Source organism: Confluentibacter flavum (genome assembly GCF_002843175.1).
GTDB lineage: Bacteria > Bacteroidota > Bacteroidia > Flavobacteriales > Flavobacteriaceae > Confluentibacter > Confluentibacter flavum.
Map to the genome: position 1 here is coordinate 1 of NZ_PJEO01000027.1, position 57,671 is coordinate 57,671.

Annotated in this window: 37 protein-coding genes, 1 tRNA gene and 2 pseudogenes (1 of these 40 running past the window's edge); 35 read left to right on the forward strand and 5 right to left on the reverse strand. The window is 33.1% G+C overall.

Translation table 11 applies throughout. The features are described 5' to 3' along the window. Positions 1–39 precede the first annotated feature (39 nt). The 20 genes and pseudogenes from CSW08_RS08245 (at position 40) to uxaC (ending at position 28,385) form a co-directional block, all read left to right on the forward strand. Positions 40–411 carry a transposase gene (locus tag CSW08_RS08245; protein ID WP_106658087.1) on the forward strand — a complete coding sequence of 124 codons (372 nt, stop codon included), beginning with the start codon at positions 40–42 and terminating at the stop codon, positions 409–411. A 25-nt stretch (positions 412–436) separates the two neighbouring features. After that, positions 437–1,249: an IS3 family transposase gene (locus tag CSW08_RS08250; protein WP_157831444.1), complete on the forward strand. Its 813-nt coding sequence runs from the start codon at positions 437–439 to the stop codon at positions 1,247–1,249. A 73-nt stretch (positions 1,250–1,322) separates the two neighbouring features. Continuing rightward, on the forward strand, positions 1,323–2,558 hold the full coding sequence (locus CSW08_RS08255) for a sensor histidine kinase (RefSeq protein ID WP_106659423.1): 1,236 nt from the start codon (positions 1,323–1,325) through the stop codon (positions 2,556–2,558). Continuing rightward, on the forward strand, positions 2,555–2,974 hold the full coding sequence (locus tag CSW08_RS08260) for a response regulator (protein ID WP_106659424.1): 420 nt from the start codon (positions 2,555–2,557) through the stop codon (positions 2,972–2,974). The genes CSW08_RS08255 and CSW08_RS08260 overlap by 4 nt, the downstream gene beginning before the upstream one ends. A 1,524-nt stretch (positions 2,975–4,498) precedes the next feature. Next, the gene (locus CSW08_RS08275) at positions 4,499–5,785 is read left to right on the forward strand and encodes a site-specific integrase (RefSeq protein WP_106659426.1); all 1,287 of its coding nucleotides are present in this window, start codon (positions 4,499–4,501) and stop codon (positions 5,783–5,785) included. A 253-nt stretch (positions 5,786–6,038) separates the two neighbouring features. Then, positions 6,039–6,120 (forward strand) — tRNA-Leu (locus CSW08_RS08280). A 744-nt stretch (positions 6,121–6,864) separates the two neighbouring features. Further along, positions 6,865–9,594 (forward strand): substrate-binding domain-containing protein, encoded by a 2,730-nt coding sequence (locus CSW08_RS08285; protein ID WP_106659427.1) that lies wholly within the window; start codon positions 6,865–6,867, stop codon positions 9,592–9,594. 333 nt (positions 9,595–9,927) lie between these two features. Then, on the forward strand, positions 9,928–11,262 hold the full coding sequence (locus CSW08_RS08290; RefSeq protein WP_106659428.1) for a sugar porter family MFS transporter: 1,335 nt from the start codon (positions 9,928–9,930) through the stop codon (positions 11,260–11,262). Between the two features lie 12 nt (positions 11,263–11,274). Beyond that, a complete protein-coding gene (locus tag CSW08_RS08295; protein ID WP_106659429.1) occupies positions 11,275–12,888 on the forward strand; it encodes a glycoside hydrolase family 32 protein in 1,614 nt (537 codons plus the stop codon). 11 nt (positions 12,889–12,899) lie between these two features. Further along, a complete protein-coding gene (locus tag CSW08_RS08300; RefSeq protein WP_106659430.1) occupies positions 12,900–15,971 on the forward strand; it encodes a SusC/RagA family TonB-linked outer membrane protein in 3,072 nt (1,023 codons plus the stop codon). A gap of 16 nt (positions 15,972–15,987) precedes the next feature. Beyond that, entirely contained in the window at positions 15,988–17,679 is a 1,692-nt protein-coding gene (locus CSW08_RS08305; protein ID WP_106659431.1) for a RagB/SusD family nutrient uptake outer membrane protein, read from the forward strand. 2 nt (positions 17,680–17,681) lie between these two features. Continuing rightward, on the forward strand, positions 17,682–19,601 hold the full coding sequence (locus CSW08_RS08310) for a glycoside hydrolase family 32 protein (RefSeq protein ID WP_106659432.1): 1,920 nt from the start codon (positions 17,682–17,684) through the stop codon (positions 19,599–19,601). Between the two features lie 11 nt (positions 19,602–19,612). Beyond that, positions 19,613–21,001 (forward strand): DUF4960 domain-containing protein, encoded by a 1,389-nt coding sequence (locus tag CSW08_RS08315; protein WP_106659433.1) that lies wholly within the window; start codon positions 19,613–19,615, stop codon positions 20,999–21,001. 11 nt (positions 21,002–21,012) lie between these two features. Beyond that, complete coding sequence (locus CSW08_RS08320) at positions 21,013–22,572, forward strand: glycoside hydrolase family 32 protein (protein ID WP_106659434.1); 1,560 nt, start codon at positions 21,013–21,015, stop codon at positions 22,570–22,572. A gap of 161 nt (positions 22,573–22,733) precedes the next feature. Beyond that, positions 22,734–23,618 (forward strand): carbohydrate kinase family protein, encoded by an 885-nt coding sequence (locus CSW08_RS08325; protein WP_106659435.1) that lies wholly within the window; start codon positions 22,734–22,736, stop codon positions 23,616–23,618. A gap of 288 nt (positions 23,619–23,906) precedes the next feature. Continuing rightward, the gene (locus CSW08_RS08330) at positions 23,907–24,269 is read left to right on the forward strand and encodes a glutaredoxin family protein (RefSeq protein WP_106659436.1); all 363 of its coding nucleotides are present in this window, start codon (positions 23,907–23,909) and stop codon (positions 24,267–24,269) included. A 13-nt stretch (positions 24,270–24,282) separates the two neighbouring features. Further along, a pseudogene (locus CSW08_RS08335) lies at positions 24,283–24,477 on the forward strand (MFS transporter); the annotation flags it as partial. A 252-nt stretch (positions 24,478–24,729) separates the two neighbouring features. Beyond that, positions 24,730–25,107: an RNA polymerase sigma factor gene (locus CSW08_RS08340; RefSeq protein ID WP_106659437.1), complete on the forward strand. Its 378-nt coding sequence runs from the start codon at positions 24,730–24,732 to the stop codon at positions 25,105–25,107. Between the two features lie 21 nt (positions 25,108–25,128). Further along, positions 25,129–26,664, forward strand: coding sequence for a glycoside hydrolase family 32 protein (locus CSW08_RS08345; protein WP_162495549.1), 1,536 nt, complete (start codon positions 25,129–25,131; stop codon positions 26,662–26,664). 113 nt (positions 26,665–26,777) lie between these two features. After that, positions 26,778–28,385: a glucuronate isomerase gene (gene uxaC / locus CSW08_RS08350; RefSeq protein ID WP_317044926.1), complete on the forward strand. Its 1,608-nt coding sequence runs from the start codon at positions 26,778–26,780 to the stop codon at positions 28,383–28,385. Positions 28,386–28,685: 300 nt separating this feature from the next. Here the strand turns inward: uxaC and CSW08_RS08355 are convergent. Beyond that, positions 28,686–29,689, reverse strand: a pseudogene (locus tag CSW08_RS08355) (IS30 family transposase). Positions 29,690–29,774: 85 nt separating this feature from the next. On the opposite strand from CSW08_RS08355, the gene CSW08_RS08360 reads away from it, so the two are divergent. The 15 genes from CSW08_RS08360 to CSW08_RS08430 all read left to right on the forward strand — a co-directional run bounded on the left by CSW08_RS08360 (position 29,775) and on the right by CSW08_RS08430 (position 52,069). Beyond that, complete coding sequence (locus CSW08_RS08360; RefSeq protein ID WP_394337027.1) at positions 29,775–30,293, forward strand: IS6 family transposase; 519 nt, start codon at positions 29,775–29,777, stop codon at positions 30,291–30,293. A gap of 833 nt (positions 30,294–31,126) precedes the next feature. Continuing rightward, the gene (locus tag CSW08_RS08365) at positions 31,127–34,375 is read left to right on the forward strand and encodes a SusC/RagA family TonB-linked outer membrane protein (protein WP_106659440.1); all 3,249 of its coding nucleotides are present in this window, start codon (positions 31,127–31,129) and stop codon (positions 34,373–34,375) included. Positions 34,376–34,394: 19 nt separating this feature from the next. Next, on the forward strand, positions 34,395–35,846 hold the full coding sequence (locus CSW08_RS08370; protein WP_106659466.1) for a RagB/SusD family nutrient uptake outer membrane protein: 1,452 nt from the start codon (positions 34,395–34,397) through the stop codon (positions 35,844–35,846). Between the two features lie 252 nt (positions 35,847–36,098). Next, on the forward strand, positions 36,099–38,300 hold the full coding sequence (locus CSW08_RS08375) for an alpha-amylase family protein (protein WP_106659441.1): 2,202 nt from the start codon (positions 36,099–36,101) through the stop codon (positions 38,298–38,300). 80 nt (positions 38,301–38,380) lie between these two features. Further along, on the forward strand, positions 38,381–40,579 hold the full coding sequence (locus tag CSW08_RS08380; protein WP_106659442.1) for an alpha-amylase family protein: 2,199 nt from the start codon (positions 38,381–38,383) through the stop codon (positions 40,577–40,579). A gap of 147 nt (positions 40,580–40,726) precedes the next feature. Next, the gene (locus CSW08_RS08385; RefSeq protein ID WP_106659443.1) at positions 40,727–42,499 is read left to right on the forward strand and encodes an L-lactate permease; all 1,773 of its coding nucleotides are present in this window, start codon (positions 40,727–40,729) and stop codon (positions 42,497–42,499) included. 12 nt (positions 42,500–42,511) lie between these two features. Further along, positions 42,512–43,477 (forward strand): D-2-hydroxyacid dehydrogenase, encoded by a 966-nt coding sequence (locus CSW08_RS08390; RefSeq protein ID WP_106659444.1) that lies wholly within the window; start codon positions 42,512–42,514, stop codon positions 43,475–43,477. A gap of 3 nt (positions 43,478–43,480) precedes the next feature. Continuing rightward, complete coding sequence (locus CSW08_RS08395; protein WP_106659445.1) at positions 43,481–45,667, forward strand: outer membrane protein assembly factor BamB family protein; 2,187 nt, start codon at positions 43,481–43,483, stop codon at positions 45,665–45,667. A 34-nt stretch (positions 45,668–45,701) separates the two neighbouring features. Continuing rightward, the gene (locus tag CSW08_RS08400; protein WP_106659446.1) at positions 45,702–46,691 is read left to right on the forward strand and encodes a sugar phosphate isomerase/epimerase family protein; all 990 of its coding nucleotides are present in this window, start codon (positions 45,702–45,704) and stop codon (positions 46,689–46,691) included. Between the two features lie 35 nt (positions 46,692–46,726). Next, a complete protein-coding gene (locus tag CSW08_RS08405; RefSeq protein WP_106659447.1) occupies positions 46,727–47,464 on the forward strand; it encodes an MBL fold metallo-hydrolase in 738 nt (245 codons plus the stop codon). Between the two features lie 60 nt (positions 47,465–47,524). Continuing rightward, entirely contained in the window at positions 47,525–49,243 is a 1,719-nt protein-coding gene (locus tag CSW08_RS08410) for a hypothetical protein (protein WP_203226860.1), read from the forward strand. Positions 49,244–49,263: 20 nt separating this feature from the next. After that, positions 49,264–50,397 carry a glycerate kinase gene (locus CSW08_RS08415; protein ID WP_106659448.1) on the forward strand — a complete coding sequence of 378 codons (1,134 nt, stop codon included), beginning with the start codon at positions 49,264–49,266 and terminating at the stop codon, positions 50,395–50,397. Between the two features lie 116 nt (positions 50,398–50,513). Then, on the forward strand, positions 50,514–50,936 hold the full coding sequence (locus CSW08_RS08420) for a peptidase associated/transthyretin-like domain-containing protein (RefSeq protein ID WP_106659449.1): 423 nt from the start codon (positions 50,514–50,516) through the stop codon (positions 50,934–50,936). Then, the gene (locus CSW08_RS08425; RefSeq protein WP_106659450.1) at positions 50,918–51,439 is read left to right on the forward strand and encodes a TonB-dependent receptor plug domain-containing protein; all 522 of its coding nucleotides are present in this window, start codon (positions 50,918–50,920) and stop codon (positions 51,437–51,439) included. Before CSW08_RS08420 ends, CSW08_RS08425 begins: the two co-directional genes overlap by 19 nt. A gap of 75 nt (positions 51,440–51,514) precedes the next feature. After that, on the forward strand, positions 51,515–52,069 hold the full coding sequence (locus tag CSW08_RS08430; protein ID WP_106659451.1) for a porin family protein: 555 nt from the start codon (positions 51,515–51,517) through the stop codon (positions 52,067–52,069). Between the two features lie 534 nt (positions 52,070–52,603). On the opposite strand, the gene CSW08_RS08440 is transcribed toward CSW08_RS08430, so the two are convergent. The 4 genes in view from CSW08_RS08440 to CSW08_RS08455 are tightly spaced (at most 34 nt apart) and all read right to left on the reverse strand, a layout consistent with a single transcriptional unit that may run on beyond the window. Then, positions 52,604–54,061: a PQQ-dependent sugar dehydrogenase gene (locus tag CSW08_RS08440; protein ID WP_106659452.1), complete on the reverse strand. Its 1,458-nt coding sequence runs from the start codon at positions 54,059–54,061 to the stop codon at positions 52,604–52,606. Positions 54,062–54,095: 34 nt separating this feature from the next. After that, positions 54,096–55,664 (reverse strand): glycoside hydrolase family 32 protein, encoded by a 1,569-nt coding sequence (locus CSW08_RS08445; protein WP_238987228.1) that lies wholly within the window; start codon positions 55,662–55,664, stop codon positions 54,096–54,098. Next, the gene (locus tag CSW08_RS08450) at positions 55,654–57,363 is read right to left on the reverse strand and encodes a glycoside hydrolase family 32 protein (protein WP_203226861.1); all 1,710 of its coding nucleotides are present in this window, start codon (positions 57,361–57,363) and stop codon (positions 55,654–55,656) included. The genes CSW08_RS08445 and CSW08_RS08450 overlap by 11 nt, the downstream gene beginning before the upstream one ends. Continuing rightward, positions 57,341–57,671, reverse strand: the final stretch of a protein-coding gene (locus tag CSW08_RS08455) for a glycoside hydrolase family 32 protein (RefSeq protein WP_106659453.1). The gene runs 1,205 nt beyond the window's last position; the window shows 331 of its 1,536 coding nt (coding positions 1,206–1,536); its start codon lies off the right edge, out of view; the stop codon is at positions 57,341–57,343. The genes CSW08_RS08450 and CSW08_RS08455 overlap by 23 nt, the downstream gene beginning before the upstream one ends.

Genomic DNA, 57,671 nt, shown 5'->3' on the forward strand with positions numbered 1-57,671 from the left:
TGACCCGTCCTGAAATAAGGCTACATAATTTTAAACATTATGTACAAAAATGACAAAGTAATCAGACGGTATTCGGAACCTTTTAAACTGAAAATTCTGGACGAAATCACAACTGGAAAACTTAACAAAAACCAACTAGGCAAACTTTATGGCATTGCGCCTACCACCATTAACGAATGGATCAGGAAGTACAACCGTAAGAACCTAATGAACACAAGGGTAAAAGTGGAAACAAAAGACGAGATAACACGAATCAAGGAACTGCAAAAAGAGATCGGACAGCTTAAAAAGCTACTCCTAAAAAAGGATTTGGATGCATTGGTACTGGATTCATACTTGGAAGTCGCAGCAGAAGACCTGGGCTACAAATCTGTGGCTGAACTAAAAAAAAAGCTAAGTATAAAGCCTTGATCAAAGCCAAAGAAAAAGGTAAGGGATTTGCTTCTTTAACTACTATAACCAATTTTTTGGACATAAACGCAATGCTTACTATAAGTATAAAAATAGAGCTGATAAGCGTTTAAAACTAGAACAGCAGATTATTGGGATAGTTAAGAAAAGACGCAAGTCCCTTCCAAGGGAAGGCGTGCGTAAACTTGTTAAATCCTTAGATGATGAGTTTACCAAAGCCAACCTTAAAGTCGGCAGGGATACTTTGTTTAACGTCCTTAGAAAACATCAAATGCTAACACTTAGAAAGAAATATAGCTCTAGAACAACTAACTCTTTGCACAGGTTCTATAAGTATAAAAACATCATTAAAGATATTGAGGTTACAAGACCTAACCAAGTGTGGGCCTCTGACATAACCTATATCAGAACGGTAAAAGGATTTTGTTACCTGGCGTTAATAACTGATATGTATTCAAGAAAGATTGTTGGTTATGACCTTAGTGATAGCCTGGAACTAAACGGATGCGTGAGGGCCCTTAACAAAGCTTTATATCATGCTAAAAACACAAAAGGACTCATTCGCCATTCAGACAGGGGCATTCAATATTGTAGCAATGTATACACCCAGATACTCAAAAGAAATAAGATAGATATCAGTATGACAGAAGAAAACCATTGTTATGAAAATGCCCTCGCAGAAAGGGTTAACGGGATTCTTAAAGATGAATTTTATCTCGACCAAACCTTTACTGATACGGCGCATGCTAAAAGGGCTACAAAAAATGCAATTAATCTACACAACGAAATAAGATTACACTTATCTTTAGATTTTAAAAACACCAAATATGGTATATAAATTAACAGCGTAAATCAATTATTAACCCTGTAGCCATATTTCAGGACGAGACATGCAAAAACATCCATAGATTATGAAACAAACACAACTTACCGCAGAATTAATAAGCACTGAGTTACTTGTAACCACTGTGCAGGAACTTTCTCTTGCCCGCAATATCGATGCGGTAATGAAAATTGTTCGCACTGTTGCTCGTAAACTGACTGGGGCTGATGGTGCTACCTTTGTCCTAAGAGACGGTGATTTGTGCTTTTATGCTGACGAGGATGCTATCAGCCCCTTGTGGAAAGGCAGCCGCTTTCCTATGGAGACCTGTATTAGCGGTTGGGCTATGTTAAACAAGCAACCGGCTGTAATTGAAGATATCTACCAAGACGATAGGATTCCAGTTGATGCCTACCGACCTACTTTTGTGAAAAGCCTTGTAACGGTCCCCATTCGTACCATAGATCCTATTGGGGCTATTGGCAACTACTGGGCGAAGCACCGAAAGCCCGCGCCCCAACAGGTTGCCTTACTGCAAGCTCTTGCGGATATCACAGCGGTTTCAATAGAGAACATTGGGGTAAGGGATAAGCTTAAGGAAAAACTTAAAGAGCGCAACAAAATGCTAAACCAACTGAAGGTGCAACAAAAGCAACTTCAGGAGTTTACACAAATAATTGCCCATAACATACGTGCTCCCTTGTCTAACTTGCTCATATTAAACGATCTGATTAGACAGACCGAAGCTATTAACGATAAAATGCTTTATCTTGAAAAACAGCAGCCGGTCATTGACTTTCTGCATGAAACTTTTGAAGAATTGGTTAGTGCAACACAGGTGAAAGCAGACTTTAGCGTTGAAAAAGACCATATAGAACTTGAAAAAGTTACAAACAAAGCCATCAATTTGTTGCATGGTGAAATACTGAAAGCAAATGCCCATATAACCCAAGACTTCTCAAAAGCAACAACGGCCTACTTTCCCTCAAAATACATAGATAGTATTTTATTTAACCTGTTAAGCAATGCCCTCAAGTACCGCTCACTAGACAGGGATTTGCAAATCAACATAAAGAGCTATAAAAAATCAGGGTGGGTATATCTTGAAATTAGTGACAATGGGCTTGGTATTGACATACAAAAGCACGGAGACAAGTTATTCAAATTACATAAAACATTTCATAAGCATCCTGAAGCCAAGGGTTTTGGCCTATTCATCACTAAAACCCAAATAGAGGCCATGGGGGGGTATATAAAAGTAAAAAGCAAACCTGAAAAAGGGGCAAAATTTACCGTTAAACTATCACAAGAAAAAACACTATGAATCAAGTACAAAATATATGCCTCGTAGACGATGATGATCTTTTCCATTTCATTACCAAAAAAGTAATAGAAAGAACTGATCTTGTAAAAAATATAAAGGTTTTCTATAACGGTCGGGAAGCGATACACTTTTTAGAATCAGCCCTGTCCTTGATGGAAGAGCTACCGGATGTCATATTGCTTGATCTCAATATGCCCGTTATGGATGGTTGGGAGTTTCTTGAAGAATTCATTTCCCTAAAACCTAAATTAGGAAAGAAAATCTCCATCTACATCGTTTCTTCATCAAACGACCCTGCGGACATTATGAAGGCAAAATCAATAAGTGAAGTAACGGACTTTGTTATCAAGCCGGTAACGGAAGCCAAGTTTGTTGAAATGATTCAAGGTTTATTAAGCGGCTCTGGTAAAGAATAAATACACAGTGACCAAGACCGTCAGTGTCAGTCTATACCAAAACTCCCTTTTTTGAGTTTTGTATTCGGAGAGGTATCTTAGGGAATTTTCAAATAAGAGAATCTCATAACTATATATACATTGGCAACAAGCTGAAAAATGACATTTCTTACCAGTAGGATAAGTGTGAATAAATAATTTGTAATTAAGTTGGGAAATAATTACTAAACGAATTACCAAAACGGAGAATATTATCACAGAATGAAAACAATTTTTTCAAAAAAAAATAAAGGAGGAACTGATTGAAAGAATTGGGGAAGTCAATGAAAACAATAAAGCTGAATGGGGTAAAATGAATGTTTTTCAGTAGAAACGTATTAATGCCCAAAAGATGCAGTTCGTGGAGCCTTGCTAAATGCAATTGCTCATAAAGATTATTCGGGTGGTGTTCCTATTCAAATAAGCGTTTACAACGACAAAATTATTATTTGGAACTAAGGTCAATTGCCCGAAAATTGGACTGTTAAAAATCTATTGGAAAACACGATTCAAGACCATAGAACCCCGACATTGCAAATGCTTTGTTCCGTAATGGTTATATTGAATCTTGGGGAAAGGGAACAATTAAAATTATTAGAGAATGTAAACAATCAGGAATCCCGAACCTGTTTTCAGTTATGATTCAAGTGACATTTCTGTAGAGTTCAGAAAGGATATTTATAATGAAAAATATTTGCAGTCGCTTAACCAAAACGATAGACAAGTAAAGGCTGGTTGTATGCAAAAGACAAAGGAAAAACTACAAATAGTGAATATCAAAGATTAAACGACTGTTCTCGAAATACCACCAGTAACGATCAAAGACTTGCTAAAACCAAGCCTACAAGAGGGAGCAGGAACATTTTACACTTTGAAATGAGGGGTAAGACAGATATAAATCAATTGCACATTAATTGCACAAATTGCACAATGACAAAGGAAAGCCTATTCTATTCGCAGGCACATTTACAAAGCCCTACGAGGCAAGTCTACGGAGAAAATTTTACTCATACAGTTTTAGTTACAGTAAAAACAAAAGTGGAATATAAAACAGGCAGCATAGATTAGTTAGCAATTTAAATTTTTGAATTTGTTAGAGTGAAATTATAGTCAATATTTAATGATAAAATTTGTATCTTTATGTCAATAAAGACAAATAAATTTTGTTTTTAAATAGCTCTTTTTGACTTTAGTGTACTATTCGGTGAATCTTTTGAATAAAAACACGTAAAATACTGTAAAACAGTTATTTATAACATAAAAGTTAGTTCTGTCATCCCGACAAATAGGGTATCAAAGGATATCAAAAGATATGGTAATCAAATGAAATTCAGTATTTTAATATTTTGTTTGAATTCATTTGTATCCATTTGAGTACAAATTTAAAGGTGTCCTATTAGGTGTCCTATTTTTAAGAAATAATTTTTTAAATTTGTAACATTAGTATTTCATCTTTACAGCGATTTGGCTTTCGTTTAACTGATTTATTCATCAAAAACGAAAGTAATGACATTCCTAAAAACCTTCAATGTCCATTTTTGGCTAAAAAAGACGGTCTTAAAAAAAGACGGAACATTCCCGATTTATGCGAGGATCACCATAGATGGCAAACGTGCCGATCTAAGCACCCAACAAACCACCTTAGAAATTAGCTGGTGCACAAATGCAAGGCGCATCAAGCCCAAATTTTCAGGTTCAAAGGAAATCAACGATGTTCTTCAAAACATCCATTCCAGATTAGTTTTATGCCATAGGCAACTATCTGATAGCGGCGTTGTTGTTTCTGCCCAAGCAGTTAAATTAAGGTATTTGGGCAAGGACAAACCTGTTGCTACAATTGATGACCTCATACACTATCATAGGGAGAATGATTTGATCTATTTATCTCCTGGAACGGCCAAAAACTATCCCTCTACAGAAAAATACCTTCATAGGTTTATTTTAAAAGAGTTTAAGTCATCAGATTATTATCTAAAGAACATCAATTATTCCTTTGTTGTCAACTTTGAAAATTACCTAAAAAATTGTCCACCGTTAAGAAAGTCACAGCCCCTAGGAAATAATGGTATAATGAAACACATGGAACGCTTTCAAAAACTGACGACCTTGGCCTTGAAACATGGCTGGATAAAGGAAAACCCTTTTTCCTTATATCAGTTGAAGTTTGAGGAATTTGATAGTGCATTTTTGGACCAAATAGAAATTGATAGGGTTAAATTGCTCAATTCGAGCAATAGTTCATTAGAAGATACCAAAAACATTTTCATCTTTTCTTGCTACACAGGTTTATGTTACATAGAGGTGAAGAATCTTAATACCAAAAGTATAGTTACAGGAATAGACGGTGAACAATGGATAATGGTCAAGCGCCAAAAAACAAAAACCCCCGTAAAAGTGCCACTTCTGGATGAGGCGAGAAGAATCCTGGATATTTATAAGGATCATCCATCTGAACTTAATGGACATCAGCTTTTACCCGTGCTTAGCAGCCAAAAGGTCAATAAGCATTTAAAGAAAATCGCGGGGTTATGTGGTATTGATAAAAAACTGACGTTCCATGTTGCCCGCCATACTTTCGCCACCACGATTACTCTTCTAAACAATGTGCCGCTGGTAACGGTATCAAATCTTTTGAGCCATAAAAAGATTTCCACCACCCAGAAGTATGCCCGGGTTATTGAGACAAAGATTAGCAGGGATATGTTGAAGCTTAAAAAGACCTTAAAGGTGATTAATCTAAAAAGTGAAAAACGTAAAAAGTCAGATACTACGGGTCATTTAAGAATTGTTTAGCGAATTAATAAAATTCAACTAGATCTCTAACCTAAAAAAAAACAGAACAGCATGTTAATAAGCCTTACTTGATCATACTCTTCGTAATATAAGAACTTACAGTAAAGAGGTGGTAAACAGAACCAATTTATTGGTAGTCTATAGCAATCAACAGTTAGACGTTAATTTAAAAGAAATGAGTACTTTAATAGGAATAAAGAAGATCATAAACTTAGGACTTAGACAAGTAAAAGTCGAAAAAGATTGAAAAAATGCAGGCGTGGTGGAATTCGTAGACACGCCAGACTTAGGATCTGGTGCCGCGAGGTGTGGGAGTTCGAGTCTCCCCGCCCGTACGAAAGCCGAAGTTTTTCTTCGGCTTTTTTTATCAAAAAAAACTTATGTTTTTTTGCATAGGTACAACATAGGTACAACATTTTACTTTTTTATTCATTTAATTAAGAATGATGCATTTTAGTTGTAAATAATTTCAAAAAGAATAAAAGAGTCTTTTTTCGAATAAATTCTAAATCATTTTAACATATCATTAAGCTCATAATCCGAAGGTCACTGGCTCGAGTCCAGTTCCCGCTACAAAACAAGACTCATATACATTTTGTGGTTGAGCTTTTTTATCTTTAATTGGGCTAATAATGGACTAAATATAAAAACAAAAAAAGCCTAACAAATTGATTAACAATTGTTAAGGTTTATATTATGCGGACAAAGAGGAACTATCCAAAATCTAAATTTTCTTTTGGTTATTGGAAGTTTGAGATGCTAGGATTTTGGGTGACACCGAATTAGTTCCTTTTTAAGAAAACTTTAACGATTAAATTTAAATTTGATTGTTTTTATTTTGTTTGATTTCTTGGAGGTTAAAGGTTTGAATCCATTCGAGTTTCAATAATATAAGGGATTTTAAAGCAATATTAACGATTTACAATGTTTCCAAAATATAACGTAACGAGCCGTTATTTGTTTCCAACTTTTCATGCAGTTTTGAATTTTTATTTCTTTTTTATTGAGAAAAAGATATAATAAAAAACCTCTATTTATTCAAATAAATAATATATTAGTTCAATTATCATAATTTGAAAATGCCAAAAATTAATTTTATTCAGATTTCAAAATTTATTATTTTAATTGGTTTTGTACTTTTTGTTAGTTGTAAAAACGACGGCGAATCCAAAAGGTACAAAATTGGTTTTTCACAATGTCTCAGTGATAATATGTGGCGTGATGCTATGAATCATTCCATGCAAATTCAAGCATCATTATTGCAAGATAGTCTTACACTTGAAATATTTGAAGCGAATGGAAACATTCAAAAACAAATTAATCAAATTGAAAAAATGATTCAGGATAATTATGATCTAATCATAATATCTCCTAATGAGCCCGATAGAGTTGTACCAGTTATAGAGAAAGCTTTTGATTCCGGTATTCCAATAATTTTAATTGACAGAAAAATTAATTCTAATAAGTTTACGGCATTCGTTGGAGCTGATAACTTGGCAGTAGGGAAGAATGCTGCAAATTATATTGCTTCAATGGAAGAAAAAATTAAAAATGTAGTTGAAATTAAAGGTGAGGATAATTCAACACCTGTAATTGAAAGAAGTAAAGGGTTTGAACAAACAATACAAAAGGAGCCATCGGTCAATTTAATTAAAAGCATGGTCGGTATCGACAGTGTTAAAATTAAGAGTTTGATTGATTCTATTGATATAAATCAAATTCATTATATGTTTGCATTTAATGATGAATTAGCCTACCAAGCATGGAAAATTGTACATGAAATAAGCTCTTCTAATAAAATTAAATTTATTGGTGTTGATGGACTTAATGGCACAAATGGAGGTGTTCAGCTAGTTCAAGATAACGTATTAGAAGCCTCTATATTATACCCAACAGGAGGAGAAGAAGCAATTAAGTTAGCAATGAAAATTCTTGGGGGGGAAAGTGTAGAGAAATATAATATTCTTAATTCAACAATAATAGATTCACGTAATGCGGATATTATGCGAAACCAGTTCGATAAAATTATTCAGCACCAAGATGACATCTCTCTACAACAGAAAAAAATACAAGAACAAGAAAATACCTATACTACACAAAGTAAGACTTTACGATTAGTTTTAGGTCTTTTAATTTTAAGTATAATTTTTGGAGCTCTTGTTATATATTCTTGGCGTATTATTAGGCAAAAGAAAAGAGAGTTGGAACTAATTAATAAAAAAATTATAATTCAACGAGACCAAATAAAAACCAGTAACGATGCAAAGGTTAATTTTTTTACAGGTATATCGCATGAGTTTAAAACACCTATTACACTTATTTTATCATCCATTGAATCTTTAACAGAAGAAAATAGAAAAAGAGATTTTAAGCTTTTAAATGAATTAGGTTTAATTTTTAACAACTCAAAAAGATTATTAAGACTAATAAATCAATTGTTGGATTTTAGAAAAATTGAAGATCGAAAATTTATATTAAGGGCTTCGGAAACCAATATTTTTAAGTTTACTCAAAGTATATATAGAGATTTTGAACGAGAGTCAATAAAAAGGAATATAGATTTTACTATTACTGCTAACAATGAAGATTTATTTGCATACATAGATAGAAATTTAATGGATAAAGTGTTTTTTAATCTGTTATCTAATGCCTTTAAATTTACGCCTATCAGGGGTGAAATTAGCATCAATATAATAGACGTAACGGGGGCTAATTTTTTTGAAATTCATTTTAAAGATTCAGGAATAGGTATTCCAGAGAGAGAATTGGAAAGTGTTTTTAAGCCGTTTTTTCAAGGTTCTAATAATAATAATAAACCAAGTTCTGGTATAGGGCTGCATATATCTAAGGAATTTATTGATATGCATAAGGGGAAAATTCAGGTAAAATCAAATAATGGTACAGAAATTATTATAACATTATATAAAGACAAAATACATTTGAATAGTGATCAAATTGTATTCGAACCAGAAACTAATTATAATGAAAATTTTAATTTTATTTCTGATTATGAAGACGATTTATTGCCAGTAAATGTTTCTTCTAATAATGAAGAAAAACTGAGCATTTTAATAATTGAAGATAATTCGGATTTGGTGAAATTCTTGAAAAACAAATTATCTCATGTTTATGATATACATGTGTCAGATGGTCATGATGGTATTGAAAAGGCCTTAGAAATAATTCCAGATATTATGATATGTGATGTTAATTTACCAGTAAAAAATGGATTTGAAATATGTGATATATTAAAAAGAGATTTAAGGACATCACATATTCCAACTATTATATTGACAGCTCTGGGTAATAAGGAATCATATATAAAAGGATTGGAATCGGGTGCGGATTTATTCTTAACTAAACCATTTAGTTTAGCCATTTTATTTCAGTCAATAAAAGCTTTATTATATAATCGCGCCAAACTTCGGTATTACTATGTCAATAATCTTGAAACAATTAATAAAAATCACGATTTCGGGGTTATGGAGCAGGATTTTCTTTCTAAAATGAATAAGATAATCTATGAGAATATTGACAATTCCAATTTTTCGGTCGAACAATTAGCTGAAGAGTTAAATGTTTCTCGAGTACAACTATATAGGAAAATTAAAGCTATTTTAGACATTAAAGTCAGTGATTATATTCTAAACATCAGGTTGGAAAAAGGAAAGGAAATGTTAAAAAATAATTTAAAACTCTCTATCTCAGATATTGCTTATTCGGTAGGGTTTTCTTCTTCAACATATTTCTCAACAAGTTTTAAGGCTAAGTATGGAAAAACTCCAAAAGAATATAAAGGGAAATTTTAAAATTTCTTAAAATATATTTTTATCCATTGCCTATTTAACTGAAAATTCAGATTAAAAATTCTCTAAAAGACATTTCAAACTATGTTTTCAAAGTAACAATTTTAAATTTTATTGCTGTAATTCATTTAAAAAGTTAATTATAATCAAAATATTATTTATTTTAAATAATTAATAATCAACTAGTTACTGTTATTTTGTTATATCTGAAAAAAAAAATAGTTTGTGAAACAAATCTTAAGAGTCGTTAGATCTTTACAATATAAATTGCATAAGGTTTAATGAGATAATCTATTTGTTTAAACCAAAGAAAAACTAAACGAAATACACCACCACATGAACAGAAAGATATTAATCTGGTCTATTACCGCTGCGTTAGCAGGTTTCTTATTTGGATTTGATACTGTAGTTATATCGGGCGCTGAAAAAAAATTACAATTATTATGGGGTTCTTCCGATATGTTTCATGGCGTTGTAGTTATTGGAATGGCATTATGGGGAACTGTAGTGGGCGCCTTTTTTGGAGGTATTCCTACTAATAAATTAGGGCGAAAAAACACTTTAATATGGATAGGTATTTTATATACCATTTCTGCTATTGGTTCATGTTTAGCAAACGACCCTTATACTTTTGCTGTTTTTAGATTTATTGGTGGTCTAGGTGTGGGCGCTTCAACCATTGCTGCTCCAGCATATATTTCAGAAATTGCTCCTGCAAAAGATAGAGGTAAATTAGTAGGGCTTTACCAATTCAACATTGTATTTGGAATTCTAATCGCCTTTTTATCAAACTACTTATTAAATAATGTTGGAGAAAATGCTTGGCGTTGGATGGTAGGAGTAGAAGCTTTCCCTGCCGCTATTTATACCTTATTTGCCTTAACAATTCCAAAAAGCCCACGTTGGTTGCTTACCAAATTTAGAAATAGTGAAGCCATAGGTGTTCTTAAAATTATAAATCCAGATCAAGATCCAGAAAAACTTATGTTAGAAATTAAAGATGAGATGGAAAACACAGTACCCAACGAAAATATATTTCTCAAAAAATACAGATTTCCATTAATTCTAGCTTTTTTAATTGCCTTTTTCAATCAATTATCTGGCATTAATGCCTTATTATATTATGCTCCAAGAATTTTTGAAGAAGCAGGACTTGGTGAGAGTACAGCCTTATTAAGCAGTATAGGTATAGGTGTTACTAACATGCTTTTTACATTATTGGGTATTATCCTAATAGATAGATTGGGAAGAAAACAATTGATGTATATATGTTCGTTTGGTTATATAATCTCTCTGAGTTTAGTTTCTGCTGCTTTCTTCTTTAGCTGGGAAGGTAGTATTGTACCCATATTGCTGTTCATGTTCATAGCATCACACGCTATTGGTCAAGGAACAGTGATATGGGTGTTTATTTCTGAAATCTTCCCTAACCATTTAAGGGGTGCAGGGCAATCTTTTGGAAGTTCAGTGCATTGGGTATTGGCAGCTGTTGTACCTTCCTTAGTACCAGTATTGTTTTCAACAATTGGTGCGGGTATGGTGTTTCTAATATTTGCTATTATGATGATTCTACAACTTCTATTTGTCATTTTCATGATGCCAGAAACTAAAGGTATATCATTAGAAGAATTAAGTAAAAAATTAATTAAAGATAGAAATCAAGCTAACTAAAACTAAATTATTATGAAACATATGAAATTAAAAAAACTGATTTTTATAATGCTTCTTTCGGTGGCATTTATCAGTTGTAAAAAAACAACTGAAGCCAATCAAAGTAATGTTGAAATAGCGAAGTCCTATTCAGAAGAAGACCTTTACCGTCCTAATTTTCATTTTACACCCAAAAAAGCATGGATGAATGACCCAAATGGGATGTTTTACAAAAATGGGTATTACCATTTATATTTTCAGCATTATCCAGATGGAAACACATGGGGTCCCATGCATTGGGGGCATGCTATTAGTACAGACATGGTAACATGGAAAGAAATGCCCATAGCCATATACCCAGATGATAAAGGATATATCTTTTCAGGAAGTGCCGTGGTAGATGTTAACAATACCTCAGGATTTAGTAAAGGTGGCGGACAACCTATAATTGCCATGTTTACTTACCATGATATGGATGGGGAAAAAGCAGGTAAAACGAATTATCAATCGCAAGCCATAGCATACTCTTTAGATGAAGGTCAAACCTTTACTAAATATTCTAGTAATCCTGTCATTAAAAACCCCAATATTAGAGATTTCAGGGACCCAAAAATTACTTGGGATTCCATACACGAAAAGTGGGTCATGGTATTGGCGGCTGGTCAAAAAATTATGTTATATAGTTCATCAAACTTAAAAGATTGGAAATTGGAATCCGATTTTGGAGATGGTATAGGTGCACATGGTGGCGTTTGGGAGTGTCCCGATTTTTTCCCTATGGTAGTCCAAGGAACTGATGAAATAAAATGGGTGTTGTTGGTGAGTATTAATCCAGGTGGTCCAAATGGCGGTTCTGCAACACAATATTTTGTAGGTGATTTTGATGGTAAACAATTTAAAATTGACCCATCATTTGAAAAAGATTTGAATAGTTCTGAACACAAGTCGATATGGATTGATTACGGAAGAGATAATTATGCGGGAGTAACCTGGGCAAATATACCAGATACTGATGGCAGAAAATTGTTCATGGGATGGATGTCTAATTGGGAATATGCCAATGTAGTGCCTACTGAAACATGGAGAAGTGCCATGACGGTTGCAAGACAAATTGAACTTCAAAAAGTAAATGCTAGTTATAGATTATTATTTCAACCTGTAAAGGAACTAACCAGTTATAGAAGTACCAAATTTAAAAAGGAATCGATAGCAATAAATGGAGACACAAAAATCATTGATTCAAAAGCTATCGATTTATCAAGTACAGAAATCAATTTTAAAATTTCAGATTTAAAAGATAAAGGCTTCACTTTTAAGCTTACAAATAAACAAGGAGACACCTTAGCTTTTGGATATAACAATAGTGATAAAAACTTTTTTGTAGATAGAAGAAAATCTGGTAAAACAGAATTTTCAGAAAAGTTTGTGAACCATGTTTCTGTTGCTAAAAGAACATCATTAAATCCAGATTTGCTTGGTACAATTATTCTCGATAAAACATCTATAGAACTTTTTTTTGATAATGGAGAAACAGTAATGACAGAAATATTTTTTCCTAACTCACCATTCGATAAACTAAGTATTGAACCTAAAGACCAAGAATTCGTTCTTGACAGTATTGAAATCCACAAACTAAATTTTAACTAAATTAATTTATTATGAAATTAAAACAACTTTTATTTCTGCCTGTATTTATTTTTATAAGCATTTGGGCACAAGCACAGGTAAGTGGTACCGTTACCTCCCAAGAAGATGGGATGCCTTTACCCGGTGTATCAGTAATTGTATTGGGCACAAACCAGGGTACTGCAACAGACTTTGACGGTAATTATGTACTGGAAAATGTTGATGAAAATGCAACATTGGTTTTTAGCTACATAGGTTTTAAAACCCAAGAAACACAAATTAATGGACGTTCGGTAATAGACGTCGTTCTGGTAGTAGATGCTGCTGCACTAGACGAAATTGTTGTAACTGGTTATACTAAGCAAAGAAAGGCTGATATTACAGGAGCAGTTTCGGTTGTTGATGTTGATGAAATGAAAAAGCAAACTAATGCAAATCCCATTAAAGCGTTGCAAGGAAGAGTTCCTGGTATGTTAGTTACTGGTAATGGCGAACCTAGTTCCCCTGCCACTGTGCGAATTCGCGGAATTGGCACACTTAATAATAACGATCCACTATATATTATTGATGGCGTGCCCACCAAAGCGGGAATGCATGAATTGAACCCTCAAGACATTGAGTCTATTCAAGTATTAAAAGATGCTTCAGCGGCTAGTATTTATGGATCTCGTGCTGCTAATGGTGTAATTATCGTTACTACAAAAAGTGGAAAAAGTGGAAAAGCTAGACTAAGTATAGATACTTACACTTCTATTTCAAAATACACATCAAGAACCGAAATGTTAGATACTGAAGGATATGGAAAAGCACTTTGGCAAGCTAACATAAATAATGGTACAGATCCCAACTCCAATAGTGTAAAATACCGATTTGATTGGGGGGTCAATTCACAAACAGGACAGCCTTTTTTAAATAAAGTTCTTGTTCCAGAGTATTTAGATGATGAAGGTACTTTAAAATCAGCCAATACCGATTGGTTTGATGAGATATCTAGAATGGGTACAATTCGTAATGTCGATTTATCTATGTCAAATGGAAATGATCAAGGTAATTACTATATGTCTTTAGGCTACTATAAAAATGAAGGCGTTATAAAAACCAGTGAGTTTGATAGGATTTCTGCAAGAATAAATTCCAATTATAAAATATTCAATAATAAAGTAACTATTGGTGAAAACTTAAGCATTTCAAAAACCAATGAAGTTAATGGTTCCCCAATAAATGAGGCTCTACAAGCACTCCCTATTATTCCTGTACGTACTGTTGATGGAAATGGTTGGGGTGGTCCAGTAGGGGGTATGAATGACAGACAAAATCCTGTGAGATTATTAGAAGATAATAAGCAGAATGATTATGATTTTTTAAGGATCTTTGGGAGTTTTTATGCAGAAACAACATTGTTTGAAGGTCTTAACTTTAGAACAAGCATGGGGATAGATTATGGGAATTACTTTGCAAAGAATTTTAGAAAACGTTATGAATCGGGTTATTTAAATAATCCCGTTAATAAACTTGAAACAAATCAAAGCCATAATTTAAAATTAACATGGACCAATACACTTAATTACGATAAAACATTTGGAAATCATAATGTTAATGTATTATTAGGTACAGAGTATTATCACGAGAGATTCAATTCGTTTTGGGCGTCAAGAGAGGATTTTGTAGTTGAAAATGAAGATTACCTTTATTTAGATGCGGGAACTGGGGAAAAAAATAATGGTGGTAGCGGAGCTGAAAATGTTTTATTGTCCTATTTTTCTAAGGTTAACTACTCTTATAATAATAGATATTTAGCTTCTGCAACTTTACGATATGATGGTTCTTCTCGCTTTGGACAAAATAATAGTTTTGGGGTTTTTCCTGCATTCTCTTTAGGATGGAAATTAAGTGAGGAAAAATTCATAAAAGAAAATATCGAAGCTATAAATGACTTAAAGTTTCGTTTTGGTTGGGGAATTACAGGTAATCAAGAAATTGACAACAATGCAATTTATAATATTTATCTAACCGATTATGCCAACACAGCCTATGATATTAATGGATCAAAAACGGGGGTTTTGCCTTCTGGATATAAATTGGTTCAAAATGCTAATCCAGACCTTCGTTGGGAGGAAAGTACCATGACAAACTATGGTATTGATTTTGAACTGTTCCAGCAAAAGTTATATGGTAGTGCAGAATATTATATTAGAGAGACTAAAGATATTTTGTTATTACCTCCATATATAGGTACTCTTGGCGAAGGTGGTAATCAATGGGTTAATGGAGCCTCTATGGAAAACAAAGGTTTTGAGGTCACTTTGGGAACGAGGCTTAACATAAATGAAGATTTGTTTATTAACCTAAATGCTAATATAAGCCAATATAAAAACAAGGTAACTAAATTACCTGCTGAGGTAGTAAATGCATATGGTGGAGATGGTAGAGGTCAAAATATACTGGGAAGGCCAATAAATTCTTTTTTCGGTTATGTTACCGATGGATTGTTTAGAACAGATGACGAAGTATCTAACCATGCTGAACAACCAGGAAAAGGTTTGGGTAGAATTAGATATTCCGATTTAAATGATGACGGGGTAATCAACGATTTTGATCGTACTTGGATTGGAAGTCCCCATCCGGATTTTATTTATGGTTTCACAGCAGAGGTTACTTATGGGCAGTTTGATCTTTCATTCTTATTGCAAGGAATAGCTGGTGTTGATGTAGTAAATGGTTTTAAAAGAGCAACAGATTTTTGGAGTGTTTCGGAAACTGGTTCCAATAAAGGAGCACGATTGTTAAATGCTTGGTCTACTTCAAATCCCAATTCAACTATTCCAGCAATTGCACTTACAGATGCCAATTTTGAATCAAGATTTTCAACTTATTTTATCGAGAACGGTTCTTATTTAAAACTTAGAAATATCCAAATTGGATATAATTTTAGCGATGATCTTGTAGAAAAACTAAATATGCAATCTTTTAGGTTTTATGTTGGTGGAGATAATTTAGCCTTGTTGGCAAAAAGTAAGTCGTTTACTGGCTTAGACCCTGAAAATCCAGGCTTTGGGTATCCTAATCCATTAATAGTAACGGCTGGATTAAATTTAAAATTTTAAACTAAAACATATCAAAATGAAAAAACACATAATATTTTTAATAATGTTTAGCTTATTCATTGCATCCTGTTCAGATGTTTTGGATGTGACACCTAAAAGTGTGCTAAGTGAAAATCAAATTAACACACCTGAAGATGCAGAGAAGTTTGTCATTGCTGCTTACTCCAAATTGGGTAACGACGAAATCAATCGTGCGTTTAGTTTATGGCAATACGGAGATATAAGATCTGATGATGCCTATAAAGGTGGTCGCGACCCAGGTGATGGTCAAGGATTCCACTTTATGGAAACTTTTACAAATGTAAGACCAGATATGTGGATGATAGACGGTATGTGGTTTCATCAGTATGTTGGAGTTAGAAGGGCTAACGAAGGGCTTCGAATCCTCGATAATTTCACTAAAGAGGAATTTCCTAATCTAGAAATGCGTAAGGCAGAATTACGTTTTATAAGAGCTCACTTTTATTTTGAATTAAAGAGATTATTTAATAGAATTCCATATATGGATGAGAATGTACCTGCTTCAGAATATAAATTCATCACAAATGTAGAATTGACCAGTCAAGAATTATGGGAAAAAATTGCTGAAGATTTTGAATTTGCAGCTGCTAATTTGCCTCCAATTCAAGAACAAGTAGGTAGGGCAGATAAAATCGCTGCTTATGCATATCTTTCTAAAGTTAGAATGTACCAAGCTTATGAGCAAGATGAACAATATCAAGTTGTTAATATCAATCAGGTGTTGTTGCAAAAGGCTGTAGATGCTGCCAATGAAGTACTTTCATCTAACCATCAACTAGAGCCAGATTTTGCTAATAATTTTTTAACTGGATCTTACGAAAATGGTCCTGAATCTATTTTTGCAGTTCAGTTTTCAACCAGCGACGGAACCACTAATGGACGTCTGAATTTTGGAGATATGCTAACTGTTCCTCAAGGATTGGGATGTTGTGATTTTAAGAAGCCTTCACAAAATTTAGCTAATGCTTATAGAACTAATAATCAAGGAGTTCCGGATTTAGATACTTTTAATTCTAGTAATGTAGATTTTAATACAGATACAGTAGATCCACGTTTAGATCACACAATTGCACGTCCTGGAAACCCTTGGAAATATGAAACAGATTTAATATTTGAAGAAAGTTGGAGTAGAACTCCAGAGATTTATGGATTTTATAATTCTTTAAAAGAGAATGTTCAATCGGGATATTACCAGAATGTAGACCCCTTTTACGGTAATTCAAAGACGAGAATTATCCTTAGATATGCTGAAATTTTACTATTGAAAGCAGAAGCACTCGTAGAATTAAATAAAATAAATGAAGCGTTGCCTTTAATTAATGAATTGCGAAACAGAGCTTCACAAAGCACACAAAGATTGGTGAACTCAAATGGAAATTCATTGGCTAATTATTATGTAGCGCCCTATGAACCCGGAATTAATATTAATTGGAATCAAGTAAATGCACGTAAAGCAGTCCGTTATGAAAGAAGAATAGAACTGGCATTAGAGGGAGAACGATTTTTTGACCTTGTAAGATGGGGTACAGCCAAAGAAGAATTGAATGCTTATTTTACTGTAGAGCAATCAAGGAGAGGCTTTCTTCAAGGTGCTTCTTTTCAAGAAGGAAAACATGAATACTTACCAATTCCACAAAATCAGATTTTTTGGAGTGAGGATAGGTATGTTCAAAACCGAAATTACTAAAAATGAAACAAATGTTCAGGAATATTTCAATGTCATTGATTGCTTTTTTTATGCTTGGCTATAGTAATATAGCTTGGGGGCAGTATGATGAAATTTATCGACCTCAATACCATTTTAGCCCTTCCAAAGGCTGGATAGGAGATCCTGATGGATTGATCCACTATGATGGTCTTTATCATTTGTTTTGGTGGGGACATGCCGTTTCAAAAGACATGGTTTACTGGGAAGAACTGGAATACCCAATGGTTGGAGACCCAGGCGATTTTAGTTATTTCTCTGGATCGGTTGTCGTAGATAAAAATAATGATGCAGAATTTGGTAAAAATAGTTTGCTGGCATTTTATACACGACATTTTCCGGGGGATAGTTTGCCTGAAACACAAGCTATTTCTGTAAGTAAGGATGGATTAAAGTTTGAATATTACAAGAAAAATCCTGTATTAGATATTAATGAAATATTTTTTAGAGATCCCCAGGTTTTCTGGCATGAAAAGACGAAAAAGTGGGTTATGGCAGTGTCACTACCTAATAAGCAGATTGTTCAATTTTATGGTTCAAAAAATTTAAAAGACTGGAGTTTTTTAAGTAATTTTCAAGGACATGGTGTTCAAAATTCTTTTTGGGAATGTCCAGATATTTTTGAGGTACCTGTACTGGGTAAAAAAGATGAAACGCATTGGGTATTATTTATTGGTAGAGGACCGAATAGGGTTCAATATTTTGTAGGAGATTTTGATGGTTCAAAATTCACACCACACAGCAATATAGTAAGTTATCTGGATAAAGGTGAGGGAATGAATGCCGAAGTATTTGAAGACTTTGAAGACATAATAACTCCAAAAACTAGGTCAGGGTTTCTAGGAAATATGTATTTAGATTCAAAAAACCAAAAGGATAAAAATATTATTTGGGAATCTAAACCTTTTATAATAACCAAGCCTGCCATTAATTTCCTTATTAGCGGAAGTGATAGTATTGATAAACAATCTATTCAATTGATCAAAGATAACGAGGTATTAAAGGAAGCAGTAGGTAAAGGAGATTCTATATTTAGATGGAAAGGATGGGATGTTACAAAGTGGTTAGGTGCCCAGGTTCGAATTAGAATGGTGAACAAAGAATCTAGTAATTCAATAGATATAGCTTTAGATCATATTCAATTTTCAGATGAGTTGCAGAACACCAATCTAGAACACGGATTGTGGTTAGATTATGGGAACGATTTTTATGCAGCTAGAACTTGGCGCGATTACGATGGAAAAAGTAATAGAAAAGTTATGCTAGGATGGTTAGGAAATTGGGAGTATTCTAGGACTGTGCCAACTACATGGGGTAAGGGCTTTGAATCTATTCCTAGGGAAATTATGCTGAAAGAAAGTAATGAAGGATTTCGTCTTATTCAAAACCCCATTGACGAGCTGAAAAAATTGAGAGGTAATTCATTTGAATTGGATATAACCACCATTGATGGGATTTTGGATTTCCCAAAAATTTCCGAATTTCAGAATACATATGAAATGCATGCAAGTTTCAAATTTGATGGTAATGCCAAATTGGAGATCAAGCTTCAAAAGGGCCATGGTAGAAGCCTTATTTTATTGTACGATAGTAATACTAGCCTATTTAAAATAGATCGAAACAATACAACGGATGCGTCTTCAGAAAAATTTCTTGAAAAATTCAAAAGCATTATGCAAGCTCCTGTAAATATGGACAATGGGATATTAAACCTTAAAGTATTTGTAGATCGCTCTTCTGTTGAAATATTTACTCAAGATGGCGAGAAAGTATTTAGTGTATTGACTTTTCCTGGGCAAGATCAAACCGAAGTAAGTATGACTTCTGAAGGAGAAAAGGTTACAATAACAAAATTAAAAGTATGGAAACTCAATTCCATATGGGATAAAAATAGAAACAACTAAAACTAATTATTATGAAAAGCATAAAAACTACCTCGAATAGAATTTTTTATGGAATTATATTTTTTATTTCATTATGTATTACTGCTTGTGACAATGAACATGAAAGTAGTGATTTTAATATGAATGCGCCAGTACAGATTAATATGTTTAATATAAATGGTTCTACAGGAACTATTGATCAAAAATCTGGAAAAATTAACTTTCAACTGCCATATGGGACTTCGCTGGTAGGCATTGTTCCAGAGATTGATATTCCAAATGGAGCTAAGATAACACCTGGATTGGGTGAATCTATAAATCTAACACAAGAGGTTAAATATGTAGTTATAAATGGTAATGTATATAAAGATTATACTTTGGTTGCCAAACTCAACAAGCCAATAACAAGCTTTAAGATAAATGGATTGTCTGCCAATATTAACCATAATTCAAAAATGATTTCTCTGATTTTACCTGAGGGGACAGATTTAACATCCCTTCAACCAGAAATTGAATTGACTGAAGGCGTATCTATTTCCCCGCAGGCTAGCAGCAATATTGATTTTACAAACCCTGTAGCATTTACAGTAAGTGCCGGTAATTTAACTGAAGTTTATACTGCTACAATTACTAAACCTGTTGATGGGCCTATAATTGCTTTTTTAGGAACATCTGAAACCTTACAAGGCATATCAAATCTTGACGAAATCACTGCATCTTCCTGGTTGTTCGAAAACTATCCAGGGGCTCAATATTTATCTTTTACAGATATAGCAAATGGTGTTTCTTTAAACCATATAGATGTTATTTGGTGGCATTACGATGAGGCAATAAGTCTTCCAGCAATTGCCCTAGATGCAAGTGTAAAAAGTGCTTTGCAAACTTATCAGTCAAATGGGGGTAATCTATTACTAACAACGTTTGCTTCACAATATGTCGAAGCTTTAAATATAGTTCCAACAGGAAAAGGACCAAATAATGTATTTGGTGATTTCTTGCCTAACGGTTTTATAGATGGTAATGATTGGGGTATGTCATTTGTTGGTCATGAAAATCATCCTGTTTTCTTAGGGTTAGAAACGTTTGCTTCAGGAAAAGCCAATTTGCTTGAAAAAGGGACATTTAGGTTAAACCACACCGCTTGGTGGTTCTTGCCTGAGTGGGGTGGTTATGCTAACGGTCAAGGATGGAGAGACCAAACTGGAGGAAATAACCTAGCAAGTGAAGCTTGGGACGACTCACTTAATGGACGTGTTACCATAGCGGAATTCCCTGGTGGGGCTTCAGATATACATACAGTCATAATATCTATGGGAGCCTACGATTGGTACAATGAAAATGACACGAACGGTAACAATGGTTATTTAGATAACATAAAAATACTGACGAACAATAGTTTAAACTATTTGGTAGAAAATTAAACCTTAAGAATATGGATTTAAAGCAAAAATTAATAATAGGATTGTTGTTCTGTGTTGTTCTGTCATGCTCAAATGATGACGATACATTTATTCAACCTCCTGTAAACACAACTATCCAAACCAATATTTATCCCAAACCCCCATCAGGTTGGTTTGGAGAAACGAACACATATAGCACTACAGGGTGGGTTGGTGATGTTATGCCTTATTTTGATAATGATAAGTTTTATCTATACTTTTTGCATGATGCATTATCAAAGCCAGAAGGCAAGGGTTTTCATGATATTCATAGTTTTCAAACATCAAACTTTACGGAATTTGATTATGAGGGTAGAATGATTCCTTATGGTGAAACCTATGAACCTGATTTTGGTGTAGGAACTGGCTCTGTTATTAAAGTTGGAAACACCTATTATTTCTATTATACGGGTCATAATGGCATTCCTTTATTTTTGCAAAGTAATCCAAGGGAAAGTGTTTTATGTGCAACAAGTTCAGACCTTAAAAATTGGACCAAGGTGGATGATTTCAAATTAACCGCGCCAATGGGATACTTAGGATATGATTTTAGAGATCCCCATGTGTTTTATAACGAAGAAGACGGTAAATACTGGATGCTTATGTCTACACAAACAGAACCAGGCAGAAAAGCTGTTGTGTTGCTTTTTACAACAGATAATCCAGCTACTAATAATTGGACGGTTCAATCTCCTGTTTATACTACAACGGCTCAAGAAAATTACCTTATGATGGAGTGTGCAGATATGTTTAAAATGGGGTCGTATTGGTATTTAATTTTTTCGGAGAATTGGAGTGATTATAAGGGAACACGCTACCGTATGGCGACATCGCCAAATGGTCCTTGGATAACGCCTGAAGTTGATCGATTTGATGGGGAATATCTATATGCTGCTAAAACAGCTTCAAATGGCAATACGCGTTTTTTGTTTGGATGGACGGCAAGAAAAGTTCCTGAAACCAATACGGGTAATAAAGAATGGGCAGGTAATATGGTAATACACCAACTTGTTCAAAATGCCAATGGGACTTTAAGTGTAAAACAACCTGAGTCTGTCAGCTCTCTTTTCAATAATAGTATCACAATAGAGGAGGAGAGTTCTGTTGGAAATGTAACAAAAAGTAATAATGCATTAACACTAGATGGTTTAACTAGTAAAGCCATGGTTACTTATGCTAAATTAAATAAATCAAGTCAAATAACCTTCACATTTTCAATGCAATCTAAGGGGGATTCAGGGCTACTTTTAAATTACGTTTCAGAAACTAATACGTCGTTTAAAATAGCTTTTGAGCCTGATAACAAAAGAATAGCAGCCTATAATGTAATTGAAGGAAATGATCAATATGTAAATCAAATCCCTTTTCAATTTGTTGAGGGAGAAGAATATCATTTAAATATAATTACAAATGAAGATATGTGCGTAGTATATATAAACGATCAATTAGCTTTTAGCAATAGATTATATGGTACTATAGGGAAAAAATGGGGTATTTATGCCAACACTGGGAAAGTTGTTTTTTCAAATATTACTTTGAAAAGCATTAATTAATCAAAACACTGTAGAATGAATAATTTTAATAATAGAATACTATTTTTTTTAATAGCAAAATAAAAATAAATGTATTTGAGTTAGTATTTTAGTTTAGTTGAAGTACTCCCAGAGTAAATCTAAGATAATGATTTGCTCTGGGATTTTTAAAAAGAAATGATATGTCTAGAGTAGTGTGTTTTGGAGAAGTTCTATGGGATGTATTTCCAACCCATAAAAAAATAGGAGGAGCGCCTTTAAATGTTGCCAATAGATTGGAAGCATTAGGGAATAATGTTACAATGATTAGCGCTATAGGTCAAGGTAAAAGTGGCGCTGAATTGCTTCAATATATTAAAGATGTAGGCATTGATACCAGTTGTATTCAAGTACATAATGAGTACAAAACAGGTAAAGTAAAAGTAATGCTGAACGAAAAAGGGTCAGCATCTTACGATATTAAATACCCAAGGGCTTGGGACAAAATAAGGCTAACGGAAATAAACAAAGAGGTTGTTAAAAATTCAGATGCCTTTGTTTTTGGTAGTCTTGCAGCAAGGGATGATAGTTCTAGAAACACATTATATAAACTCATAGAACTTGCTAAGTATAAAATTTTCGATCTTAATTTAAGACCTCCTTATTATACAAAGGATGTATTAACCCACTTAATGGATAAAGCCAATTTTATTAAATTTAATGACGATGAATTATATGAGGTCAGTAAATATTTAGATTCAAAATACCTTTCATTGGAGCAAAACATAAGATATATTGCCCAAAAGACCAATACCAAGCATATCTGTGTCACTAAAGGACATCATGGAGCAGTATTGATGTATGATGATAAATTTTATTATAACAGTGGGTATCTTATAAAAGTGATTGACACTGTTGGGGCCGGAGATTCATTTTTAGCATCACTAATTAGTAAATTGCTTAATAAAAAGAATCCACAAGAAGCTGTTGATTTTGCATGTGCGGTTGGGGCTTTAGTAGCTCAAAGTGAAGGTGCTAACCCTAAAATATCCAGAAAGGAAATAGAAGACTTTATAAACCCATACTAATTCTTTATCAATAATGAATTATTTTTTTTGAATTAGTTATTCTTTATAATTTAAATTTTAAAGCAAAAGTTTAGTTTGAGTAGAATACAAAGAGTTGGGGATTTTATGATAAATTCCAACTCTCTTTCACTCACTTTTTTATACAGATATGTAATGAGCCACAATAATCTTGAAACCATCTGAAATGTTTAATGGAGAAATTGGAGATTCATGAACTCTTTTGAAGAACAATTATTAACGAAGTTAATAATTGTATCTAACAAATAGAAAACAATAAGATTTAAACAGATGAAAGCTTTTATTTTTTCAATAGTATTTATAGTTGCCTTAACGAATGTTAGTTTTGGTCAAGTTTTGGGTTCTGTTTCAGATTCTTTAACCCCTAAAAAAGAACTAAAAAAGATGATTATATATGGTAGTGATACATGTCATTATTGTCTTGATACAAAGGCTTATTTGAAAGAAAGAAAAATAGATTTCATTTATTATGATGTTGATGTAAATCTTTTGAAGCAAAGAGAAATACTGATGAAATTGAAGAAAGCAGGTATGCCAGTAGATAATTTATCACTTCCTATTATAGATAAGAATGGTAAACTTTTTATTAATACCGGAAATTTTAATGCCTTTCTTAAACGATTAATATATTAAAAAAATAAAAAAGATGTTAAAAAAAACAAATTTAAGTTTCTCGCAGATTTTTAATATGAATGTAGGGTTCTTAGGAATTCAGTTCAGTTTTGGTTTACCGCAAACAGCCGTTAATCCTGTTTTTTCATTTTTAGGAGCACATCATGAAGATTTACCTATATTAAATCTTGCAGGTCCTATTACTGATTTAATCATTCAACCTATAATATATACCACCCAAATATATGCTAAAATTATAGAGAAAAAAGCAAGTTATGATATGCAGATATTAAGAGATAAAGCTGCATACAAATAGCACAAAAATGCGCCAATTATAATTACTTTTATGATTTTAATAGGATTATTACAAACCCTTATATCTTTAAGAATTAACAAATTTTGATTAATGTTGAGCTATTTTATTAATAAAAGTTCGATTTACTAAAATGGGATTTTCAAATTAATAGTTCAACTTTCATTGATGGGAAAATTGATAAAAAACGATATAAATACTGAAAAACTATTAGTTAAAGAGCTTAAGAATAGCAATGAAAAAGCCTTTCGTAAACTTTTTGACTCATATCGAAATGACCTCTATAAATTCAGTTTAAGCATGGTTTGTTCAAAGGATTATGCTGAAGAAATAGTTCAGGACGTTTTTATGAAAGTATGGATCAAACGAGAATCCTTAAACCCTGAAATGTCGTTTAAGTCTTACCTATTTATAATTACCCGAAACAAAAACATAAAATTTCTAAAAAAAGCTCATTTTACAAAGGGTAGAGATGAATATTTACCGATTCCTCAGAAGCAAATAAACCTGGTAGAAGGAATATATGAACAAAACAATGGTTATTAATCTAATATGATCAGAACTAATATGAAATATGTACTATTCAATTTAATCCTACTCCTAGTTTATCAGGTAGTTGCACAGGAAAAAGAGAAAATCAAGGATCCTTTTCGTCTAGATTACAAAAAGGTATATGAAAATATGCATTATGATCAACCTTTAAGACCTCAAGTCCATTACACCCCAATTACAGGACAAATAGCAGATCCTACGGGTTTGATAAGGTACAAGGGAAAGTATCATCTTTTTTATATGTTTGATGAATGGTCTAAATCACGACGAGACAATAAAGGTTGGGGTCATGCTACAAGTGATGATATTATTTATTGGGAGCAACATCCTCCAATTACAAATACTGTAATAGATAACGCACCTGGAAGCGGAAGTGGTATTGTCGATTGGAACAATTCACTGGGATTAAGACAAGGTGTAGAAAGAACCATGGTGGTTTTCTACACGGACTATGGTAGGGGACCCTCTTTAGCATTTAGTACAGATGCGGGGAAAACATGGGTCAGACATGCGAAAAACCCGTTACTTCCTATAAAAGAAGGATTTAGAGACCCAGTGGTTTTTTGGTACAAACCGGATAGGTCTTGGCGGATGGTAATATATGAAGAACCGGGGATTTCATTTTATAGATCAGACAATCTTACGGATTGGAGTTTTCTTAGTAAAATGGACGGCTTCTATGAATGTCCAGATTTGATGCAAATACCTGTAGATGGTAATGAGGAAAATAAAAAATGGGTTCTTATTGATGGAAACGGTTCGTACTACATAGGTGAATTTGATGGGACCAAATTTATTCCTGAGAGTAAAAAACAACCACTTAGTCAACTAGCATACTTGAATAAAGGCGAAAAGAATACCAGCTATTCTACAAAAGATGTTTATGCTACCCAATCATGGAAACAGTCTTATGAAGGTGATGGGCCTTTTTACCAATTAGCATTTATGATGATAAAGGGGGCCCCTGATCATGACAGAACTTGGAGTCAACAACTTATTTTTCCGGTTGAACTTACTTTGAAGACCATTAACAATGAAGTGAAATTTTGTAGAAACCCAATTTCAGGAATAAAAAAGCTACGATATGATCCTAAATTTTGGAAGGACATATCTGTGAAGCCTGAAGATAACCCTTTGGAGCAAATCGACGGTGACGTGTTTGAAATTATATCAGAAATAAATTTAGGTAGTGCTAAAGAAATAGTTTTTGATATAAGGGGAGAAAAAGCTGTGTACAACATAGATAAACAGCAATTGGTTTTTATGGAGAGTGTGGCTAAGGTCATCCCAACAGAAAATAAAATAAAGATCAGGTTCATTGTTGATCGAAACTCGATAGAAATCTATATTAATCATGGAGAGATCACATTTACGCGACTCTTTTATCCAGAATTGTCCAATATGGATTTAAGTTTAACTTCTGTGGGTGGTGAATTCAAAATCGACAATATGGAAGTTTATAGGTTAGAATCTATTTGGTTAAAACGGGAACAGGAACTAGGGTACAAGAGAAAATCAGTAAATTATGCAATACCTAATGATAAAAGATAGCAATTAATACTTTTGTTCAACTATAACAGCATTTTTTATGTAAACCTCCTATTATAAAAATCAAAAAGGGTTTGGAGAAATGTCTAGCACCTCCAATGAAAAATATTTACTAATTGCCCACTTCCAAAAAACAATTTTATATGAATAATTCACAGGAAAAAAACTCAAGTGCCAATACATTTACAAGGCGAAAACTAATATTAAGAGCAACGGCTTTGGCCGCTGGTTTGACAATAATACCTAAAGAAATATTTGCTTCAGGTAGTTGGTTATTCAATAACGATATTAATGGGGGCGTTCCTAATAGTTTAACTCAAGATAAGCAATTTATGAATAGAGACTTTTTGCTTCATAATCAAGCTGCAAAAACATTGTATCATGAATATGCAAAAAAAATGCCCATTATAGATTTTCACTGTCATCTTTCACCCTTTGAAATAGCAACCAATAGAAAATTCAATAATCTGACGGAACTTTGGCTAGAAGGTGATCATTATAAAATGCGTGCAATGCGTGCGAACGGAGTAGATGAAAATTTTATCACTGGTAATGCTTCCGATTTCGAAAAGTTCGTTAAATGGGCAGAAACTGTTCCCTATACCCTAATGAACCCACTTTATCATTGGACACATCTTGAATTAAAACGATACTTCGGAATCGATACAATTTTAAATCCTTCCACTGCAAAGGAAATATATAATGAAGCAACTTCTCTTCTCCAGACGGAGGAGTATAGGGCCAAACATCTGATCAAGAAAATGAACGTTGAGATTGTTTGTACAACGGACGACCCTATCGATGACCTTAAATACCATAAACAGATTGTTGATCAGGGTTATTCCGTAAAAGTGTTACCAGCCTGGAGGCCTGATAAGGCTATGGCCGCTGAAAATCCAGAAGAATACAACACATATCTTGACAAATTATCAAAAGTTTCTGGAATCGATATTTCAGGATACGAAAATCTTCTAAAGGCTCTTAAAATAAGACAGACGTTCTTTAATTCAATGGGGTGTAAACTTTCCGACCATGGCATAGAGAATTTTTATACAGAGAAGTATACCAATAAAGAGATAAATGATATTTTCAATAAAATACGAACCGGAAATCATCCTACCGAACTAGAGCTCTTGAAGTTCAAATCGGCATTGTTTTACCAATTTGCCGTGATGAACCATGACTTTGGTTGGACTCAACAATTCCATGTTGGTGCAATTAGGAATAATAACACTAGAATGTTGAAGCTTATTGGAACCGATAAAGGTTATGATTCTATTGGTGGTTTTGATATCGCCAAGGGGATGTCAATATTTTTGAATCGTCTCGAGTTAAATGAAAAACTTACAAAAACCATAGTTTACAATATTAATCCGAGCGATAATGAACTTATGGCAACGATGGTCGGCAATTTCAATGACGGGCTAATTCCTGGCAAGATGCAGTTTGGTTCGGCGTGGTGGTTCAATGACCAGAAGGATGGTATGCAGGCACAAGTAAAAGCATTGTCAAACATGGGATTGTTAGGGCGGTTTGTTGGGATGACAACAGATTCCAGAAGTTTCCTTTCCTATACTAGGCATGAGTATTTCCGAAGGATACTCTGTAATCTTATTGGAACAGACATTGAAAACGGGGAGCTTCCTGCCGATATGAAAATGTTAGGGGAAATGATCGAGGGAATCTGCTACTATAACGCAAAAAGATATTTTGAGTTTGGGTAGTACCTGTGTAATATCTAATTTACAATAATCAAGAAAGTTAGTTTGAGTTTAGTTTTTTTAGAGCGGAACAGGATAAATTTCATGTTCCGCTTTTTTAAATACTTAGAATACATCTATCTGTTTAGAAAATATTGACCCACATTCAACAGGTTTGATGATCAGGTCCAAAAGAGGTATAGTTCTAATTGCCTTTAGTTGCTCTTTGACAACAATTTATGCCTTTAAATCGATTTATGGATAAAATGGAAAAGCTGCATTCAAGGTTCTAACGCAATAAACGTTGCTTTTTTTTGTTTGATACTAAGCTACATTTTTTAGTTCAAAATACATAATTTCTTTGGGAGTTTTATAACCAATAATTTTACGAGGTCTATTGTTAAGTTTTTCTTGAATTTTCATGAGTAATTTTTCATCAATTTGATTAAAATCTGTTCCTTTCGGGAGGTATCTTCTAATGAGCCCATTTGTGTTTTCATTCGTTCCTCTTTCCCAAGAGGAGTAGGGATGTGCAACGAAAATTTTCATACAAGTATTTTGTGTTATTTTTTCGTGCCTGACCATTTCAATTCTGTTGTCGTAAGTCATGGATTTTTTAAAAATGATATTTAATTGATTTAGTTTTTCAGAAAACATTTTAGCGACTTCGTCTGCTTTTTTAGAGTTTAGTTTGATAATAATAGTATATCTGGCTTTTCGTTCTACAATGGTTCCGATGTCACTTTTAGGATTCTTTCCAGTGATTAGATCACCCTCCCAATGACCAATTTCAATTCTATCTTCAATATGGTTTGGCCTTTTGTCAATACTGACTTGGTTGATTATTTTGCTACCTGTTTCACGTCTTTTTTTAGGAGTTCTTCGTCTTGTTTTTTTACGCACCAGTAGTTTGATCAGTTTTTTGTTTAAACTTGCTTGTGGTCTTGTGTAAATGTGTTTGTAGATAGCTTCATGAGAAATGGACATTATGGGATCATTAGGATATAGTTCTTTAATTCTTCCAGAGATTTGCTCTGGGGTCCATTCTGATAAAAGTCCTTTATAGACAAAATGTTTTAATGGTTTATAGGTGCTATTTTGTCTAGATTTCTTTTGTTTAAATAATCATCTTTAGCACACTAATGCGATAAATCTGCGTCGTATTTATCCTTGGGATCACTGACCCATTTGTTTATTTCTCTAAAGATTGTGGATCATGATCTTTTGAGCTGTTTAACGATGTAAGCTTTGGATCTATTTTGGTTTAAAAGCGTCTCTATTTGGACTTTTTCTTTTAAGGTAAGCCGTCGGTGTTTTTTTACTTCCATTATAACAAATCTATTAATTTAGATTTGTTGCGTTAATTTATTGAATAGAGCTCTCAGTTATCGAGACATTGAATAACTCTTAGCCATAAGAGGAATTAAAGTAGATCATGCGACCATTCAGCGTTGGGTATTTAAGTTTACTCCACTTGTAGAATTGCAGTTCAGGAAAAGAAAAGAGTTGGTTGGGAGAAGATGGAGAATGGATGAGACTTATATAAAAGTAAAAGGTGAGTGGTGCTATTTATATAGAGCTGTTGATAAAGAAGGTAATACAGTGGACTTTCTTTTAACAAAAAGAAGACAGCGTATATCAGCTCATAAATTCTTAATTAAAGCTATGACGAATAATGGCAAGCTAGAACTTATAAATATAGATAAGAGTGGAGCCAATGGATCAGCAATAAAACTATACAACCTAAGAAACCATTCTAGAATACAGATAAGGCAATGTAAATACCTAAACAACATAGTAGAACAAGATCATCGTATGATTAAGTGGCGGATTGTACAAGGTTTGGGATTTAAAGAATTTGAATCAGCCAAGCGAACCATAGCCGGCATAGAAATAGTAAGAATGATAAAGAAAGGCCAACTGTCGAATTAAAAATCATTTATTTCCCTGGTAGTTTAAAAGCTAAAACCATTTTAAGCTTTCCATGCTTATTTCTAACAGATGCGACAGAACCAGGTATTTACATTATATGTGAATATCTGACAAAATTTAGTAACATTTTGATATCAACCACATCTTAATTTTTTGATATCAACACCTTAATATCACCAAAAAGATTACATCCTAATTTAGAGGTAAAATTCGATATGAATTTTAAAAATATGTTTTTATTGAAATAATGATAAATTCATTTGTCCAAAAAAAAATAATACAAAGCGTTAAACAAAATAATTATATCAAGTTTGATATGGCTTTTTTATACCATTATTTTGAAGTCAAAATAAAAACTGAAATTAAAAATTTTCTTTATGCAACATAATTTTTGATGTGTCTTTAGCCATACGTTCACATAACCGCTTATTTCAATAATATTCAATTTATTATTGCAAGCCCATTATTTGGGTGATTTAAAAACATTTGTAATTATTTCATTTACTTGGTAACATGATTACAATTGAGTGTTCTTAATTACAATCCCTTTCATTTTTCATAATTATTGCATCATAGTTCAATGTCCTTGTAACATTAATTAGTATTCAAAATTTAGAAAGTAAATAATTTTATCCTTGTGAATGGTATTCTATATAAGATGTTAAATGAAACTAGCAACAATGATTAAAGAGTAGATCTATTTAGTGGTCTAACTTCAATGTGCTAATTATTAGCATCGCCATTGGTTTAGTTTTTACAATTTTAAGGTTCATTTATACAAAAAAAATTCTTTTAAAATGAACAGGTTTATAGTTAACTAACAATTAAAAATTATGAAAAAAAAGAACTACATTATTTTAGACCTCATTTCTTTTGCTGATTTAAGTCTTTTAATTAAAATAAGGAAATTATCTTTCTTTCTTTTATTAGGAATTACAATTTTACATACTAATTCTATTTATTCTATAGGCTCAAAATCCTTCAGTACTTATGACAAAAGTATCCCTAATAATTCGTTTATTAAAGATGGAGAAAAATTAGACTTAGCAGAACAATCGGATACTTACATTATTCAAAATTTCAAGTTAAATGGTACTATAACAGATTCCAATGGACAGCCATTACCTGGAGCAAATATACTTGAAAAAGGCACTAATAATGGTGTTGTTTCAGATTTTAATGGCAATTATTCAATTGAACTAACTACTAGTTCTGCTGTCATTGTGGTTTCTTATATAGGTTTTACTAGTCAAGAAATTAGTGTGAATAACCAATCTTCTATAAATGTAATATTAAGTGAAGATGCTTCCAATTTGGATGAGGTGGTAATAGTAGGTTACGGTTCTCAAAAAAGAAAGGATGTTACTGGGTCAGTATCATCCGTTAGTATTGGTGAGATTGAGGATGTGTCTACCTCTCGAATTGATCAAGCAATAATTGGTAAGGTGGCAGGGATGCAGATAATTCCTTCAACTGGTGAGCCAGGAGCTGATCCTATAATTAGGATAAGGGGTGTTGGAAGTATATCAGCCAGTCCTAATCCATTATTTGTAGTCGATGGATTTCCAATTGGCAGTATTGAGACATTAAATCCCAACGATATTGAAAGTATTGATGTTTTAAAAGATGCTTCAGCAACAGCAATTTATGGTTCAAGAGGAGCAAATGGAGTAATTATAATCACGACAAAAAGAGGGAAAGTTGGAGAGTCAACAATTACATTTAGCAATTACTTCGGATGGCAAAATGTTGAAAAAACGCCCAAAATGATGAATGCTATGCAACAAGCACAGTATCATTTTGATGGACTTAGAAACAGGAATTTGGATGAAGGAAACGACATTTCTGGGCCACCAGCTAATTGGAGAAGAAGTGTGCCTACAGATGTATTAGATGTTTTGGAAGGTCGAAATACATATGATGTTGATGTCTTGGATGTAGTTTTGCAAACGGCTCCTCAAAGTCAATATCAACTATCTGCAACTGGCGGGAGTGAGAATGTTAGGTATGCAATAAGTGGGGAATATTTAAATCAAGAAGGATTGGTATTGAATAGTAATTTTGACAGGTATTCCTTTAGAGCCAATTTAGATGCTAAGCTTTCTGACAAGATTACCGCTAAAATCAACTTAAATCCAACATATTCAGACAAAAATGCCTTAAGGACCACTGGAAATCAAGGTACTGGTATATTGGGGAGTGCGATGGCTACGCATAATTACTACCCATTATTGGATGAAAATGGTGAATATTTTGAATTTATTGGCTTAGGAGCTATTGCGAACTTCAGGAACCCTTTAGCGGTTGCAAATGAATATAAAAATAATCAAAAGAATTTCCGTTTTCTTGGAAATATTGAATTAAAATATGAAATTATTAATGGCTTTAATCTTAAAGTCATGGCGGGATCTAGCATTCTTAATAATAGAAGAATGACTTTTATACCACAGCTACCTGTTTTTTTCAATAACCCTCCTGAAGGAAGTGATGACACATTTTCAAGCTTAAATTGGATTACCGAAACAACCCTGGATTATAATAAGAGTTTTGGAAAGCATTCTATTGCTGGTCTTATAGGTTATACTACTCAAAAGGAAAGAGGTCATTTAAACTTTTTAGAAAGCAATCAATTCTCAAACAATTTGGTTCAAACCTTAAGTGCTGTTGGTGGACAGATTACTAATGGTACATCTGAAATTTATGAATGGTCATTATTATCCTATTTAGCAAGATTAAATTATAATTATGATAGTAAATATTATTTAACAGGCTCGATAAGAACTGATGGGTCTTCGCGATTTGGAAAGAATAAAAAATATGGTGTATTTCCATCAGTCGCACTATCATGGAGATTATCACAGGAAGAATTTTTTAAAAAGGTTGATTTTGTCAATGAATTAAAACTACGAACTAGTTATGGTGAAACTGGAAACAATAATATAGGTAACTATCAACAATTCGCAACCATTGATTATTTAATCTATCCTTTAGGCGGAAATTCAATTGGAGGTTATGGGCCGGAAAGGTTATCAAATCCTAACTTGACATGGGAAAAACAGCAATCTATTAATATTGGTATGGATGCTAGTTTCTTTGATAATCGTTTATCATTAACGATAGATTATTTTAGGTCAAGAAATAAAGATTTATTATTAAATGTAAATATTCCTTCAATTACAGGATTTAGTAATTCCTTACAAAATATTGGAGAAGTTGAGAATAAAGGTTGGGAGTTTTTATTTAGCACAGTAAATCTAAACGGCCAATTTAAATGGACGACAAATTTTAATATTTCCACTTCAAAAAACAAAGTAGTTAAACTTGGTCCAGAAGGAGATCCAATTTTTTCTGGGACTAATGTTACAATGATAGGTCAGCCAATCGGAATGTTTTATGGATTGATAGCCGACGGTATTTTTTTGAATCAGGCTGAATTAGATAAAGGACCTATATATAACCCAGGAGCTAATGATGAATCCAGACTTGGCGACATAAGATTTAAAGATGTTAGTGGTCCTGATGGTGTGCCTGACGGAATTGTTAATAGTTTTGATAATACCATTATGGGATCCCCTTACCCAGATTTTTATTATGGGATGACCAATAATTTCAATTATAAGAATTTTAATTTAAGCGTTAGTTTTCAAGGAGTTAAAGGTAATCAAATTTATCTTAATTCACGTGGAGCTGGCAATAGCACTAGATCACGGGTTAGGGGGTATGCTTCATTATTTAATTATTGGAAGTCTGAAGCAGACCCTGGTGATGGAGTCACTCCAAGACCAAACGATGCACCAACGGGAGGTGTAAGAGTTGCTAGTAGTAGATATTTAGATACGGGCTCGTACTTAAGGATTAACAACATTACTTTAGGGTATTCATTGCCTAAGGAAGTTGTTCAAAAAATAAATTTAAAATCCGTTAGATTTTATATAAATGCCGTCAATCCTTTTTTGATTACCGATAATACAGCTTTTAATCCAGATGTAAGCAATTTGAGTGATCCATTGAGACCAGGCAATGAATCAAATGATTACCCCTTAGCGAAAAGTATAAATTTTGGTACAAATATTTCTTTTTAATTTTTTAAAAAATAACGATATGAAAAATATAGTCAATTTACTAACACTTATTGCATTTGTGATGATTGTATCATGTAGTGCTGATTTCATTGAAATAAAACCAGAATCTACTGTTTCAATAGATATATTATATAAAACTGACAAAGATTTTCAGGATGCAGTAATTGGTTGTTATCAACAATTGCAAGTACAATATAGAAACTTTTGGGTGTTTGGAGATTTAAGAAGTGATGATTCACAGCAAGAGATATTTAGCAATATTTCCTTACTTACTGTTGATAATTTCACCTTGTCAAGTGATTCCAATTTAATTAGGGATTCATGGTTAAACTATTATAGAATTATTAATAGAGCCAATAATATATTAAATGAAATAGAAAATACTGATCCTTCAATTGTTGTAAATAAAGATCGCCATTTAGCTGAAGCAAAATTTTTGAGAGCTTTGGCCTACTTTGATTTAGTAAGAATATTTGGTGATGTCCCCATGGTAACAACTGTGATTTCACAAGAAGAAGCACATAAAATTCCCAGAACACCTGTTGACAAGATATATAGTGAAGTAATCATTCCAGACCTTATGGTAGCTGAAAATAATTTATCTTCTGTTTACACAGGGTCAGATTTAGGTAGAGCTACTAAAGGTGCTGCTAAATCTTTATTAGGAAAAGTATATTTAACCACTCATGATTTTGCAAAAGCCGAAGCTAAATTACAAGAAGTTACCACTATGGGATATGCTTTATTGCCAACTTTCGATGATTTGTTTGATTATTCCAAAGATGAACATCATAGTGAGTATATTTTTGATATTGAGTATGAAGCGGGGATTAATTCAGGAAGTAATTTTACAAATGATTTTTTGCCAATTGCTATTCCAATGGCCAATTATTATAATGTTGTTGGAGGTTTAGGAGAACGTAATTCACCAACTCAATCCATATTCGATGAGTTTGATAATCAAGGTGGTGATTTAAGAGCATATACCACAGTTGGTGTAAAAGGAGGCTGGATTGACGGAAATGGTAATTTTAATCCGTTACTTCCAAATACTTCTCAATCATATACCCTTAAATATATAACTTCAGTAGCAATTGGAGGTGACAGTAAAGCAAATTGGAAAGTTATTCGTTATGCCGATGTATTGTTGATGTATGCTGAGGCACTAAATGAAAACGGAAAAACTACTGAATCGCTTGATTATTTAAATCTGGTTAGATCTAGGGCTGGATTGAATGGGTATAGTGGTTTATCCAAAGATCAAACTCGTGAAGTAATATATACTGAGAGACGTTTAGAATTAGCTTTTGAAGGACATAGATGGTTTGATTTGGTTAGAACGGGTAGAGCATATAATATTTTGAATAGTGAAGGTATGCAGCAATACATGACAGTTTTTCCAGTTCCACTAAGTCAGGTACAAATAATCAATGACCGAAATATATTTCCACAAAATGAAGGATACGATTAGCAATCTCCAATTTACAAAATTTTATCCTCAAATTAGGATAACGCAAAAGTTTCAATTGTAATATGAACTAAATAATTTGGTTATCGCAGCAAGCCTTATTCTATCCTTGTTTTATTAAAAAAAAGAATTAAAATTTAATGAAAAAGGTTTCAGGAAATGACATTATTAATTCATACTAAATTTGTGATTTTTATTTAAAATAGCTCTTTAACTATAATTTTTCATAAAAATAAACCATATAAAGCATTTAAAATGGACAAATTAACAAGACGAAAATTTTTAACATCGACATCAATGTTTACTGCTGCCTCATTAATTCCAAATACAATATTGGCTTTTCATTCAGCAGGGATGACTGATAAAATTGAGGATAAATGGTATTTAAGAATGAGACGGTGCGCACAACACAATTTGAATGAATATGACCCTCAAAATTTGGATATTGATTATTGGGTTAAATATTGGACAGATTTAAAGTTGGATGCCATAATATTAACAGGAGGTGGATTAATGGCGATGTATCCAACACAGTTAAAGGGCCATTATAGAAGTCAATTTCTTGATGATAGGGATTTGTTCGGAGATTACCTTAAGGCATTAAAAAAAGCAGGGATAAGAGTAATAGCAAGAATAGAAACAAATTATTTGCACGAGAGTGTTTTTGAGGAGTTTCCTGAGTGGTTTGAAAGGGATGAAAGAGGTGAGCCTTTAAAACATTCTGAAACACCTTGGATATATAGGACTTGTTTGTTTAGTAATTATAGAAATGAGCAAGTCCCCAAAATTATGAGAGAAATTATTTCACTTTATGATATAGATGGATTTTTTACCAATAGTTGGCCTCAGGTGGGTGGTAAACCTCATATATGTAGTTGTGATAGCTGTAAACCTCTAAGAAATTATTCTAGAAAGGAATTATCAATGGAATTTACTAGACGAACCTTAAAGACCATTGACATATTAAATGCGGTTGCTAAAGATAATGGAGTAGTTTATAACGTAAATATTGCGGGAGGAATTAGAGCAGTTCAAAATATTAAAAATATTGGTGATAAGGCTGAATGGGTAACTTGTGACCATCAAGGGCGTGGAGGTAATACACCAATTTGGGATTGTGCTCAACAGGGAAAGGTGGTTTATGGAACCATGAAAGGAACACCTGTAACTAATGTTGTTGGTATAAAAACTGGACCATGGAGACATAGCACAAAATCAGAGCCAGAAATTAATATATGGTTGGCTCAATGTACTTCTAGTGGAATGATTCCTTGGTGGGTATATTTAGGTAGTGAGGTTTATGATAGGCGATGGATGGAAATTGGTCGCAAGTACTATCAATGGCTTGCAAAACATGAAAAACATTATTTTAATAAAAGATCGCTCGCAAGAATAGGTGTTGTTTTTTCACAAAAGCTTAATGAATTATATGATGCTCCAGGTCCTGTTCCCGGTGGGTATGGAGGTAGGCCTGTTAACCCAAATGAAAAAGGGAATACAGGTGATTATTTACAAGGAATGTATTATGCATTGCTTGAAGGACGATTTGCCTTTGACCTTATACATGAAGACAATCTTGAGCTAGAAACGCTAAATAATTACGATACTTTGATAATGCCAAATATTGCTTTATTAAGTGATGAACATGCAATTAACATAAAAGAATATGTGAAAAGGGGTGGTTCACTATTGGCAACATTTGAAACAGGTGTTTATGATGAATGGGGGGAGAAAAGAAATGATTTTGCACTAGCAGATATTTTTAATGTACACTTAAACTCAGGTTATCAAGGCCCAAAAGGACAAATTTTTTATGCATCAATTAATGGTGAACATGATATTGTGAATGGTTTTGGTGATACGGAGAGACTTCCTGGGGGAGAATATTATGTGCCAGTAAATGCAATTGGAGACCATCTATTAACCGTGGTTCCACCATATCCTAATGGTATCCCTGAGATGGTTTATGCTCATCCAAGAAAGGAAAGGGATTACCCAGGTCAAAAGAGTAATGAGCCAGCTATGGTTATAAGAGAAAAGGGGAATAGTCGTCTTGTTTATTTCCCTACGGATATAGATAAAAGTATTTGGACCAGATCTAGTGCAGATTTAAGTAAGCTTATACAACAAGCAGTTAAATGGATTACTAAGGATAATTTAGTTGTTGAGATAGAAGGTGAAGGTAATATTGACATTTTTGTTTGGGAAACAGAATCAGGATTTGCAATACATATTCTAAATTATAATAATCCTAATATGACTAGAGCATCCTTAAGGCAATTTTATCCATTAGGTGTCCAGAAAGTGAGGTTTAAATTACCCAACGGAATTCAAGTTTCAAGAGGTGAACTGATTCGTTCTGAAACTTCATTGAATTTCACTCAAACCTTTAATCTTATTGAGTTTGAGATTCCTACTATTTTTGATTTCGAAGTTGCAGTTTTTTACAAAGTATAAACTTGTTTTTTATAAAAATAGCTTGTTAAATTATTGTATTTGAGTACAAAAAAAATAAAAACTAATTTAATATAATTCAAATGAAACAAACACGAAGAGAATTTTTATCTACAACATCATTAGCAACTGCAGGTGTATTTTTGACTAACCCTCTTACATCATCCGCCTTTCATGCAATAACAAATTCAGAAGATAAATGGTATCTTAATATGAGAAGATGCGCACAGCATAATTTTAATGAACATGATCCAGCAAATCTAAATATTGAACAGTGGGTAGATTATTGGGTAAGTCTTAAACTTGATGCCATTATTCTTACAGCTGGGGGTTTTATAGCTATGTATCCAACTAAACTTGAAAATCATTACAAAAGTCAATTCTTAGGCAATCGTGATTTGTTTGGTGATTATCTAAAGGCATTAAAGAAAAAGGGGATTCGTGTTATAGCTCGCATTGAAACGAATTTCATTCATATGGATATTTATAAAAACAAACCTGAATGGTTTGAAATGAATAAGGATGGAACCCCATGGAGACATTCTGAAACACCTTGGATCGGAAGGTCTTGTTTTTTTTCGAATTATAGAAATGAACAAATAACAAAAGTAATTAATGAGATATTATCGCTTTATGATGTGGATGGATTCTTTACAAATAGTTGGCCAGAAGTTGAGCATGCTCCTCGCTTATGTAACAGCACATATTGCAAAGCATATAAAAACTTAACAGAAAAGGAATTAGCAGATGTGGCAATTGAGCACACCTTAACAACAATTAAATTAATTAATGAAACAGTTAAAAAGAAAGGATCCAATATAGTTTACAATGTAAATATTGCAGGTGGAATTGGAGCTATTCAAGATTTGCAAAAAGTAGGGAACCTAACTAATTGGATGACAACAGATCATCAAGGCAGAGGGGGTGGAACTCCAATTTGGGATTGTGCTCAACAAGGAAAAGTTGCATATGCTGTTATGAAAGGGCGTCCAGTAACAAATGTAGTTGGTACAAAAACAGGTCCTTGGAGACATAGTAGTAAGTCCGAAGCTGAGACAATTTTATGGTTGGCTCAGACAACATCTAGTGGGATGATTCCTTGGTGGGTATGGCTAGGTAGTGATCTGCCAGATAATCGTTGGCAAGCTATAGGGAGAAAATATTATCAATGGTTAGCAAAAAACGACATCCATTTCACAAATAAAAAATCGATGTCAAAAATAGGTGTGGTTTTTTCGAATAATGTGAATGCTTTATATAATGCTCCTGGTAGAGTTCCTGGAGGATATTGGGGGGATCCCGTTGATACAAATAGTAAAGGTAATACTACTGATTATTTACAAGGTATATATTATGCACTTTTAGAAGGAAGATTTGTCTTTGATTTAGTCCATGATAATGATTTGACCTCAGAAGGGCTTAAAAATTACAAAGCACTGATACTTCCAAATATAGCTTTATTAAGTGATCAACAGGCTGAAAGCCTTAAGGGTTTTGTTAATAATGGAGGCTCTCTTTTGGCAACCTTTGAAACAGGTCTTTATAACGAAAAAGGTGAATTACGAAATGATTTTGCATTATCTGAGATTTTTGATATCCATTTAAAATCGGGTTATACTAAACCAAAAGGACAAGTTTTTTATGCTACAGTCGAGACTGAACATGAAATAATCAAAGAATTTAAAGGTTTAGAACATTTACCTGGAGGTGAATTTTATATTCCGATAGAGGCCTCAGGGAAACATATAATGAACATTAAACCACCTTATCCAAATGGAATTCCAGAAATGGTTTATCCTTATTCTAGAAAAGAATTGGATTCACAAGAACAGGATTCAAACAATCCAGCTATAGTAGTAAGAGAAAAAGGAGATAGTAGATTAGTATACTTTCCAACAGACATAGATAAAAATGTATGGGCTAGAGGTAGTGTAGATTTAAGTAAAATAATACAAAACTCTGTGCGATGGATGACAGAAGACAAATTAAATATTTCTGTAGAAGGCGATGGGTATGTGGAAGTATTTGCATGGGAAACAGAGGCTGGTTTTGCTATACATATTCTTAATTATAATAATCCTAATATGACTCGGGCATCAATTAGAAGATTCTATCCAATTGGGCAACAAAAGATCCGTGTTGAAATACCAAGCTCAATAACAATAAAAAAGGCTGAACTTTTACGTTCTGAAAAAGGGTTGGAAATCACCCAAACCGGGAGTATAGTAGAATTTCTAATTCCTTCAATTGAAGATTTTGAAATAGCAGCACTTTACAAATAATAGAGTAGTCAAAGAAAATGCCTAAAAAGATTAGATTACGGTTAGTAATTGAACAACTAACTAAAAGGATTATAGTTGATAGTAGTTTTGAAGCATTTGGTTTTGATATTTTAATTAAAGTTATTGACTTAAGAAAATTTTAGAATTATGAGTTGGAATCAAATAATTGACCCTTTTAACAACATTGCAATTTCTGCATTTATATCGGTTTTACCAATAATATTTATTTTTTGGGCACTCATTATAAAAAAAATGAAAGGCTACAAAGCTAGCTTGATTGCTATGGTTTTTGCAATTGCTATTGCTGTCCTAATTTATGGAATGCCTTTAGAACTTGCTTTAATATCAAGTACAAGTGGAACTTTGTATGGGATGTTTCCAATCTGTTGGATTGTAATTACTGCCGTATTCTTATTTAATATGACTGTTGAAAGCGGCCAGTTTGAGGTTATAAAACACTTTATGGCATCTATTACGTCAGACCGTAGATTGCAAGCTATATTAATAGCCTTCTCTTTTGGTTCATTTCTTGAAGGAATGGCTGGTTTTGGGGCGCCTGTAGCCATAACAGCAGCTATGTTAGTTGGATTAGGGTTCAATCCACTATATGCGGCTGGTATTTGTCTCATTGCAAATACGGCTCCAGTTGCTTTTGGATCAATTGGAATACCGATAACAGTGGCATCAAAAGTTTCAGAGATTCCAGAAATGATTATTTCGCAAATGGTAGGAAGAACGCTGCCTATCATATCATTAATAATTCCGTTTTATCTGGTCGTTATTATGTCCGGATTTAAAAAGGCAGTTGAGGTTTTACCCGCAATTTTGGTATCTGGTATTTCATTCGCATTATTGCAATTCTTGACTTCTAATTTTATAGGGCCAGAACTTCCTGATATTATAGCAGGTGTAGGATCTATTGTTAGTTTAGTGATATTTTTAAAATATTGGAAACCAAAATCAATATGGAGGTTTTCAGATGAAGCATTACCAGATGAGAAAAGAAAAGTTTTTTATTCTAAACTTGAATTGATGAAGGCTTGGTCACCATTTATTCTCCTAACAGTAGTAATTATATTTTGGGGATTGTTACCAGTAAAAAAGGTACTTGATTTTATAGGAATGGTTGAGTTTAAGATTCCTGGGCTTCATGAAAAAATTATAGATATTAATGGAAATGGGATACCACATATTTTTAAATTTAATTCTTTATCGGCCGCAGGTACTGGAATATTCATGGCGGCACTATTAGCCATTCCCCTAATTGGGTTGAGTTATAAATCGGCTGCAAAAATATTCTTTTCAACGATAAAACAGTTGAAATTTGCAATTATTACTATTGCGACTATTATGGGCTTCGCTTATATTGTTAATGATTCTGGAATGACAACAACGATGGCAGAAACATTAGCAAAAACAGGCTTTTTATTTCCTTTTTTCGCTCCTATTCTTGGTTGGTTAGGTGTGTTTATAACAGGTTCTGATACGTCTTCAAATGCATTATTTGGCAAACTACAAGCAAATACAGCGACGTCAATTGGTGTAGATCCTGTTGTTACAGTTGCAGCAAATGTTTCAGGAGGTGTGGTTGGAAAAATGATTTCACCTCACTCGATTGCAGTTGCTGCCGCAGCCGGAGGACTTGTAGGAAGGGAATCAGACTTATTTAGGTTTACCTTAAAACATAGTTTTATCTTATTGATTTTTGTCTGCCTTATTGTATTGTCTCAAGCATATTTGTTTGATTGGATAGTGCCAAAATATGAACTAACGGATACAATTGTTGAAAAATTAAGTTCAGAATTAACAAATGGATATATATACTTGTGTGTTCTGGGTTTATTAGTTACTGCTTTTGTTTCTTATATTTTAATAAGTAATAAGTTAAATAATAAGAAAATAAAATATCCAAAAGATTAATTAAATATAAATATGAAAAAACTAAAAATTGTTGTTTTAGATGGCTATACTTTAAATCCGGGAGATTTAAATTGGGATAGTTTAAAAAAACTTGGAGATGTTACTATATATGATCGTACACCTTCTAATTTAATATTACAACGATGTGAAGGAGCAGATGTTCTTTTTACAAACAAAACAATATTAGATGAAATTACTTTGAACAATTTACCATCACTTAAATATATTGGAGTACTAGCTACAGGTTATAATGTGGTTAATACAGAAGTTGCCAAAAAAAACAATATTATGGTGACAAATGTACCTGGCTATGGAACAACTTCAGTTGTTCAAATGACATTTGCCTTATTACTGGAGTTATGTCATCATGTACAATATCATAGCGATTCTGTTATGAATGGTAAATGGAGTGCTTCGAATGATTGGTGCTATTGGGATTATCCGTTAGTTGAATTGGCAGGAAAAACTATGGGTATTATAGGTTTTGGAAATATTGGACAAAAGGTGGCTGATGTAGCAATGGCTTTTGGAATGAACATTTTGGTAGTAGATAAAAACAAAAGTGATCAATCAAAAGGAAATAATATTAGATGGGTGGAAAATCAAGAATTATTTGAAAAATCAGATGTTATTAGTATTCATTGTCCCTTATTTCCCGAAACCAAAGGTTTGATAAATAAAGAGAATTTAAGAAAAATGAAAAAATCCGCATTTATTATAAATACTTCTAGAGGGCCTATCATTATTGATCGAGATTTGGCTGAGGCCCTAATAAATGGCACTATAGCTGGTGCTGCAATAGATGTTCTTTCTGTGGAACCACCTGAAGCGAACAATCCTCTGTACAACGCTCCAAATTGTATTATAACACCCCATATTGCTTGGGCCACAAAAGAAGCAAGAGCCAGATTAATGGTAATAGCTATCAATAACCTTTCTGCATTTATTAAAGGTGAACAAATAAACAGGATAAATTAAAGAATGAAATTAAGATTAATTATAAAAGTGAAGTTCTTTGCTTTTTGTGCCATTTGGTTAACCGTTGTTTCTTGTAATTCAGAATCATATAATATAAATGTAGATTGGAGAGTAACAGGTGGGAGTAATAATAAAATAAACTATTCGGGTTTAAGTCAAGTAGATACCAGTAATGTTAAAAATCTTGAAGTAGCTTGGGTTTATAATACTAAGGATGCAGAACCCAACAGTCAAATACAAGTAAATACAATAGTAGCTGATGGTATATTGTATGGTGTTTCCCCAAGATTAAAATTATTCGCTCTTGATTCTGCAACAGGAACAGAAAAATGGGTTTTTGATCCTTTTGAAAAAAATGAAGAAAGAGTAAATGAAGTAGGGATTAATAGTTGCAGAGGAGTTGCTCTTTATGAAGGTAAAGAAGGAAAAAAGCTGATTTTTTATACTGTAGGACACTATTTGTATTGTATTGATATTTTTACTGGAAAGCCTAGTGTAGCATTTGGACTTAATGGAAAAATTGATTTACGGAATGATTTAGGTAGGGATGTGTCAAAATCATATGTTACTTATACATCACCAGGAATTATCTACAAAGATTTAATAATAGTTGGTTTATCAACTTCAGAAGATTCTTATGCAGCTCCAGGTCACATAAGAGCTTATAATGTTTTTTCAGGTAGGTTAAAATGGATTTTTCATACCATACCTTATCCAGGAGAGGAAGGCTATGAAACTTGGGATAATCCAGAAGCCTATAAGTATGTAGGTGGAGCTAATGTATGGGCTGGTTTTAGTTTGGATGAAGAAAGAGGAATGGTGTTTGCTCCAACTGGATCAGCTACAGATGATTGGTATGGAGGAAAACGACTTGGTGATAATTTGTTTTCAAATTCTATACTTGCTCTAGATGCAGCCACAGGTAAATTAATATGGCATTATCAAACTATTCATCATGATGTTTGGGACCGAGACCTACCTGCCGCTCCAGCATTAGTAACTGTTATTAAAAATGGTAAAAAGATAGATGCTGTTGCTCAAGTTACAAAAACAGGTTTTTTATTTGTACTTAATAGAGAGACAGGGAAACCCATATATCCGATTGAAGAAAGAGAAGTACCTAGGGAGTCAGAATTATTTGGAGAGCGTTTGTCACCAACACAGCCGTATCCTACATTTTATAAGCCACTTATTCGTCAGTCATTCACTGAATCAGATTTAAATAATATTGTTCCTAATTCATCATATCAGGATATTAAAGAAAGGTTTGCTTCTTTAAATACAGGTCATTTGTTTATGCCACCTTCTAAAAAACCAACAATAGTTTTTCCAGGTATGACAGGCGGGGCAGAATGGGGAGGGCCAGCTTTTGATCCAGAAACTGAAATATTATATATCAACAATAATGAAATTCCAAGGATATTGGAAATGGTAAACGTAAAAAGAATAGATAGAGGTTTGAAAATGAGTAATTTAGATATGGGAAAAAAAATATATTCTAAAAATTGTATAGCATGTCATGGCCCTGATCTAAAAGGAAGCGGTGATTTTCCTTCATTATTGAACCTAAATAATAGGTTAGATGAAACCTCATTTATTAATATTTTATCTAATGGTCAAAGAATGATGCCTTCCTTTAATCATTTAAGTCAAAATGAAAAAGTGGCTCTTGCTACCTATCTATTAGATATAAAATCAAAGCAAAAGATAGAATTTATTGATGTAAAAGCAGAGGATGAATCTTATCATCAAATTCCTTTCTCTTCCTCATCTGGAAGACCTTCTAAATTTGAAACCAAAGAAGGGTATCCTGCTGTATCTCCTCCATGGGGTACTCTTACAGCCGTTAATCTCAATACTGGAGAATTTGAGTGGAAAATACCATTAGGAGATTATCCTGAATTAAAAGCAAAAGGTATACATTCTGGAACTGAAAATTTTGGAGGTCCCGTTGTTACTTCTGGTGGACTCCTATTTATCGCAGCTACGAGAGATGAGAAATTTAGAGCCTTTAATAAAAGGACGGGTGAGTTATTATGGGAGACAGACCTCCCTGCAGCTGGCTTTGCAACCCCAACCATTTATGAATCCAACGGTAAACAATTTATAGTCATTGCTTGTGGAGGGGGTAAGGTAAAGACAAAATCAGGAGACAGTTTGATAGCCTTTTCATTACCCAATGCAAATTAAAAAGATTATGAAATAAGTTTAAAAAATATTAATTATGAAACGAAAAGAATTTATTTCTACGTCACTATTGGGTGTAGTTGGATTATCATCAGGGCAAAATTTTTTTACTAAAATCAAAGCACCATTTGAAAAATCATCCATTAGTAATTTGCAATTAGGGAAATTAGACGAAGAAAAAATGAAAATTTGTATTTTTTCAAAGCAACTTCAATGGCTTAATTATCAGGATATGGCATATGCAGTTGCCGAAATGGGTTACGATGGAATTGATTTAACTGTACGTGATAATGGACATGTTTTACCAGAAAGAGTTGAGGAAGACCTTCCTAAGGCCGTTGATGCTGCAAAAAGTGCTGGTATAGAAATTATGATGATAAGTACTGATATAATTAATGCTAATGAACCTAAGGCAGAAAGAATATTAAAAACGGCAGCAGGACTTGGAATACATCATTTGAGAACAAATGGTCTTAACTACCAACCAGATTTGGACATTCCTTGTAATATTGAAAAAATTAAACAGGATTTTATAGGGCTTTCTGAAATTAATAAAAAGTATGGAGTGCGAAGTGATTATTTGAACCACTCAGGTGAAGGTTTTGGTTCATCTTTATGGGATCTATGGTTGACTTTAAAGGATTTAAATCATGAATATATTGGAAGTCAATATGATATTAAACATGCTACAATATCTGGAGCACATTCATGGCCAACAAGCTTTAAATTAATTCATAAGTATGTAAGAACTATGGTTGTAAGAGATTTTAGATGGGAGAAAATAGGTAATAAATGGGAAGTAATTCCTGTTGCTATAGGTGAGGGGATGGTTGATTTTGATAACTATTTCAAATTAGTTAAGAAGTATGAAATTAAAGGGCCCATTTCTGTAATGTGTGATTATAATTTAGGTGGAGCCGAAAATGGATCAAAATCTTTAATGATTCCTGAAAAAGATGTTTTAGACGCTATGAGAAAGGATTTACTTAGCTTGAAAAGTAAACTGGAGTTAGCTGGAATACGATAGTAATCAAAAATATTATAATTATAAAGTAAATTGAAATGAGACATTATTTTTTTTTAGTTATTTATTTATCCTTTATATTAATCATGTTGAATAGTTGCAAATCATTAAATAGTAAAAATACATTTGATGTGATTAAACTAAAAGGGAAAAAAAATTCAGATGTAATTCATTGGGATGTTATTACAATTGGTAATTTATCACGAAACAGGTATTGGGGAGAAAGTGAAGAGCGTTCACTTCACTCGGTTATTTGCACTACAACTATTATTAGATTAAAAGATTACACTATTATAGTGGATCCTTCCCTTAAGGATAGTACTGAGATGGCTAAAGAATTAATGCGTCGTACAGGTCTTGCCCCTGATGATATTGATGTTGTCTTTGTTACACATGAACATGGAGATCATCACGCAGGAATATTAAATTTTCCTAAAGCACGATGGCTTGCAAATCCAATTGCTGCTGAAATAATTAATAAGGAAAACAATTATATTAAAAAAGTTGAGCCAGCCGGGACTAAGATATTTGATTGTATAGATGTTGTTACAGCTCCAGGGCATACTCCAGGAACAAGCGGACTGCGATTTGATTTTAAAGGTTTGTCCATTTTTGTTGCAGGTGATGCAGTGGCAACAAAAGATTTTTGGGATGAAAACAGAATGTATTTTAAAGCTCTTGATACAGAAGAATCGCTAAGAACATATGAAAAAATTGCAGGTATGTCTGACATTGTTGTACCGGGTCATGATAATTATTTTTTCTGTGGGTTTTAATACTCATAATGATATTTATATTCAATAAAGATTTATCAATAGAAATTTAATAATATTAAAATGAAAAAAATATTTCTAAATATTATGATTTTGTTCTTATGTTGTATTAAAGTATTGTCTCAAAGTAATGTTTTAGAAATTAACTCAAATGATTCAATTGAAACAAATCAGAAAGGGGAACTTTTATACAACGGATTAATATTGCCAGTCAAATGGCCACCTAATAATATTGATCGTTCAAGAAGACCTATAGAAATCCCATATTTAATCAATAAACCTGCAGTAATTTTCATAGATGTTGGTAGACAATTATTCGTTGATGATTTCCTAATAGAGAAAACCTCATTGAATAAGGTTTATCATTTGGCTGAAAAAATAAACCAAAACCCCATTTTTAAACCTGAGACAAAAATTGAGTTGAATCAGGGCAATATTCCGGTAGCGGCACCATTTAATGATGGTTTGTGGTATGATTCTAAACAGAAACTTTTTAAATTATGGTATCATGCTGGTTGGTTTAGTGGAACGGGTTATGCTACGAGCAATGACGGGATTAATTGGAAGAGGCCAGAATTGGATGTTGTGAAAGGTACAAACCTTGTATTAAAGATTCGTGATGGATATAGAAGGGATGGCTCTACCATTTGGTTGGATCACGAGACTACTGATGAACAAAGTAGATTTAAAATGTTTTTGTTTAATAGGTTTCCAGAGGGGCAAGATGGAGAATTATATAATTCAAGGGACGGAATTCATTGGGACTTGTTAGGGAATACTTCTGAACTTGGTGATAATAGTGGTTTTTTTTATAATCCTTTTCGAAAAAAATGGGTGTTCAGTATAAGGTCATATTGGCAAGATCAACGTGTTAGAAGTTATTATGAATCTGATGAGTTTTACAGTGCATCACAGTGGGAAAACAAAGCAAAAACAGAACAAAAACCTGTATTTTGGCTAAAAGTAGATTCACTTGATGTGGCTAATCCCATTATTAAAGATCCAACTCAATTTTATGACGCGGATGTTGTTGCCTATGAAAGTATTATGCTTGGTCTATTTGGGATACATAGAGGGCCAAATAACCAAATAGCCGAGTTTGGTGGTTTTCCCAAAATTACTGATATGAGTTTGGGATATAGCCGCGATGGATTCCACTTTTCACGCCCAGATAGACGTTCTTTTATTGGATCTACTCTTAAAATTGGTGATTGGGATAGAGGGTATATACATGCTGTTGGAGGAGGATGTCTAGTAGTAGGGGATAAACTATATTTTTATTATAGTGCATGGTCTGGCATATCTCCCAAATTAAAAAATGACATGTATGCAGGAGGAAGTATGGGGTTAGCCATTTTAAGGAGAGATGGTTTCGTGTCGCTAAATGCCGATGAAGAATGGGGAACTTTAATTACCAGACCTGTTATTTTCAATGGCGATTATATGTTTGTAAATGTTGATTCAAAAGAAGGAGAATTGCAGGTAGAAATTTTGAATGAAGATTATGAGCCTTTTAAACCTTTTTTAAGAGAAAGCTGCAAAATTATTTCTGTGGATAGTACTATACAAGAAGTTAATTGGGAGAGAGTAAAAGATCTGGGGGCTCTAAAAGGTAAAAAGGTTAGATTTAAATTTTATCTTAAAAAAGGAAGTTTGTATTCTTTTTGGGTAACTCCGGATAAATTAGGAGCTAGTTATGGTTTTGTTGCTGCAGGTGGTCCAGGACTTATAGGCAATAAAGATACAAAAGGGAAAAGAGCATATAAGGTTCAAGTCAAATAACAAAAAAATAAAATATCATTATGAATATTCTAATTTCTCCAAATGCTTTCAAAAACAGTGTTGATGCTAAATCCGTTGCACTTTTAATTCAGGAAGGTTTAATTCTAAGCAAGTTGGATTGTACGTGTGAATGCTATCCTATAGCAGATGGAGGAGATGGAACTTGTGATCTTATAATGGATAAGCTAAGTGGTAAATATGTAGAAAGCATAGTTAGAAACCCTTTAGGAAAAAAAACGAAAGCAACCTTTGGTTTAATTAACATGGGTAATACCGCAGTAATTGAGATGTCAAATGCATCTGGTATGAAATTATTGAAACCTGACGAGTTAAACCCATTGATTGCTAATTCTTTTGGAACAGGTGAACAGATGATATTGGCTTTGGATAAAGGAGTCAAAAAAATTATTATAGGAATGGGAGGTTCAGCAACAGTTGATGGGGGCACTGGGATTTTAAGTGCACTTGGTGTTAGATTTTTAAACAAAAGCGGTGAAAATTTACATAATTTACCTAAGGATTTACCAGACTTGGATTGTATTGATATATCAGGACTCGATAAAAGAATTTTGGATTGTGAGTTAGTGGTACTTTGTGATGTCGATAATAAACTATTAGGGGAATATGGTTCTGCAAAAGTTTTTGGACCACAAAAAGGAGCTACTCCTAACAATGTAAAAAAATTAGATGATTGTTTGTTACAGTTATCAAAAGTTATAATTAAAAATTTTGGACTTGATATTTCAGAAATTAAGTTTGGTGGAACTGCTGGTGGAGCAGCGGCTGGATTATATGCATTATTAAATGCTAAATTAGTAAATGGGATTGATTATTTTTTGGAACTTACAGGATATGATGGAGCTTTAGAAAAGTGTGATTTAGTTATTACGGGCGAAGGAAGTATAGATGAACAAACGCTTCAAGGAAAAGGACCTTTTGGTGTGGCAAAAAGAGCCAAAAGTAGAGGGATTCCAGTAATTGGGTTAGCAGGAAAAGTGCCTTTACAAATTACTGAAGAGTTACACCAATACTTTGACGTGTTAATACCAATAAGTCATGAACCCTTAGATCTTGCAAAAGCCTTTGACTTTGCTACCCATAATATAAAACGAACTGCTTTTGAGATTGGTAATTTGTTAAATATAAATAATTAGCACCCCTTATTTTTTACTGTTGTTCAAAATTTTTCAAAGAACTTCGCGATAAAAATTTCTCATACACAAAAAATTAATAATATTCATACATTAACAAAACAGTAACATACCTATGCTTGCTCTCTATTTTCTTTGCTCAAGCTCAATTTAAAATAACAGGATTAGTAATAGATAATGATCTAAATACTCCAATAAAAAAAGCCAAAATATTTGATATTGATTCTAAAAATGAAACATTCATAGATGCTTCGGGTAAGTTAAGTATCCTTACCTTCGGCGACTTGGAAATCTCTGATAAAGGTTATAAAATCAAATACATTGAGGTCAATAAAGACGAAGATTTCGTAATAACACTAACTCCTAGTATTTATGAATTGGAAGAAGTAATTATAAATGGGTTGACTATACCAATAAAACAGAAATATGCAACAAATGCTATATCATTAGTAAGTGCAGTGGATTTAAATAGAGGAAACCTAATGGAATTGCATCCAATACTGAACAGGGTTTCCGGGTTTTTATGGAGTCAGGAACTTTAAGCACAAATAAGATTATGATAAGAGGTATTGGAGCAAGAAACTTGTTTGGAACCGCAAATATAAGAACTTACTTTGGGGATATCCCATTGACAGATGGAAACGGGGAGTCTTCCATTGAAGATTTGGAACTTAGTAGCTTATCAAGAATTGAGGTTTTTAAAGGGCCTTCTTCTAGTACTTATGGAGTAGGATTAGGTGGGACAATTTTATTACAGCCAGAATACACCGATTATAAGTCTGCAAACAGTATTATATCTATAAGCGCTGGAAGTTTTGGAAGACTTGTGGTTAAAACTGCAATTGGAGGAGAGAAATTTGGAGTAAACCTAATTTATGGCAATAACCATACAGATGGTTATAGAAATAACAATGAATATAATAGACACACCCTAACTATAATCTCTAGTATTTATGGAGGAGAAAATGACAGCTTCTCATTAATAGGAAGTTATGTTAATTTAAAAGCTGGTATTCTTAGTTCTTTAGACAGGAAGGGTTTTTAGGATAATCCTAGACAAGCCGCCTTTACGTGGGATAGATCAAAAGGTTCCTTATATACACTAAGAGTCAAAGACCTATTGGTTTCCAGGAGGACTATTGACGATAAATTTTTTGCAATAAATGCAGGAAGAACAAATCATAATGGAATTGAAGTTGATCTTGACTATACCTTTTTTGAAACAGATAAAATCAAACTAATTTCTGTTATAAGTGCTACCAAAAACGATTTTAAATTCAAAGAGTTTGTAGATTTTGATTATGATTATTCTGGAAATGATCTTACTGGTGTTCCTTCAGAGGTCATTAATTTTGGACTGGATATAATTGTAGACAGAGGTCTTTATGGAAATATTAATTTTCAGGAGGTAGCAAGGATACCAGCAAACGATGCTAATACCACATTTAGCGATAATTATGAATTGCTCTACAGCAAGATTGGTTTTAAAAATAATTTTGGAAAATATTTATCCTACGATTTGTTTTTTGGAATGAATAACATGCTTAATACTAAATACGCTTCCCAACTTCAAATTAATGCCCGTGGTTTTGGAAGTACTGCTCCTAGATATTTTTATCCTGGTCTTCCTTTCAATGTATATGTAGGAATTAATATCAATTATAATGTTTTTTAATCGGAATAAATCCTCAAGGGGTCTCTGCTCAACCTCTCCAGGTTTTACATGGAAATTGTCATTCCCGTGAACTCCTATAACTCTAGTTCAATGAAATACCTATATGGACTGCCTCGAGGATAGTTGGTTTCAAAAAATTATTTATTTCTCAATATTTTGCAGATCCAAAGGATGAAATAATCGGTATTTTAATGTAGCTAAAGCGCGATACTGAGTTTGATTGTATAGGTTGGAAACTCATACAACTTGGTCGATGCTGTAAAGAAATTTGGCAGAGCTTGCAATGACCTGTATTCAAGAGCCGTATCTAAAATCAGACAGCCCATGGAAGCCTTGTTCAGTTGGCTTATTGAGAAATCAGATATACAGAAAACAAGTAAGGTTAGGTCTACAAAGGGTTTGACGCTCCATGTAAATGGAAGGTTGATCGCTACTTTTATAGCCCTAATTTTTTAACCCTTGATTCGCATTATTCAATCAATAATGACATTTTTACTTTGTAAATTATAATTTGTTCTTGCCATATTATTATTATTAATTCAAGGGAACTAATTTAAAAATTCCGCCAGACCAATTTTTTGAACCATCAACTGCAACATATATAAAACCATCATTTCCCATTTTCACATTCCTTATCCTGCCTATATTTCTTAAAAGAATTTCATCTTCACCTATAATTTTATTAGTCCTTATCTTAGAGTGATTTAAATATCTGAACCTTAAAGAACCTGATAAAAGACCTCCTTCCCAGTTTTTGTATTTATCTCCAGTAACAAAAGCAATTCCACTTGGCGCAATAGAAGGAGTCCAATATTTAACAGGTTGTTCCATCCCATCTTTTTTTGTTAGGTTACTAATAATTTTACCGTCATAATTGATACCATAGGTTATAATGGGCCAACCATAGTTTTTACCTTTTCTTATAATATTTATTTCATCACCACCTCTGGGACCATGTTCATTCACCCATATTTCTCCTGTTCTTGGATTTAGTGTCATACCCTGAGGGTTTCTATGCCCATAAGAATAAATTGATGGAATAGAGCCAGTTTGATTAACAAATGGATTATCTTGTGGAATACTTCCATCATCATTTATTCTGTGTATTTTTCCCAAGAAGTTACTCAAGCTTTGTGGATTTTCTTTTTCGTTTCCACGTTCACCAACAGAAATGTACAACTTCCCGTCATTACCGAATTGCAATCTAGAACCAAAATGATGCCGGGTTCTTGAGAAAGGTAATGCGACAAAAATATTTTGTTGATCAATTAAATTATTTCCAACAAGTTTAGCTTTCATGACCGCTGTAGTAGCCAAAGTAATACTGTCGGTTTTTTTAAAAATGGCATAAGAAAGATAAATTATATGGTTGTCTGAAAAATCAGGGTGCAATGTAATATCCAATAAGCCTCCTTGACCTTCTGCAACTACATCTGGTACTCCATCAATATTTATTAAAGTTTTATTTGATTTTAATTTATAAAGTTTTCCAGCCCGTTCAGTGATTAACATTTCATTGTTTGGAAGAAAAGCCATCCCCCATGGGACTTTAATACCCTTAGCAATGGTATCCAATTGGATTTTTTGCGATTCTGAAATAAAAATATTTGATTTTACTTCAACGTCTTTAAAATCAAGCTTTTTAATGATTTCAATTCCATTCATTATGTATTCTGCAAGTTCATTGAAGTCATCTTCTGAAAAGGCTGACTTAAAGCTAGGCATTCCTGCGTCCGCATATCCATTTTTTATAGATTCTATTAGACTATCCTTGCTTTTTCCATATTTCCATTTTCTATCAACAAAAGTTTCTATTCTTTCTCCATGACAACCAGAGCAAGTATTTTCAAAAATAACTTTAGCATTTTTATGTTTATTTTCATCGAGTTCTATATGGGGGGGTTGGTTGTTACTTTTGTTTGTATTGCAACTGGTTATGTTTGAAAACAAAATTGGGATTAATAAGATTATTTGATAACTCGTTTTATTCATAAAATAAAGATTTTTATTTTTAAAAATCAATTATTTAATTATTGTTCCAAATACTTTTTAAAGACCAGTAATCTAGATTATTAATTAAAAAATTACTGTTAGATTTTAATTTTAAATTATTATATTTTTTTTGAGGAAAACATAAAGCGGTCATAACTGTTAATCCATCATCAGTAAATAGCTCAACAGATGAATCATCAATTATTAGTGTTAAATCCACTTTATTATTATTTACTAAGCGAGGAGAGGTGATGCGTTTTGAAAAGCCTTTCTCAAAATCAATTTTTCCAGATTTTGTTCTATCAATATAAAATTCATTTTGGCTTTCATTATATCCTAAAATAAGTTGTTCACACAAATCGTTTGACAATATTATACTAAAACTTTTAAGATAGTCTGATGTTAACTGGATACGGCTACGATCTATTGACGTCTTTATTTTCTTAGTTAAATCAAAATCATCAGTTAGGTCAATATTTTTAAATGAACTATGTGCTAAGTTAAGTTGTTCATATTCTTTAACCGGTTTTGAGGCAAGTAAATATTCATTGTTTATTTTTTTTAAACTTAATTCTCGTGTTGTGGTCATAGCACTTCTCCAAGAGGTAGTGGGAACTTTATTTGCATATTGCCAATTACTCATCCAGCCAATAAATAGTTTACGCTTTTTTGTATTAAAGAATGTTACACCAGCATAATTATCGGTACCATAATCGACCCATCTTGTTTTTGAATCAAAAGTAGAGAACTGGTGTCCGTCAAAATCACCGACAAAATATTGGGTAGCAGAACCACCATTCGGACCGCCGGGGTTTATACTTACTATTAAAACCCATATTTTTTTTCCATTAACTACGAATGAAATAAGGTCAGGACATTCCCATACGCCACCATGAGCTCCTAAATCATTTCCAAACTCACTTTCTTTGTGCCACTCCTTTAAATTAATTGAGGAATAAAACGTAACCCTATCTTTTGTAGCAAGTGTCATAATCCACTTTCTCCCTTGTTCAAACCAACTTACCTTTGGGTCTCTAAAATCTTTTATACCTGGATTGTTTAAAACTGGATTTCCATTATATTTTGTCCAAGTATTACCTGAATCTAGACTATATGCAAGACTTTGGTATTGATAATTGTCTTGGCCTTCTTTTCTTAAAATCGGATTGCTATGAGTAAATATTGATACAAGAGGCGTTTTGCCAAGCTTTCCAAATCCTGATGTATTTTTTTTATCAATTACGGCACTGCCTGAATAAATATAACCTAAATTATCGGGATATAGTGCGATAGGCTTTTCTACCCAATGTACCAAATCTTTGCTTTCAGCATGTCCCCAATGCATGGGACCCCACACTGTACTATCAGGATAATGCTGGAAAAACATATGATATGTTTTATTGAAATATATCAATCCATTTGGATCGTTCATCCATGCTTTTTTAGGAGTGAAATGGATTTGAGGTCTGTATTGTTCATTGTATTCAATGCCTCCTGATAAAGATTGGGCATTTGCAAAAAAGCCTATAAATAGGAGATGTAACACTAGATATTGAATTTTGTATCTTAATTTATTATTATACATAGTTATTCTATTTTTCATAAATATTTTTCATTTGCCAAGCATCCAATGAAATAAGCTTGCTGGATTTTCCTTGAGAGCGAATAGACACTCCAACGCTATCATTCCTTTCAGGGTAGACTCTTGCCGCCACGCATTGTTTTCCATTCACAAAAACTTCGACCACACTCTTATCTATAAAAATCCGAAGTTTAAGAGTTTCTTCTGAATTGAGTAGTACTGGAGCGATTTCAGGTGGTCTGGAAAGAACATCTGGTAAAATAGAAGAATGAGAAGTTTCAAGCGATATCATACTTTGATGCTTATATTTCCAATTCGCAGGCCTAGGTACTTCATATGGGCGTCCTTGATGAAATCCTCTTTCTTTGAAAAATGAAATACCTGTATATTCTTCTTTATTTGGAGAACGTAAAATATTAAGTTCAATCATAGGCGCATCTTTTACATCTATTTGGGCTATGATTTCCATCGTGTTTCCATTAATCGATTTAAAAATAATTTCTTCATTGGCGGGTAATTCCATAGAATCCAAATGCTTATGGTTGTAGCGTAATGATTCTATATTTCCTGCTGGTTCTATACCTAAAGTATCTTTACCTATAACGGTTAATTTTCTAGGTAAAGTCATAATTTGATTCCATCCAACAGTTGGCTTTCCAGGATTCATATTAAAAATAATAATGACCCCATCCTTTCCATCAGGAGCCGCTGAGGGTGCGTGTACACCAGAAGGTATAGCAGCTCCAAAATTAAATTTTCCATGAGACGTGGCTACAAATTTGTCATTTTGTTTATCATATTCACCTAAAAGATATTGTCCTCCACTCATATGGCTGAAAAATGCTAAGATATGCTGGTCACCTATGGGCCAAAAATAAGGGCAGGCACCATCATCTCCTATTAATGTAAATCTATCATCTTTTACAAATTCATGCAAATATTCCCATTTGGCCAAGTCTTTTGATCGAAAAAGATGATTGGCCCTAATCCATTTACCTCCAGGCCCTTTAGCTGATCTTCCAGCGGATAAAGAATAATAGGTTTCATCCTTTTTCCAGATACTTGGATCAAATACAGTATACGGTAGTGGGGCATCTGTTGGGCCATTTAATGGGATTACAGCTTTGCCTGTGACTTTTTCCCAATTTAACAATAGTGGATCATTAGAAATGGCAACCATATTCCCAGCCCGAGTTCCATGGTACATGGCAATCACACGATCTTTCTCCACAAATGTGGTACCTGAAAAACACTGGTATTCTGGATTTGGATAAATAGCATATGGAAGATCACGCCAGTGAACCAAATCGGTACTGATAGCATGCCCCCAATGTTGACGAGGATCTTCAGGTGGATATGCTTGATAAAAAAGATGCCAATTACCTTTCCAATAACAAAGACCGTTAGGGTCGTTTAATTTGCCCTCTGGATTCACAAAATGGTAAATTGGTCGATATTTATCATTTTTTAATTTTTCTCTAGATGTTGCAAATCGGAGAATTAGTGGGTTATTTTTTAATTGTAATTCTTGGTTATGTAAAATTGTGTCAAAAATAAACCGAGGGACTTTGGATGTGTAATCCTCATTTTTTGATTGAGCATAACAAGCTTGAGTTATATTATTACCACTAATTATAATTAATAAAACTAAAATAAAGTCAGAATAAAAGAGTTTTTTTAATTTTGTTGTTTTCATATTATCTATCATGTATTCTATCATAGCCTAATTCTTGTTCTCTCTTTAACCAAATAGATTCTAACTTATAAACCTCTAGGTTATTAATTCTACAATTTCCACCAATTGGTGATAGTCCTAAATTTTTATTATCTGCATCAGGGTAGAATAATCGTGTTATGCTAACTTCTCCTTGATTGGCATATATTTCAATTGAGTTTCTGTCAATAATGAATCTCAATTTGATTGTGTTATTTACTGGAATGACCTTTTCCTTGCTGGCTAAAAAAGATAATTCTTTCAAAGCTGAATCGTATATTATTTTTTGGCCCCTAATATCAAAAACTATTTTG

Bases quoted from the DNA above. Each gene is read 5' to 3' on its own strand.
- CSW08_RS08245 (WP_106658087.1), top strand. From the start codon at position 40: ATGTACAAAAATGACAAAGTAATCAGACGGTATTCGGAACCTTTTAAA.
- CSW08_RS08255 (WP_106659423.1), top strand. From the start codon at position 1,323: ATGAAACAAACACAACTTACCGCAGAATTAATAAGCACTGAGTTACTT.
- CSW08_RS08260 (WP_106659424.1), top strand. From the start codon at position 2,555: ATGAATCAAGTACAAAATATATGCCTCGTAGACGATGATGATCTTTTC.
- CSW08_RS08275 (WP_106659426.1), top strand. From the start codon at position 4,499: ATGACATTCCTAAAAACCTTCAATGTCCATTTTTGGCTAAAAAAGACG.
- CSW08_RS08285 (WP_106659427.1), top strand. From the start codon at position 6,865: ATGCCAAAAATTAATTTTATTCAGATTTCAAAATTTATTATTTTAATT.
- CSW08_RS08290 (WP_106659428.1), top strand. From the start codon at position 9,928: ATGAACAGAAAGATATTAATCTGGTCTATTACCGCTGCGTTAGCAGGT.
- CSW08_RS08295 (WP_106659429.1), top strand. From the start codon at position 11,275: ATGAAACATATGAAATTAAAAAAACTGATTTTTATAATGCTTCTTTCG.
- CSW08_RS08300 (WP_106659430.1), top strand. From the start codon at position 12,900: ATGAAATTAAAACAACTTTTATTTCTGCCTGTATTTATTTTTATAAGC.
- CSW08_RS08305 (WP_106659431.1), top strand. From the start codon at position 15,988: ATGAAAAAACACATAATATTTTTAATAATGTTTAGCTTATTCATTGCA.
- CSW08_RS08310 (WP_106659432.1), top strand. From the start codon at position 17,682: ATGAAACAAATGTTCAGGAATATTTCAATGTCATTGATTGCTTTTTTT.
- CSW08_RS08315 (WP_106659433.1), top strand. From the start codon at position 19,613: ATGAAAAGCATAAAAACTACCTCGAATAGAATTTTTTATGGAATTATA.
- CSW08_RS08320 (WP_106659434.1), top strand. From the start codon at position 21,013: ATGGATTTAAAGCAAAAATTAATAATAGGATTGTTGTTCTGTGTTGTT.
- CSW08_RS08325 (WP_106659435.1), top strand. From the start codon at position 22,734: ATGTCTAGAGTAGTGTGTTTTGGAGAAGTTCTATGGGATGTATTTCCA.
- CSW08_RS08330 (WP_106659436.1), top strand. From the start codon at position 23,907: ATGAAAGCTTTTATTTTTTCAATAGTATTTATAGTTGCCTTAACGAAT.
- CSW08_RS08340 (WP_106659437.1), top strand. From the start codon at position 24,730: ATGGGAAAATTGATAAAAAACGATATAAATACTGAAAAACTATTAGTT.
- CSW08_RS08345 (WP_162495549.1), top strand. From the start codon at position 25,129: ATGAAATATGTACTATTCAATTTAATCCTACTCCTAGTTTATCAGGTA.
- CSW08_RS08365 (WP_106659440.1), top strand. From the start codon at position 31,127: ATGAAAAAAAAGAACTACATTATTTTAGACCTCATTTCTTTTGCTGAT.
- CSW08_RS08370 (WP_106659466.1), top strand. From the start codon at position 34,395: ATGAAAAATATAGTCAATTTACTAACACTTATTGCATTTGTGATGATT.
- CSW08_RS08375 (WP_106659441.1), top strand. From the start codon at position 36,099: ATGGACAAATTAACAAGACGAAAATTTTTAACATCGACATCAATGTTT.
- CSW08_RS08380 (WP_106659442.1), top strand. From the start codon at position 38,381: ATGAAACAAACACGAAGAGAATTTTTATCTACAACATCATTAGCAACT.
- CSW08_RS08385 (WP_106659443.1), top strand. From the start codon at position 40,727: ATGAGTTGGAATCAAATAATTGACCCTTTTAACAACATTGCAATTTCT.
- CSW08_RS08390 (WP_106659444.1), top strand. From the start codon at position 42,512: ATGAAAAAACTAAAAATTGTTGTTTTAGATGGCTATACTTTAAATCCG.
- CSW08_RS08395 (WP_106659445.1), top strand. From the start codon at position 43,481: ATGAAATTAAGATTAATTATAAAAGTGAAGTTCTTTGCTTTTTGTGCC.
- CSW08_RS08400 (WP_106659446.1), top strand. From the start codon at position 45,702: ATGAAACGAAAAGAATTTATTTCTACGTCACTATTGGGTGTAGTTGGA.
- CSW08_RS08405 (WP_106659447.1), top strand. From the start codon at position 46,727: ATGAGACATTATTTTTTTTTAGTTATTTATTTATCCTTTATATTAATC.
- CSW08_RS08410 (WP_203226860.1), top strand. From the start codon at position 47,525: ATGAAAAAAATATTTCTAAATATTATGATTTTGTTCTTATGTTGTATT.
- CSW08_RS08415 (WP_106659448.1), top strand. From the start codon at position 49,264: ATGAATATTCTAATTTCTCCAAATGCTTTCAAAAACAGTGTTGATGCT.
- CSW08_RS08425 (WP_106659450.1), top strand. From the start codon at position 50,918: ATGGAGTCAGGAACTTTAAGCACAAATAAGATTATGATAAGAGGTATT.
- CSW08_RS08440 (WP_106659452.1), bottom strand. From the start codon at position 54,061: ATGAATAAAACGAGTTATCAAATAATCTTATTAATCCCAATTTTGTTT.
- CSW08_RS08445 (WP_238987228.1), bottom strand. From the start codon at position 55,664: ATGAAAAATAGAATAACTATGTATAATAATAAATTAAGATACAAAATT.
- CSW08_RS08450 (WP_203226861.1), bottom strand. From the start codon at position 57,363: ATGATAGAATACATGATAGATAATATGAAAACAACAAAATTAAAAAAA.